General features: G+C 45.1%; 56 protein-coding genes and 1 tRNA gene (2 of these 57 cut by a window edge). 43 read left to right on the forward strand and 14 right to left on the reverse strand.

From position 1 onward, the window contains the following. The 15 genes from MHB56_RS24720 to MHB56_RS24790 form a co-directional block, all read left to right on the forward strand. A protein-coding gene (locus tag MHB56_RS24720) for an alpha/beta hydrolase fold domain-containing protein (protein WP_341144109.1) crosses the window boundary here: on the forward strand, window positions 1–3437 show its 3' portion. 817 nt of this gene lie to the left of the window's left edge; the window shows 3437 of its 4254 coding nt (coding positions 818–4254); its start codon lies off the left edge, out of view; it ends in the stop codon at window positions 3435–3437. Window positions 3438–3540: 103 nt separating this feature from the next. Beyond that, window positions 3541–3747: a tautomerase family protein gene (locus tag MHB56_RS24725; protein ID WP_076130129.1), complete on the forward strand. Its 207-nt coding sequence runs from the start codon at window positions 3541–3543 to the stop codon at window positions 3745–3747. Beyond that, complete coding sequence (locus tag MHB56_RS24730; RefSeq protein ID WP_076130130.1) at window positions 3737–4693, forward strand: ABC transporter permease; 957 nt, start codon at window positions 3737–3739, stop codon at window positions 4691–4693. Before MHB56_RS24725 ends, MHB56_RS24730 begins: the two co-directional genes overlap by 11 nt. A 21-nt stretch (window positions 4694–4714) precedes the next feature. Next, window positions 4715–5599 (forward strand): carbohydrate ABC transporter permease, encoded by an 885-nt coding sequence (locus tag MHB56_RS24735; RefSeq protein ID WP_341144110.1) that lies wholly within the window; start codon window positions 4715–4717, stop codon window positions 5597–5599. A 64-nt stretch (window positions 5600–5663) separates the two neighbouring features. Beyond that, window positions 5664–6695: a response regulator transcription factor gene (locus tag MHB56_RS24740; RefSeq protein ID WP_076186675.1), complete on the forward strand. Its 1032-nt coding sequence runs from the start codon at window positions 5664–5666 to the stop codon at window positions 6693–6695. Further along, window positions 6695–8491, forward strand: a complete 1797-nt coding sequence (locus MHB56_RS24745; protein ID WP_076130133.1) for a sensor histidine kinase — start codon at window positions 6695–6697, stop codon at window positions 8489–8491. Before MHB56_RS24740 ends, MHB56_RS24745 begins: the two co-directional genes overlap by 1 nt. A 47-nt stretch (window positions 8492–8538) precedes the next feature. Beyond that, complete coding sequence (locus tag MHB56_RS24750) at window positions 8539–9300, forward strand: SDR family NAD(P)-dependent oxidoreductase (RefSeq protein ID WP_341144111.1); 762 nt, start codon at window positions 8539–8541, stop codon at window positions 9298–9300. Continuing rightward, complete coding sequence (locus MHB56_RS24755; protein ID WP_076309096.1) at window positions 9297–11375, forward strand: heparinase II/III domain-containing protein; 2079 nt, start codon at window positions 9297–9299, stop codon at window positions 11373–11375. Before MHB56_RS24750 ends, MHB56_RS24755 begins: the two co-directional genes overlap by 4 nt. 2 nt (window positions 11376–11377) lie before the next feature. Next, window positions 11378–13672 carry a DUF4962 domain-containing protein gene (locus MHB56_RS24760; RefSeq protein ID WP_341144112.1) on the forward strand — a complete coding sequence of 765 codons (2295 nt, stop codon included), beginning with the start codon at window positions 11378–11380 and terminating at the stop codon, window positions 13670–13672. Between the two features lie 57 nt (window positions 13673–13729). Further along, a complete protein-coding gene (locus tag MHB56_RS24765; protein WP_076130137.1) occupies window positions 13730–15286 on the forward strand; it encodes an extracellular solute-binding protein in 1557 nt (518 codons plus the stop codon). 161 nt (window positions 15287–15447) lie between these two features. Further along, window positions 15448–15846: a hypothetical protein gene (locus MHB56_RS24770; protein ID WP_076280946.1), complete on the forward strand. Its 399-nt coding sequence runs from the start codon at window positions 15448–15450 to the stop codon at window positions 15844–15846. 143 nt (window positions 15847–15989) lie between these two features. After that, window positions 15990–17162, forward strand: a complete 1173-nt coding sequence (locus MHB56_RS24775) for a serine hydrolase domain-containing protein (RefSeq protein WP_076280250.1) — start codon at window positions 15990–15992, stop codon at window positions 17160–17162. 49 nt (window positions 17163–17211) lie between these two features. Beyond that, window positions 17212–18033: an ABC transporter permease gene (locus MHB56_RS24780; protein WP_076186659.1), complete on the forward strand. Its 822-nt coding sequence runs from the start codon at window positions 17212–17214 to the stop codon at window positions 18031–18033. Next, complete coding sequence (locus tag MHB56_RS24785; RefSeq protein WP_036689373.1) at window positions 18030–18812, forward strand: ABC transporter permease; 783 nt, start codon at window positions 18030–18032, stop codon at window positions 18810–18812. Before MHB56_RS24780 ends, MHB56_RS24785 begins: the two co-directional genes overlap by 4 nt. Before the next feature lie 34 nt (window positions 18813–18846). Then, a complete protein-coding gene (locus tag MHB56_RS24790; protein ID WP_248549246.1) occupies window positions 18847–19845 on the forward strand; it encodes an ABC transporter ATP-binding protein in 999 nt (332 codons plus the stop codon). On the opposite strand, the gene MHB56_RS24795 is transcribed toward MHB56_RS24790, so the two are convergent. Beyond that, a complete protein-coding gene (locus MHB56_RS24795; RefSeq protein WP_076186653.1) occupies window positions 19836–20405 on the reverse strand; it encodes a TetR/AcrR family transcriptional regulator in 570 nt (189 codons plus the stop codon). The genes MHB56_RS24790 and MHB56_RS24795 overlap by 10 nt on opposite strands. A gap of 163 nt (window positions 20406–20568) precedes the next feature. On the opposite strand from MHB56_RS24795, the gene MHB56_RS24800 reads away from it, so the two are divergent. Genes MHB56_RS24800 through MHB56_RS29900 form a run of 3 tightly spaced genes read left to right on the forward strand, consistent with a single transcriptional unit; the run spans window position 20569 to window position 22374 of the window. Beyond that, window positions 20569–21507 carry a ketopantoate reductase family protein gene (locus MHB56_RS24800; protein ID WP_341144113.1) on the forward strand — a complete coding sequence of 313 codons (939 nt, stop codon included), beginning with the start codon at window positions 20569–20571 and terminating at the stop codon, window positions 21505–21507. Between the two features lie 27 nt (window positions 21508–21534). Continuing rightward, window positions 21535–22176 (forward strand): histidine phosphatase family protein, encoded by a 642-nt coding sequence (locus tag MHB56_RS24805; protein WP_076186647.1) that lies wholly within the window; start codon window positions 21535–21537, stop codon window positions 22174–22176. 15 nt (window positions 22177–22191) lie between these two features. After that, window positions 22192–22374, forward strand: a complete 183-nt coding sequence (locus MHB56_RS29900; RefSeq protein ID WP_445667753.1) for a hypothetical protein — start codon at window positions 22192–22194, stop codon at window positions 22372–22374. A gap of 255 nt (window positions 22375–22629) precedes the next feature. Here the strand turns inward: MHB56_RS29900 and MHB56_RS24815 are convergent, their stop codons facing one another. Both MHB56_RS24815 and MHB56_RS24820 read right to left on the reverse strand, forming a co-directional pair. Continuing rightward, on the reverse strand, window positions 22630–22725 hold the full coding sequence (locus MHB56_RS24815; protein ID WP_081383126.1) for a sporulation protein YjcZ: 96 nt from the start codon (window positions 22723–22725) through the stop codon (window positions 22630–22632). 112 nt (window positions 22726–22837) lie between these two features. Beyond that, window positions 22838–24238, reverse strand: a complete 1401-nt coding sequence (locus tag MHB56_RS24820) for an RsmB/NOP family class I SAM-dependent RNA methyltransferase (protein WP_076130146.1) — start codon at window positions 24236–24238, stop codon at window positions 22838–22840. Window positions 24239–24395: 157 nt separating this feature from the next. On the opposite strand from MHB56_RS24820, the gene MHB56_RS24825 reads away from it, so the two are divergent. Genes MHB56_RS24825 through MHB56_RS24840 form a run of 4 tightly spaced genes read left to right on the forward strand, consistent with a single transcriptional unit; the run spans window position 24396 to window position 30119 of the window. Beyond that, the gene (locus MHB56_RS24825) at window positions 24396–25532 is read left to right on the forward strand and encodes a glycosyltransferase family 4 protein (protein WP_341144114.1); all 1137 of its coding nucleotides are present in this window, start codon (window positions 24396–24398) and stop codon (window positions 25530–25532) included. A gap of 6 nt (window positions 25533–25538) precedes the next feature. Beyond that, a complete protein-coding gene (locus tag MHB56_RS24830) occupies window positions 25539–26891 on the forward strand; it encodes a metallophosphoesterase family protein (RefSeq protein ID WP_341144115.1) in 1353 nt (450 codons plus the stop codon). Next, window positions 26881–28659, forward strand: coding sequence for an AAA family ATPase (locus tag MHB56_RS24835; RefSeq protein ID WP_341144116.1), 1779 nt, complete (start codon window positions 26881–26883; stop codon window positions 28657–28659). Before MHB56_RS24830 ends, MHB56_RS24835 begins: the two co-directional genes overlap by 11 nt. Further along, the gene (locus MHB56_RS24840) at window positions 28620–30119 is read left to right on the forward strand and encodes an ATP-binding protein (protein WP_341144117.1); all 1500 of its coding nucleotides are present in this window, start codon (window positions 28620–28622) and stop codon (window positions 30117–30119) included. The genes MHB56_RS24835 and MHB56_RS24840 overlap by 40 nt, the downstream gene beginning before the upstream one ends. On the opposite strand, the gene MHB56_RS24845 is transcribed toward MHB56_RS24840, so the two are convergent. After that, window positions 30106–31227: a YkvI family membrane protein gene (locus MHB56_RS24845; protein ID WP_076143264.1), complete on the reverse strand. Its 1122-nt coding sequence runs from the start codon at window positions 31225–31227 to the stop codon at window positions 30106–30108. The two genes, MHB56_RS24840 and MHB56_RS24845, sit on opposite strands and share 14 nt — an antisense overlap. A gap of 196 nt (window positions 31228–31423) precedes the next feature. Between MHB56_RS24845 and MHB56_RS24850 the strand changes: the two genes are divergently transcribed. From MHB56_RS24850 to MHB56_RS24860, 3 genes are all read left to right on the forward strand, one after another. Next, window positions 31424–31996 carry a xanthine phosphoribosyltransferase gene (locus MHB56_RS24850; RefSeq protein ID WP_038569895.1) on the forward strand — a complete coding sequence of 191 codons (573 nt, stop codon included), beginning with the start codon at window positions 31424–31426 and terminating at the stop codon, window positions 31994–31996. Between the two features lie 101 nt (window positions 31997–32097). Then, a complete protein-coding gene (locus MHB56_RS24855; protein ID WP_036689410.1) occupies window positions 32098–32415 on the forward strand; it encodes a hypothetical protein in 318 nt (105 codons plus the stop codon). A gap of 115 nt (window positions 32416–32530) precedes the next feature. Then, window positions 32531–32749 carry a hypothetical protein gene (locus tag MHB56_RS24860; protein WP_076130150.1) on the forward strand — a complete coding sequence of 73 codons (219 nt, stop codon included), beginning with the start codon at window positions 32531–32533 and terminating at the stop codon, window positions 32747–32749. A gap of 96 nt (window positions 32750–32845) precedes the next feature. On the opposite strand, the gene MHB56_RS24865 is transcribed toward MHB56_RS24860, so the two are convergent. Next, complete coding sequence (locus tag MHB56_RS24865; RefSeq protein WP_341144118.1) at window positions 32846–33292, reverse strand: hypothetical protein; 447 nt, start codon at window positions 33290–33292, stop codon at window positions 32846–32848. A 182-nt stretch (window positions 33293–33474) separates the two neighbouring features. Here MHB56_RS24865 and MHB56_RS24870 point away from each other — a divergent pair. Beyond that, window positions 33475–33558: transfer RNA gene (locus tag MHB56_RS24870), tRNA-Leu, on the forward strand. Between the two features lie 1008 nt (window positions 33559–34566). Here MHB56_RS24870 and MHB56_RS24875 read toward each other — a convergent pair. From MHB56_RS24875 to MHB56_RS24885, 3 genes are read right to left on the reverse strand one after another with little or no spacing between them, the layout of a single operon-like run. Beyond that, window positions 34567–35250, reverse strand: a complete 684-nt coding sequence (locus tag MHB56_RS24875; protein ID WP_076186438.1) for a hypothetical protein — start codon at window positions 35248–35250, stop codon at window positions 34567–34569. Then, a complete protein-coding gene (locus MHB56_RS24880) occupies window positions 35250–36140 on the reverse strand; it encodes an ABC transporter ATP-binding protein (protein ID WP_341144119.1) in 891 nt (296 codons plus the stop codon). Before MHB56_RS24880 ends, MHB56_RS24875 begins: the two co-directional genes overlap by 1 nt. After that, complete coding sequence (locus MHB56_RS24885; RefSeq protein WP_036689422.1) at window positions 36137–36508, reverse strand: GntR family transcriptional regulator; 372 nt, start codon at window positions 36506–36508, stop codon at window positions 36137–36139. Before MHB56_RS24885 ends, MHB56_RS24880 begins: the two co-directional genes overlap by 4 nt. Window positions 36509–36707: 199 nt before the next feature. On the opposite strand from MHB56_RS24885, the gene MHB56_RS24890 reads away from it, so the two are divergent. Next, window positions 36708–37517 (forward strand): class I SAM-dependent methyltransferase, encoded by an 810-nt coding sequence (locus tag MHB56_RS24890; protein ID WP_076277471.1) that lies wholly within the window; start codon window positions 36708–36710, stop codon window positions 37515–37517. On the opposite strand, the gene MHB56_RS24895 is transcribed toward MHB56_RS24890, so the two are convergent. Beyond that, window positions 37509–38756, reverse strand: a complete 1248-nt coding sequence (locus tag MHB56_RS24895; RefSeq protein ID WP_341144120.1) for a S8 family peptidase — start codon at window positions 38754–38756, stop codon at window positions 37509–37511. The genes MHB56_RS24890 and MHB56_RS24895 overlap by 9 nt on opposite strands. Window positions 38757–38922: 166 nt before the next feature. On the opposite strand from MHB56_RS24895, the gene MHB56_RS24900 reads away from it, so the two are divergent. From MHB56_RS24900 to MHB56_RS24950, 11 genes are all read left to right on the forward strand, one after another. Next, complete coding sequence (locus tag MHB56_RS24900) at window positions 38923–39294, forward strand: hypothetical protein (RefSeq protein ID WP_081383124.1); 372 nt, start codon at window positions 38923–38925, stop codon at window positions 39292–39294. A gap of 196 nt (window positions 39295–39490) precedes the next feature. Further along, window positions 39491–40192 (forward strand): hypothetical protein, encoded by a 702-nt coding sequence (locus MHB56_RS24905; RefSeq protein ID WP_341144121.1) that lies wholly within the window; start codon window positions 39491–39493, stop codon window positions 40190–40192. A gap of 25 nt (window positions 40193–40217) precedes the next feature. After that, the gene (locus MHB56_RS24910) at window positions 40218–40769 is read left to right on the forward strand and encodes a GNAT family N-acetyltransferase (RefSeq protein WP_076280935.1); all 552 of its coding nucleotides are present in this window, start codon (window positions 40218–40220) and stop codon (window positions 40767–40769) included. Between the two features lie 232 nt (window positions 40770–41001). Beyond that, entirely contained in the window at window positions 41002–42039 is a 1038-nt protein-coding gene (locus MHB56_RS24915) for an ABC transporter substrate-binding protein (RefSeq protein ID WP_081383123.1), read from the forward strand. Window positions 42040–42055: 16 nt separating this feature from the next. After that, window positions 42056–43045 carry a FecCD family ABC transporter permease gene (locus MHB56_RS24920; protein WP_051491618.1) on the forward strand — a complete coding sequence of 330 codons (990 nt, stop codon included), beginning with the start codon at window positions 42056–42058 and terminating at the stop codon, window positions 43043–43045. Window position 43046: 1 nt separating this feature from the next. Then, window positions 43047–43826 (forward strand): ABC transporter ATP-binding protein, encoded by a 780-nt coding sequence (locus MHB56_RS24925; protein ID WP_076301194.1) that lies wholly within the window; start codon window positions 43047–43049, stop codon window positions 43824–43826. 44 nt (window positions 43827–43870) lie between these two features. Then, window positions 43871–44398 carry a HugZ family pyridoxamine 5'-phosphate oxidase gene (locus tag MHB56_RS24930; protein ID WP_076129975.1) on the forward strand — a complete coding sequence of 176 codons (528 nt, stop codon included), beginning with the start codon at window positions 43871–43873 and terminating at the stop codon, window positions 44396–44398. 3 nt (window positions 44399–44401) lie between these two features. Further along, complete coding sequence (locus MHB56_RS24935) at window positions 44402–44827, forward strand: DinB family protein (protein WP_341144122.1); 426 nt, start codon at window positions 44402–44404, stop codon at window positions 44825–44827. A gap of 186 nt (window positions 44828–45013) precedes the next feature. Beyond that, window positions 45014–45421 (forward strand): MerR family DNA-binding transcriptional regulator, encoded by a 408-nt coding sequence (locus MHB56_RS24940; RefSeq protein WP_076280565.1) that lies wholly within the window; start codon window positions 45014–45016, stop codon window positions 45419–45421. 68 nt (window positions 45422–45489) lie between these two features. Then, entirely contained in the window at window positions 45490–46419 is a 930-nt protein-coding gene (locus MHB56_RS24945) for an alpha/beta hydrolase (protein ID WP_248549238.1), read from the forward strand. 450 nt (window positions 46420–46869) lie between these two features. Further along, the gene (locus MHB56_RS24950; RefSeq protein WP_076195024.1) at window positions 46870–47460 is read left to right on the forward strand and encodes a TetR family transcriptional regulator; all 591 of its coding nucleotides are present in this window, start codon (window positions 46870–46872) and stop codon (window positions 47458–47460) included. A 250-nt stretch (window positions 47461–47710) separates the two neighbouring features. Here MHB56_RS24950 and MHB56_RS24955 read toward each other — a convergent pair whose 3' ends face one another. Then, on the reverse strand, window positions 47711–48394 hold the full coding sequence (locus MHB56_RS24955) for a hypothetical protein (protein WP_341144123.1): 684 nt from the start codon (window positions 48392–48394) through the stop codon (window positions 47711–47713). Between the two features lie 92 nt (window positions 48395–48486). Between MHB56_RS24955 and MHB56_RS24960 the strand changes: the two genes are divergently transcribed. The 3 genes from MHB56_RS24960 to MHB56_RS24970 all read left to right on the forward strand — a co-directional run bounded on the left by MHB56_RS24960 (window position 48487) and on the right by MHB56_RS24970 (window position 51365). Next, entirely contained in the window at window positions 48487–49230 is a 744-nt protein-coding gene (locus MHB56_RS24960; protein WP_076186461.1) for an SDR family oxidoreductase, read from the forward strand. Between the two features lie 83 nt (window positions 49231–49313). Next, complete coding sequence (locus tag MHB56_RS24965; protein WP_341144124.1) at window positions 49314–50399, forward strand: glycerol dehydrogenase; 1086 nt, start codon at window positions 49314–49316, stop codon at window positions 50397–50399. 105 nt (window positions 50400–50504) lie between these two features. Further along, a complete protein-coding gene (locus MHB56_RS24970) occupies window positions 50505–51365 on the forward strand; it encodes a divergent polysaccharide deacetylase family protein (RefSeq protein WP_341144125.1) in 861 nt (286 codons plus the stop codon). On the opposite strand, the gene MHB56_RS24975 is transcribed toward MHB56_RS24970, so the two are convergent. Then, complete coding sequence (locus MHB56_RS24975) at window positions 51352–52104, reverse strand: N-acetylmuramoyl-L-alanine amidase (protein WP_248549233.1); 753 nt, start codon at window positions 52102–52104, stop codon at window positions 51352–51354. The genes MHB56_RS24970 and MHB56_RS24975 overlap by 14 nt on opposite strands. A 183-nt stretch (window positions 52105–52287) precedes the next feature. Between MHB56_RS24975 and MHB56_RS24980 the strand changes: the two genes are divergently transcribed. Beyond that, window positions 52288–52476 carry a YqzE family protein gene (locus tag MHB56_RS24980; protein WP_036689445.1) on the forward strand — a complete coding sequence of 63 codons (189 nt, stop codon included), beginning with the start codon at window positions 52288–52290 and terminating at the stop codon, window positions 52474–52476. A gap of 68 nt (window positions 52477–52544) precedes the next feature. Here the strand turns inward: MHB56_RS24980 and MHB56_RS24985 are convergent, their stop codons facing one another. From MHB56_RS24985 to MHB56_RS24995, 3 genes are all read right to left on the reverse strand, one after another. Then, entirely contained in the window at window positions 52545–53567 is a 1023-nt protein-coding gene (locus tag MHB56_RS24985) for a hypothetical protein (RefSeq protein ID WP_076186466.1), read from the reverse strand. A 156-nt stretch (window positions 53568–53723) separates the two neighbouring features. Next, complete coding sequence (locus tag MHB56_RS24990) at window positions 53724–54788, reverse strand: YqhG family protein (RefSeq protein WP_076129984.1); 1065 nt, start codon at window positions 54786–54788, stop codon at window positions 53724–53726. After that, window positions 54785–56530 carry a DEAD/DEAH box helicase gene (locus MHB56_RS24995; protein WP_341144126.1) on the reverse strand — a complete coding sequence of 582 codons (1746 nt, stop codon included), beginning with the start codon at window positions 56528–56530 and terminating at the stop codon, window positions 54785–54787. Before MHB56_RS24995 ends, MHB56_RS24990 begins: the two co-directional genes overlap by 4 nt. 404 nt (window positions 56531–56934) lie before the next feature. Here MHB56_RS24995 and MHB56_RS25000 point away from each other — a divergent pair, with 404 nt between their 5' ends. Next, a protein-coding gene (locus MHB56_RS25000) for an adenosylcobalamin-dependent ribonucleoside-diphosphate reductase (protein WP_445667754.1) crosses the window boundary here: on the forward strand, window positions 56935–57671 show its beginning. It continues 1903 nt past the right edge of the window; 737 of the gene's 2640 nt are visible here — the first part of the coding sequence; it begins with the start codon at window positions 56935–56937; its stop codon lies beyond the right edge, outside the window.

Consider the following 57671-nt stretch of genomic DNA (forward strand, 5'->3'; position numbering starts at 1 on the left):
GCGGAGGTTGGAATCACGGAGACCGGAAGCAAGCCCTTGCCAGTATCTGCAACTATGTAACCAAGCGAGGATATATCGGAGTATCGCTGGATTACCGCTTAACCCCGGAAGCGCCATTCCCGGCGCAAATTCAGGATGTGAAGCTTGCTATTCGTTACTTGCGCGCGCATGCGGCAGAATACCATCTGGACCCGAGTCGGATCGGTGTATGGGGTTCGTCGTCAGGGGGGCATCTGGCCTCACTGCTTGGTACGACTGGGAACATTAAGTCAGGCGAGACAATCACATTGGATACAGGACATACCGTAAATGTTCCGGATTTGGCTGGGAATGGCGGTTGGCAGCAATATTCTGATCAAGTGCAAGCCGTTGTCGATCTCTACGGTCCAGCGGATTTTACAACAAACTTCGCTAATAGCTATAAATCTGTGAAAGCGCTTTTAGGCGGGAACGACGCGTTCTCTGTGCCAGACCAGGCAAGGTTGGCCATGCCTGGCACTTATGCGTCACCGGACGATCCGCCTTTTTTCATCCGCCATGGGGATGTGGATGCAACGATCCCATACACGGACAGCATTACGTTCTCCAATCAATTGAAGGATGCAGGCGTGAAAGTGGTCGATGTCAAAATTGTACCTAAACAAGGTCACGGTTTTATAGGCGAAGCGGCTGAGCAAGCAAGCGCCGAGGCTTGGGCTTTTATGGATCAATATGTAAAGAATCGAATGGCAACAACACCTGATGATGAGGTTGTATACCGCGATCTAGCCAGTCTGGCACCGAGCGACGATGCAGTCATCGACAGCAGCAAGCCCACTGTAAACTTCAATAGCGCGACGAGCAGCAGCAATGGATTGTTCAGTATTTCTTCTGGCGCCGAGAACAAGAAATATGTGTATTTTAAATTTGATGTCTCTTCATATAGCAATCCTGCAAACAGGTACATTTTTAATGTTGCTGCCAAAAAGGGTTCATCCAATGCGGACCTCGAACTTTCGTTATTCGGCCTAAAGGATACAAATTGGACTGAATCGGAGCTGACTTGGAGCAATGCGCCTGTCACGGATCTGACCATTGCTTCGTTAAGTGGGAAATTTACCGTAACGGCAGACAAATCAAGAGCTCCACAGGTTTACAGCATCGATGTGTCCGAGTTTGTCAGAGAAAGATTGTCCGCATCGGGCGGTAATATCGCTTTTCTGCTTGGTGATGCGGCAAGCACTGGAATTTCCCTCAATGTCTATTCGAAAGAAGCTAATGGCAACAGCAACCCCCGTCCACAGCTTGTTGTTCAAGAAGCGGTTGCACCTTCAAGCGACCATGAGAAACCTTCCTGGCCGGATGGAAGTTCTCTGAAAGCTGTCAATATAGGTACAGAGTTCATTCAACTTTCATGGCCGGCCGCCAGCGATAATCAAGGTATCGGCTCCTATCGCGTATACCGGGATAACACCCTGTTATCCAATGTTACCGGTGCAACGTATACAGCCGTTGGGCTTAGCCCTAGCACGGCGTACAGCTTTAAGGTTGAAGCGGTGGATCAGTCGGGCAATACATCCGTACCGCTTTCTTTTACGCGGTCAACGCTTACAGAACCCATCATTCCTTACGCGATTGCAAACGTGACAGCCAGCGACAGCGATGGCAATATCGCAACGAATACCATCGATAATAACTTGTTCACCCGTTGGTCCGCCGCAGGTAACAGCCCGTGGATCCAATACGATTTAGGCGAACGGAAGCAGATCAGTTATTTAGGTATTGCCGTTTATAAAGGTGACACGCGTACGGCTCAATTGAGTATCGAAACTTCAAATGACGGTTTGGCTTGGACTACCATATGGACTGGTGCAAGCATGTACAGAACCATAGAGATGCAACCTTTTGATTTTCCTGACACAGAAGCCAGATATGTGCGTATCGTAGGTCTTGGGAATTCTGATGGCAGCGCGTTTACAAGTTTATCGGAGATAAACATCTATGCGCCGTTCGCAAATGGCGATACACCTGTAGCCAGCATCCCGAACTACACGCCTAATCCACCCCGGGAACCGATCCCATTCAAAGCTCCCGGATTAACCGAAGCTGATGGTACGGTGCATCCGGTTCATTCCTCACCTACAACCACTGGGCGCATCTTGAACGTGCTGGACTATAATGCTGATCTCGCCGATAACGACACAGATGACGGTATTGCTATACAAGCTGCCATAAACAGTGCTGAGTCCGGCGATGAGGTCTATTTGCCGTCTGGGGTTTATAATCTGAACTCAACATTGGATACCCTTGTCAATTTGAAGCTCAAGTCAGGAGTAAACCTTCGCGGTGAGGATCAATCAACAACCATCCTCAAGACATCTCTCAATAAGGTAAAAAACAGCGCCCTGATGAAAGTATCCGGACAGCATGATCTGTCCATATCTAATCTCACATTGACTTCTACCTGGAACGGTGTCTACACGACGGACCATAAAGTGAACAACCCGGACGCCGGTGGTCCCGACAGCATGATTATCATCGCAAATTTTGGTGAGGTTCCGTCATACAACATCACGGTTGATGGGGTTACTGTAGAGAAGTATTCACGTATGGGTGTGCGTATCGACAACAGCCGTGATATTGTCGTACGCCGCAGCACGTTCCGAAATGCGACAGATGTAGGTCCGGGCGGTGCTGGCTATGGTGTGTCGATTCAAGGCATGGCCAAGCAGGATCGCAACGGGTATGAGAACGACACGGTTTGGAATGTTGTGGAGGACTCCCATTTCGAAGGCCCTTATTTGCGGCATGGGGCGCTGATCCAATTTGTTGCCCATAACAATGTCCTGCGAAACAATCAGTTTATGAATACAAAGCTGGATGCCATCGATCTGCATGGAGAACTCGAATATTTGAACGAGATATACGGCAATGTGATTATTGACATTCCCTACGGTGCGGCGATCGGGCTGGGAAACACCGGGGGTACAGCACCCAGCAATCACAGTAAGTCAGGACCGCACAACTATATCCATGACAATACGATTCGTAATACAAGAGAAGGAATCAATGTAACTATGGGCACCCCGGATACAGTCATTGAGCGAAATGTGATTGAGAATACAACGCATATAGAGGACGCCAAGGGCATTCAGATTTTGAACGGGCCAGGTACTATCATTAAGGAAAATATCATTCGCAACAACACCGCGTCGAATTATTGGGCTGTATCCCTTGAGCATGATCCCGGCGACAGCAAAGCAAATGATATCGGAGCGGGCGACCCGCAGGACGTTCAATTGATCGAAAATTCGCTGATTGGCAATACGAACGGTATTCGACTTCTTGCTGGAAAAGGGATCATCCTGCAGGGGAATCTTATTGACAGTATAAGTTGCAATTATTTCAAAAATGATCATGTAGTAGTAGAGGGTTGGCCGTTACCGATTATACCCTAAAGAAAACACAAGCTCACTCATAGAAACTCCATATTGCAAGCGCTTTATTGTAGGTAGAATGAGGTTAGATTCATTCACTATTTAAGGAAATGGAGGAAAGCCGATGCCACATATTGAGATTAGGATGTACGAAGGCCGAACGAGTGAGCAGAAGGAGGAGATAGTCACCGTATTCACGCGGGAGTTATCCCGAATTATTGAACGGGAGGAACGATTTATTACCGTCGAATTTCAAGAAATTCCCCTGGATGAGAATGCTCCGGCGAACCTGCTGAAAACAGGACCTATAGGAAACGGTTATGAAAGCTAAGTTAACTGGGGTTGACCTTATTAACTACAAAGCCGACACGAAAAGGTCCTTGCTTTTAAACATGTGGAAATTCAGAGCACTCTATGTGATTGCGATTCCCGGGATCTTGTATTTTATTATTTTCAAGTACTTGCCGTTGGCTGGTTCAGTTATTGCGTTTCAGAACTACAATATTTTTAAAGGCTTTACAGGCAGTGAATGGGTGGGACTCGAGCACTTTAGGACGATGTTCCAATACCAGGATTTCGGAAGAATCTTGAGCAATACAATTCTGCTAGGCTTGTATGATCTTATATTCGCCTTTCCGGCTCCAATATTGCTTGCGCTTCTGCTGAATGAAATTCGGCTTGTGTTTTACAAACGGTTTTTGCAAACGGTGGTTTATATGCCCCATTTCCTATCTTGGGTAATTGTCAGCGGTATCGCCTTGGGTATCCTCTCCCCAGGAACAGGGATTGTGAATCAGGCTTTACAAGCTTTCGGCTTTGAACCGATTTATTTTCTTGGTGAAAATTCATACATTCGCACGATTTTGATCAGTTCCGGCATTTGGAGGGATTCCGGGTACGGTACGATCATTTATCTGGCCGCGTTGGCAGGAATAAACCCAGATCTTTATGAGGCTGCTGAAGTAGACGGAGCCGGGCGCTGGAAACAAACCTTAGCCATTACACTGCCGTCTCTGATACCGACGATTATGATTTTGTTCCTTCTCCATATCGGGAGATTTCTTGATCTTGGCTTCGAGCGGGTATGGGTATTCCTGAACGCGCTTAATACCGGGAACGGGGAGATTCTGGACACTTATATCTATAAGGCGGGGCTGCTGTCTCAGCAATACAGCTATACAACAGCAGTGGGGCTATTCAAGTCGGTAGTTGGACTCATTCTGGTGCTCATCGGCAACATTTTGAGCAAAAAAACAACCGGTGAATCGCTGTATTAATCGCTCTTTATGGAGGTAGGGATGATGAGAGTACGCTATACTCGCGGCCAGAATCTATTTAATGTGTTCAATCTTTTGTTTCTGACCGCTCTCGCTTTGGCTATGTTTCTGCCGTTTCTGAATGTGATTGCCCAGTCCTTTAGCAGCTCTGAAGCAATTATTAATGGCAGGGTAGGCTTGCTGCCAAAGGAATTTACCGCGATCAATTATCAGTACGTTTTCAGCGATCATTCCATTTGGCGGGCGTTCGGTGTTTCCGTCTATATTACGGTACTGGGCACCGCCATTAATCTGATTGCGACAGCTTCTCTCGCTTATCCGGTGTCGCGGCCGGAATTCGTAGGACGTAAATACATCGTCATGATGGTATTGTTCACTATGGTATTCAGTGCCCCTCTTATTCCAAACTTTATCCTGATCAAAAATTTGGGGCTTATGAACTCCTTATGGGCACTTATGATTCCGGGGGCCATCAGCGCATTTAACTTTTTCGTGATGAGAAGCTTCTTTATGCAGCTGCCTCAGGAGCTGATAGATTCCTCCAGAATCGATGGGTGTGGCGAGCTGCGGATCATAGTCAATATGATACTGCCGTTGTCCAAACCGGTAATGGCCTCATTGGGGATTTTTTACGCCGTCGGGCACTGGAATACGTACATGAGCGCTCTGTATTATATCAACAAGCCGTCATTATGGCCTCTGCAGGTGATGTTGAAGAAGCTCTTCGAGACGGACGATATCAGCATTGATCCGGCTTCCTCAGTTTATAGCTCTTTGGCCCACACCTCACCTGAGGGCATCAAAATGGCTGTTATCATTGTCGCTACTATTCCGATTATCATGATTTATCCGTTTCTTCAACGCCATTTCGTTAAAGGAATGATGGTCGGATCCGTCAAATCCTGATCTATCATAGTGTGGTAGAATAGGAACGCGTTAAGCGAGACGAATCGGAAGGTGGTATCCATGGATGAGATGTGTATTAATCGTAGACGACGAGCCCATGATTCGAAAGGGACTTTCTATCATGATCCAGCAATGCGGCGAGCATCCGTATAACATTAAGCTGGCCCAGAATGGCGAGGAGGCCATCCAGCTCATTATGGAGGAGCAGCCGGATTTTCTTTTTACAGATATCCGTATGCCCAAGGTAGACGGACTGGAGCTGTGCCGGCGGCTGTCGGAGATGGAGACGGATATTCAGACTGTTGTCATCTCGGGTTATGGGGATTTTGAATACGCCCGCCAATGCGTGTCCTATGGAGTGAAAGAATATCTCCTGAAACCCGTGAGCAAAGGGAACCTTCAAAATGTGATCGCCAAACTGGAAGCGCATAGAGAGAAGTTAGAGAGTTTTGTCTCTGTCGCTAAGCTCGATGAATGGGTCGTGCGTATGGATGATGCCATCTGGACCTTGGATAAAGAAAGGCTGTACCTTGTACTGAAGGAATGGGAAACTGACTTCCTCCAGCGTAAGATGAGCCGAATTCAGCAAAAAGAGCTTCTGGAAGAGGGCTATGCTTTACTCGTGAAGAAGCTGCTTGTCAATTCAGTTACACCCGGTAAAAGCGTGTTAGACTTGTCCGCAGCAGCTGGACCTGAGCAGTTATTTCACTGCTTCGCAGAAGCGTCAGCAGCTATATTGGAAGAGCTTCGTAGAAAGCGCAAGGGTAAAGCGAAGGATCCGATAGAGGAAGCTAAAGCATTTATTGAAAAGCATCTCGCCCAGGAAGTATCGCTGGAAGAAGTGGCGGAAGTGCTTGGGCTAAATGCCTCTTATTTCAGCCAGATGTTTAAGCACTCAACAGGAGAGACCTTTGTACATTACCGCATAAAACGCAGGATGGAGAAGGCCAAAAGATTACTTGCCGATGCAAGCTATCGGATCACCGATATTTCCTATGAAGTCGGGTATGCAGACCATCCTCATTTTACGAAGACGTTCAAAAAGTTCACCGGGCTGGCTCCTTCTGAGTACCGCAACCAGCTGGGGATCGATTGATGAGAAAGAGTCTGTCGAACAAGCTGTTTGCCTCCTTTCTGACCGTCATTCTTCTATCCTTGTCCATGGTTGGATTTATCTCTTATTTTCAGGCTTCGGCTGAGCTGGATAAGTCTTCTGAGAAGTCCATTGCTCAAGTCATCAGAAGTGCGTCTTATCAAACGGATCTGTATTTGCAAAATTATGAAAAGGCTAGCGATTCCATCCTGTCCTACAATCAAGTCAAGGAGTTCTTGGATATGGACCCGGAGGATAGCTTCTCCTACTATCAATATACGAATGACATTCAGAAGTATTTGTTTCGTTCTTTGTTTATTCTGTATCCCCAGATTAATCTGATGTACGTCATCGGTGAACACGGCAAGGCCATTAGCGATGATAACTCCTATCAGGCACATAGCCTGCAGTTTCATCCTCAGGAACGCTACCGTTTCTTAAGCGAACATACGCCGGAGAGCGGCCGCATCACCATTCTCAACACGAATGTGATGAATGAAGGGGATAAGAACATTATTACGATGGTCCGCCGAATCAGAGGGGTCTCTTCCTATCGTCCCAAAGGTATAGTCGCCATTGAATTTAAGGCTGAGGATCTGGCCCGTATATGGGAACCTCTTGATCTGGGACAGGGCGGGTCCTATTTTATCATGGACGAATTCGGCAAGCTCCTTTACCGGGCGGAAGGGAATAATAACCACCCTGGGTTATCTGCTGAGCACATTCAGAACGTATTTCAACACCCAAATGACTCTGTGGTGGAAAAAGTAGACGGGAAAGAGTATTTGTTCGTGTCGAGAAAATCCGAATATTCCAAATGGCAGCTTGTAGTATCCATACCCGTTGGTGAGCTGCGCAAGCCTATTTCTACCATTCGTACGACCACGCTGGTGGTGGGAGTTCTCACGCTTGTCGGCACACTGCTCCTTGCAGCCTGGTTCGGACGATCCATCACGAAGCCCATCCTGATTCTTAAGGAGGGCATGAGGGAGACGGAAAAAGGCAAGTGGCGCAGGCTTGAGATGAACGGCCGTCAGGATGAACTGGGGGGATTGATGCGCAGCTACAATCTCATGGTGACCCGGCTGTCCGAAATGATTGAGCGGGTATACGAAGCGGAGCTTACCACCCAGAAGGAGGCTCTGGAGCGTCATCAAGCTGAATTCCAGGCACTCCAGCTGCAGATTAATCCGCACTATCTATATAACACATTAGAGACTATCAAATGTTATGCGGTCGTTCAGGATTCGGATGAAATCACAGAAATAGTGGAGGCCATGGCATTCATGCTTCGCTACTCCATCCAAACTAATCTGGAGGAAATTACGATTGCCAATGAGCTTAATCATGTACTGAGCTACATGACGATTCTCAAGCACCGGATCGGCAGGGAGTTCGAAATTGACGTAGTGATTCCGCCGACGCTGCTACTGGCTAAGATGGTCAGGCTTACACTTCAGCCCTTGATCGAAAATATTTTTCAGCATGCGTTTCCCGAGGGAATTGAAGACAAGCACTATATTAGAATCGACGCCAGAAAAGAGGGAGATCGTTTTCTAGTTCTTGTAGAGGATAACGGCGCAGGGATGTCCCGCGAACGGCTTGATAAGCTTCGTGAGAAGCTGAATCTGAATCAGCTGGCGGATACGGAAGGAGACTCCCTCTATCATAGAGGTGGAATCGGGCTCATGAACGTGCACCGGAGAATTCAAATGGTGTTCGGTGAACAATACGGATTAAGTGTCGAAAGCGTGGAGAATGAGGGAACCCGGTTGATCTTATCCATGCCTGCGGAGTGAGGAAAAAGATGTTTTCAGAAAAAGTTACTATTAGGAGGAAATAGGCAATGAAAATTGATTTGACTGGTAAAATTGCGCTTGTTACAGGGTCCAATGCAGGGATAGGCCGACAAATCTTGGAGACTTTGGCTGCTTCCGGCGCCAAAGTGGCGGTAAACTATTTGTTCGGTTTTGCGGAGGATACGGTGGACGCGATCCGTCAGGCTGGAGGAGAAGCTTATGCTTTTCAGGCAGACGCAACAAGTCCTGGTCAACTGGACAATATGGTGAAGGAAATTGAGGAGCATTTCGGCGGAACCATCGATATTCTCGTTAACAATGCAGGCGGCATGATCAATCGGGTTCCCAATACTGAAATGAACGAAGAGCATTACAACAAGGTGATGGACGTCAATTTTAAATCATGCGTGTTTGCCTGCAAAGCCGTATCCGCAGGGATGATTGCCAAGAAAAGCGGTAAAATCATTAATGTATCTTCCCTTGCGGCCCATGACGGCGGCGGACCGGGGGCTTCCATTTATGCAGCGGGCAAAGCTGCGGTATGGTCTTATACCAAGGGACTTGCCAAAGAGCTGAGTCCTCACGGGATTAATGTAAACGCTATCTCTCCCGGATTTATCGGTCAGACCGCTTTCCATTCTACCTTTACTGCGGATGCGGCAAGACAGGCAACGATTGCGAAGATTCCGCTGGGCCGGGAAGGTGCTCCACAGGATGTGAGCAATGTGGCACTCTTCCTCGCTTCAGAGCTGTCGGATTATCTGACAGGCGAAATTATTGAAATTAACGGAGGCTTGTTCATGCGATGATGAACCTTAAGGAGAAAGCAGATACTTTTTCCTGGGTTGGTCTTGAGGTGGATAAATTGAAAATGGAGCTGGATCCCTTCCGGAGAGAAGAGATTCTGCTCCCGACAGAACCTGGTGGCTGGTGGCACCAATATGTATGTCCCCAGCATCATACTGAGCTAATCTTCGATGTTATGGAGCAAGATGCGGTTGTCTTTTCTTGCCCGAAGGGCTGCAAGCTTGAAGGTGAACCCTACCGGGGAGCGTGGCTGGTATACCGGCATCAGGCAATGGCGCGATACGCCCTGCAATCTGCTGTGGTATTCGCCGCAGACGGAGAAGAATTCTACAGCAGCTTAGCCCGGAAGATTCTTGTCGGTTATGCGGAGCAGTTTCCTTTGTATCCGGTTCATCCCGATGCTCAACCCTGGATGCTTAGTGGCCGTGCCTTTCATCAGGCGCTGACAGAGGCTATCTGGTCCACTACGCTTATTCGGGCCTATCTGCTGCTTGTGGATCATGGAGTAACGTTCACTGGGGAGGAAGAGGTAAAGCTGCAAGTGTTCTTCACGATGCTGGAGGAGAGTATGGAGCAATACCGCCACATCCTCATTTACGAGAAGAAGAATGCAGAGAACAATTATACCGCATGGCTGAATGCTAGCCTGGCTTGTGTATATGCCGCCAAAGGTACCAGAGAAAAGCTTGCTTCTTTGCTGGAGGGAGAAGGCGGATTCTATCATCATCTGTCCATTGGCGTGAAGCCAGATGGTTTTGAATTTGAAGGCAGCACGTACTACCATATTTTTGTATTGCGGGCTTATCTCATAGCAGCCGAGATGTACGGGCGCTTCGGGATTGACCTCTATGCTGCCAAAGGAGAACAGGGACAATCCATCCGTGGCATGTTTCAGTTGCTGGCAGAGCTTAGCGGCGATAACGGGGAGCTTCCAGCCGTGCATGATGGTCCTTATGCGCGCGTTCCTTTCGCCCGAGAAATTGCTGAAGTATTTGAAATAGGTATTGCGGTTTACAAAGACCCGAGTCTCCAGCCAATACTGGCGAATGCTTATAGATATCTATACGGGCAGGAATTAAGGACTGGTCTGGAGGCAGTGCTGTATGGAGCAGGTGAGAGTAAGGAGCTTCAGACCAGTTACAGGGTGAGAGACTCTGTCCTACTGCCGGATTCCGGATTCGCCGTGCTCCGCCACCCGGGCAATCCGCTGTCCGTGCTGGCGGATTTCGGAGAGCATGGCGGATCACATGGACATTTCGACAAGCTTCATATCACGATTATGCACCGATGGGGCGAGGTTGCTCCCGAACTGGGTATGGTTCCTTATGGATCTGTTTTGCGCAAGGAATGGTATTCCGAAACTGCGAGCCATAACACGGTCACCATCGGAGGTCGTTCCCAAGCTCCACATACCGGAAGCTGCTGTCAATTTCGCCAGGAAGGCAACGCTACGTACTTATGGATTCGTTCAGACGGCGCCTATGAAGGAGCTGTTCTAGAGCGGCATCTTGTATTGGCCGACGGTTGGCTGCTGGATTGGTTTCATGTTGAGCAAGTAACGGAGCGGAGTCAGGAAGTAGACTTATGGTTTCATCCGACGGGACATTTGCTGTTACCGTTCGACCCTCACCGTGTCCAGAAGGATTCTCCGGCAGTCCTTGGACTGGAAGCGGGTTATGGCTCAGTAGAAGTACTGTCCGCAATGAAAAATGAGACGGACTGTCCGTTAAATACGGAGTGGAATATCCGTTATGATGGAGTGAGCACCTGCCGGGAGTATGAAGTATCCACGAGTACTCTACTGGCGCCCGGCTCCACTATGTATGAAATCCGCACACCGGGTAATGCCGAAGACCCGAGTAGATTGCTACGAGGCATTATGCTTCGGCACAAAGGCCCGTCGGTTGATTTTATTACGGTTTATCGGGACGGTCACGAACCTGCTGCACTGAAGCTAGTCAGTCAGGTGGGCGAACCGCCCCAAATCCAAATAGCAACAACTGGGCAAGCAGTGGTGTATTGCCTTGACCCTAAAGCGGGACTGATTCAGGAAAAGTCCCGGAATACGGAGGAGTAGAGATGTTAGAACCTTTATTTCAACCTACCAGCGGCGTACTCGACCTGTCGTATGGGCCAGATGAACATACAGATGTTGGAGAGAATCCTCCGCGGTTTACTTGGATGCCTGCTTGTCTGGAAGAGAGCATGTATGAGCTGCAGATCTCCTCAAAAACTGAATTTGAGTCTGAAGATACGTTGACCTACAGTAGAATTCCCTATAATTTGTTTACCCCGGATAAGCCGTTGGCGCCCGGCTCGTATTATTGGCGATACAGTCTTATCGGGGAGAATGATATCCGTTCCGAGTGGAGTAAAGTAAGAGCTTTTGTGGTGGAGGATGAATTGCCGCTAACGCCACTGCCTTCCCGTACAGAACGATATTCAGCTGTTTCCGCCAACCATCCGCGGCTTTGGCTTCAAGCGGAGCAACTTCCGTTTTACCGGGAAGTTGTCCGCCAAGACCCGATTTCAACTGGCTGGGAAGACTTCCTGAAGCATTCCGTTCTACCCTGGACAAAGCGCGAGCTTATTCCCGAGCCTGCACCGTATCCAGATAATAAGCGTGTCGCCACACTATGGCGGCAGATGTATATGGACTGCCAGGAAGTCTTCTATGCTATCCGGCATCTTGCTATAGCTGGAGTTGTGTTGGAGGACGAGGCGCTTATCGCCAAAGCTAAAGAGTGGCTGCTTCATGCTGCAAGCTGGAACACAGATGGTACCACCAGCCGGGATTACAACGATGAATGCTCCTTTCGCATAGCCGGAGCGTTGGCATGGGGCTATGATTGGCTTCACGGCTCTCTGACGGAAGAAGAGCGCCTTAAGGTAAGGCAGGCGCTACTGCGAAGAACCGGGCAGATCGCATTCCATGTCATCGAACGTTCCCGCATCCATCAAGTTCCTTATGACAGCCATGCGATCCGCTCTTTATCCTCTGTACTCGTACCCTGTTGTATTTCCATGTTGGGTGAGGAGGAGAAGGCGCAGGAATGGCTTGATTATACGCTGGAGTACTTCTCCGCCATGTATACCCCATGGGGTGGCAAAGATGGCGGGTGGGCAGAAGGTCCGATGTATTGGACCACTCAGATGGCATTCGTTACGGAGGCGCTCAATCTAATTCGCAAATACATGGCAATCAATTTCTATGACCGTCCTTTCTTTCGCAAAACAGGTGACTTTCCGCTCTATTGCTTCAGTCCGGATACCATGAGGGCCAGCTTCGGCGATCAATCGTCACTGGGAGATCCGGTCAATCTCAAGACGGGCTTCAATATCCGCCAATTCGCCGGTTTAACCGGAAATGGCCAGTACCAATGGTATTTTGAGCAAACTAAGGAACTGAACCCTGACACCCAGATGATCTTCTATAACTACGGCTGGTGGGATTTCCGGTTCGATGAGATGGTTTATCGCACAGATTATCCGCAGATTTCTTCAGAGCCACCGGTGGCTGCAGAACCTTTGAAGTGGTTTCAGGATGTGGGATGGGTGGCCATGCATCATCGGATGGAGGATCCGCAGGAACATATCATGCTGTTGACCAAGAGCAGCCGTTACGGCTCTGTGAGCCATAGCCATGGGGATCAAAACGCCTTCCTGCTGCATGCCTTCGGCGAGCCCTTGGCTATTGAAAGCGGCTATTACGTTGCATTCAACAGTACGATGCATATGCAGTGGCGCAGGCAGACCCGCTCCAAGAACGCAATTCTTATTGACGGCAAAGGCCAATATGCTGGCACGGACAAGTCGAAGAACATGGCAGCCTACGGCAAGGTGTTGAAGGCGTATAGTACGCCCGGAATCAACTACACGCAAATGGATGCCACCGAAGCCTACCGCGAGAATGTACCCTATATCAAGCGGTATGTGCGGGAAATATTTTTCTTTGATAGCGCTTACTTCGTTATCACAGACAGTGTCGAGCTGGAACGTCCGGGAAAATTGGATTGGCTGTTTCATACGCTGTATCCCATGAAGCTGAAGGATCAATCTTTTAAAGTACATGGTAAAAAAGCTCAGATGGAGGGCAGATTTGTCTATAGTTCCTCGGGAGAAATGGCACTCAGTCAAAGCAATCAATTTACAGATGTAGATCCGAAAGAATGGGAAGGGCTGCCCGAGCATTGGCATTTGACTGCCTCTACCCAAGAGGCTGTAAGCCATCGGATCGTCACTCTTCTGATTCCCCAAAAAGCAGGAAGCCGGGATTACGTATCGTACTTTATGGACGATCAGGACCATGGGGTTCATGTCTACTTTACGAATCAGGGAATTACCCACCGTGTTGAGATCCCAAAAGCTTATTAGTCTTAAGATATCTTCATTTTACGTATACACCCCATTGTACAAGGAGAGGGTTATATTATGAAAAAATGGATTGGCATCTGTCTGGCTATCGTAATGGGTGCTACCGTTATTGCAGGTTGCTCGAACAAGGACAAAGAAGAGACTGCCGGAGGCGCGTCAAATACGCCGCAGAAAACTGAATTCTCGATCTCGATGCGGACGCTGGCTTTTAACTACGTTGAGAAATCACCCGACTTGAATAAGGACAAATGGGTGAAAAAGCTGGAGGAGATGACAAACACAGACTTGGATATTGTGTTGGTTCCTCATAAAGAGTTCGAGCAGAAAATGGTGCAGATGTTCGCTACTAATGATATACCGGATGTCGTTCAAGGTTCGGGCGGCGTAAATGGCAAGGAGATGGCTGGTTCTGTTGAAGCTGGTGTGTTCATGCCCTTGGATGATCTGCTGCAGCAAAACGGCCAGAACCTTTTGAAAGTAATCCCAAAGGAAGCTTGGGAGAACGTCACCTATCAAGGGAAAATTTATGCAATACCGGAGTTTCTGTCCAATCCCTCCCGCCGGGCGACTTGGATTCGCAAGGACCTGCTGGATCAAACCGGCTTGCAGGTTCCAAAAACGGTCGATGAGTACTTGACTGTGTTGCGTGCCTTCAAAAAGCTGGGGATAGAGAACCCGTACATGGGCCGCCAAGACTTCAAATATGCGGATGCTTTCTTTGGCGCTTATGATGTTTTTCCGTATCTGACTATGTTCGAGGAAGTAAACGGCCAGGTTCAGCCGAAGTTTATGGATAGCGAAAATATGATGAAGGCGTTACAAACCTACAACACCATGTATACAGAGGGTTTGATCAACAAGGAATTTGCCACCATTAACCCGACCAACTACAAAAATGCGATTCTCTCAGGCAAAGCGGGCATGTGGACGATGAATGCCAACGAGCTTCTGCAGTGGGAGCAGCAACTGAAGGCTACGACGCCATCCGCCAAGCTGGAGATTATTCCTTCGCCAGTGGGACCTGATGGAAAAGGAGGCTCCTACTTGTACGGCTCCGCCACGCGCACCTATTTTATTAAGGAAGGTACGAAGAATGCTGCGGATATTGTGAAATTTTTTGACTGGATGCTGAGCGAAGAGGCAGAAACCTTCTTTACCTTTGGGATTAAGGACGAAACCTATAAGGAAGAGAACGGCAAAATCGTATACACTTCTCCTGCGGATTCCGCCGCTATAGATGAGGAGCGCTACCGCCAGTCATTCCTCTGGATGGTGCAGGATACTACTTATAATAAGGGTGTCCTTAACATGACAGAAGAAGGTAGAAGCTTGATCAATGTATACGATACTATTCTGGCTAACGAAGGCCGTGACGGAATTCAGTTCGACCCGCGGCTAGATGCCTTGGTGAAGAATCCAGACATTGCACCTAACTCGGACACGGCTCCTCCGGTACTGCTGACGCACATGGTAAAGATGGTATATGGCAAGGAACCTATCAGCGACTGGCCGAAGGTTGTGGAAGAGTGGCTTTCTAAGGGCGGTAACGATGTCATCAAGGAAGCTACGGAAAAATATAACAACAAAGCTGGCGTCACCATGCCTCGCAGATAGACTTATCCTACAGGGGAGTTGGAATTCAATTAAGGGCTGCCGAGAGGTAGCCTTTTTAGTTAGGGCCAGTTTACTTTAATATAATATCCAAAGTATGGATTATATGGTAAGTTAAATGGAGACATTCTAATGAACTATATAAAAAGAAATGGAGTGATTTCATGAAGATGCGGAATTCAAAACTTTTATATTATCTTGTCTGGATCATAGTGGGGGCGCTCTTATTACATTATGGAAACTCGCTAATTAGTCATTACACTGAAGAGGCACAAAAGAACTATCAATTAGAAAATACTGTATGGATCACGGCTATTATCCCGTTTGTCTATGGAATCTATCTGGCATTATTAGAAGGATTACCTAAAGCTTTTGTTGTTAATTGGCTTCTGTTGTTTATTGTGTTTCTTCCAAGTTTTCTTCTGCTTATGTATCCAACTTTAGTAATGTATTTTAACATTTCGAATATCGAGATCTACAAATTTGCAAGCATACATGATGGAATAGTATTTGGTCTGGTTAGTGGAATGGCACTAGTTAAATCTCTAACGACAAACCGTTAACGAGATTACAGCATTGCTGTTACAGAATTATTGGAGCAGTATAAAATAGTTATATGTAAAATCACCCTTTCAATTATTTGGGTTTTATTGCAAGATATTTATGCATCATGTATTTTATTGAATAATAAGGGGGAGTGCGAATAATGTTATCATCCACAGAGCTTAGCAAGCTGAACGAAGTGAATTACAGGGAGGACCGTTTAGAGGTAGTTAATCATTTTTATGAGGATCTCTGTGATAAAAAAGTAGTCGATGGTTATATTTATTCTCTTAGTCGTTACGGGAAAATCTTTGCTAGTGCTGCCGGAGGTCGTTTCAGTTACGAAGAAGAAAGCACCCAGGAAATGAAAACGGATACAATTTTTCGTGTTGCTTCAATTACGAAGCTATTTACGGCGACAGCGATTTGGCAGCTTGCGGATGATGGTAAGATTTTTATGGGGCAGCCTGTGAGTTCTATTCTTCCAGAGTTTGATGCCGATCCTTTTAAGCCGATTACCATTGCACATTTACTGACTCATACCTCTGGCATCGCTCCCGATCCTGGCACTATAAGTGATACTTACTATAAAAGTGCATGGTGGTATATTTTTGAATCAGAGCTTGGAAAAGAAAACTGGATTAAAGCCGGTCTATCTAAAGGGATTCATTTTCCGGTAGGGACTCAATGGATGTATTCATCGTTTGGATACGCGATCTTGGGTGCAATTATCGAGAAAATAACGGGTGTTTTTGCAGAAAAATACATAATGGACCACATTGTAAAACCGTTAGGCATGAAAGATACCTTCTTTGATATACCAGCAGAAAAAGCTGGTAGGATCGCCATTCGTTCGGAAAGGGCTAAGGAATATCTTCAGAAGCTGCAAAACGGGGAAATTACGGACGCGGGACATAGGTCTGAGGAAGAAATCAACGTTCCCGAAACTGGTGGTGGTTTATATTCCACAGTTGCTGATCTGCAAAAGTTCGGAATTATGCTGCTTAATCAAGGGGAATACGAAGGGGGTCATATCTTAAGCCGTATGGCGGTACAAAGAATGACCAAGCGGTTTAATTCTGAGAAAATCCCAAACTATGCATGGGGAGATGCAGGAGCGGATCGACCATACGGACTTGGACCAGACCTTCGCTATAATGTGAGTACTTCTTACTCTGAAGGCACTTTTTTTCACGAAGGGGCTGGGGCCTGTGCCTTATTCGTTGACCCGGTTGAAAAGCTGATTGCCGTTTGGTATCTTCCTTTTCACAAAGGGGTATGGGACGGTAGAGCGGTATTTGGCACCCACAATGTGATCTGGTCCGGACTCGAATAAGAAAAAGACTTTTTTTATGTGATATCTATAGATAGGCAGGATGTGACTTATGTTTGAGATGATAAAGCACCGCTTTCGTATTATGAGGGCGGTTGCTTTTGTTACTTATAAGGAATGGAGTGCGTACAGGACGCATTCGATGGTTTCTATTTTTGTTGGCCCAGTGTACTTTTTAGTGCAGTATTATATATGGAGTGCTGTTTATAGCGGGGAATCTTACATCAACGGGATGTCTCTCTCCCAAATGCTTTCCTATTTTTGTGCTACGATGTTGATCAACTATTTGACGATGGATTTTGCCGATTGGAATTTACAAATGCTTATTCGCACCGGGAAATTCATTACGTTTTCGTTAAGACCGCTAAATCATATGTTCTTCGCTTTGTCTCAGAAGGCAGGGCATAGGGTACTTGGGCTTTTATTTGAATTTTTACCCTGCTTTATGATCTTTTTCTTTATTTTTCATATTGATGTCTTACCCGCAAATTTACTATACGCGATTCTTTCGATAGCTATGGCGTTTATGATGAATTTTTTCATTCATTATAGTATTGGAATGGTCGCCTTTTGGATGGTGCAATCCTCTAGTATTCGTAATTTTTTTAATCTTTGCGAAGGGATATTTTCAGGATCGCTGATTCCATTAGTATTTTTCCCAAAATCCTTACAAATGGCGTCCTTTTTCTTACCCTTTCAATACACGGCCTTTCTTCCCGCAATGGTCTATACAGGTAGCTATACTTTAGCGGATATAACCTTACCTATTCCTCAAGTGTTATTGCTGCAGCTCATAGCGGTAATTATTGCCGGAGTTATCTGCCGGGTGCTGTATGCGGTGTCGCTTAAGCATTTTACGGGGGTGGGCGCATGAAACGTATGTATCAAATATATAAAACCTGCATGAAGGCGAATATTGCTTCTGCTATCACTTATCGTGTTAATTTTATTCTTAATAGTCTTATCATGCTCATAGGGAATGTGCTGTTTCCTCTAGTAACGGTATTCATTTATAATTCGAATGCTTCATTTGCAGGTTGGACCTTTAAAGAGGCGCTGTTGATTCAATCCGTTTTTATTCTGTCTACGGCTTGTGCCGGGATTTTTTTTAACGGAATTATGTGGAATACGATGTCTCATGTTGTAGAAGGGACTTTGGAAGTGGTATTAATTAAACCGACCTCGAGCCTTTTTCTGCTGTTGGCCAGATCTTTTGAGTTCGAAAGTATCGGGCTTTTAGGCGGAGGAGTAATCATGTTCGTATACGCACTTAGCGGAATCGATGGGATGACCATCGGCTCTTGGTTATTGTTCCTGTTGTTGTTTGGCGCAGGGCTGCTTGTTATGTTCGGCGTGGCGCTTATTGTGGCAGCGATTTCCTTCAAATGGGTAGCGAATTCCCGCTTGCCGGAGATGTTTGAGAGCATTAAGTCTTTTGGACGTTATCCAGGGACGATTTTTCCTAAAGCAGTCGTAGCCGTGAGTTCTTTTCTGTTTCCGGTCTCCATGATTGCTTACTTTCCAGCTTCTACACTGATTGGCCGATGGGAACCCTATTTTTTTATAGCGATTATCCCTTGTGTGTTATTTGCTGCCTTCGGAATTTGGCTCTATACATACATGCTTCGCAGTTACAAAAGCGCTGGAGGATAAAAGATTAGTTTAGCTCTAAGAAGGAGAATTTCACTTGGACATTATTACCGTCAAGAACTTAACCAAGCAATATGAAACCTATCACCGTGGACAAGATGCAAAAAGCGTATTTAAAAGTCTGTTTCACCGTGAAAAATCGATCATTACCTCTGTAGAAGATCTTTCGTTCAGTGTTGGAAAAGGAGAAATCATTGGGATTCTGGGTCCAAACGGTGCGGGGAAATCTACGACTATTAAAATGCTGACAGGCGTTCTCTATCCTACATCGGGCGAAATAAATGTTCTAGGGTACAACCCTCATAAGCAGAAAAATCAATATGTAAAACAAATCGGGGTATTGTTCGGACAGAAATCGCAGTTAATATGGGACATTCCCCCATTGGATAGCTTTTATATGAACAAGGAAATCTATGATATTCCTACGAACGACTTTCGTACAAGACTAGACCGATTTGTAAACATGTTTGAGATTGGCGATATTATCACTAAACCCACACGAACCCTTTCCCTGGGAGAACGAATGAAATGCGAGTTTATTATGGCGATGCTTCATTCACCACCTGTGGTTTTTTTGGATGAGCCGACGATCGGGCTGGATGTGATAGCTAAACAAAGAATCAGAGAATTCATTAAGCAAATGAATCAGGAAGGCACCACATTTATTCTGACAACACATGATTTGGAAGATGTAGAGCGTTTGGTTCAAAGAGTACTTATAATTCATCAAGGGAAAAAAGTATATGACGACAAGTTCTCTGAACTTCGACTGCATCTGGGCGCCAAAAAAGTAGTCAGGCTTTCAGCCGCCACAACTATTGGAGATATTGATCTGCCTGGAACTTTGATATCGGAAAGAATATCGGATTACGAAGTGGAGCTGCTGATCGATACCGAGCAATGTAAAATGGGTGAGTTTCTGCATATTCTTAGCGAAAAGGTAGAGATCCTTGATATATCTATTAAGGAGATTCCCATTGAAAAAATCATCAGCTCCATTTATGAGATGGATACGGGAGAGCATATTCAAGCTTGAGAACGGATCATCTGCAGATTTAGATCGAGCATGGACCATAACTTTTCAGTGATCTCTTTTGCAGAGCAAGGATTACTATGAGTAAACCACCATTCAATCACTCCGACAGTCGCCGAACTCAAAAATTGCACAGATATATCTTTACTCAGCTCATCCAGGTTAAAATTGTTTTCTAAAAATTGTACCTTAATCTGCTCATTTATCATTTCTTGTAATTGGTTTCTAAAGGAGAGTAAAGCTTTGTTTCTTAATAAAGTCTTATAAAAGAGAGCATTCTCCTCCAATTGTTCCAGCGTGCGGAGCAATGACGCCTTCGAGGGATTAGGTTCGGTTTCATCCTCCACTGCGGAGCAGCTTTCGATTAGTTGCCGGAGCTGAGCCTCCAGACATTTATCCATCAGATCGTATTTATCCGCATAATGGGAATAAATCGTTCCGCGGTTTACATCAGCGCGCTCTGCGATTTCGTTGATCGTTATTTTTTCAAAATCTTTTTCAGCCATCAGTTGAATTAATGCATTCATGATGGCTGTTTGGTTTTTTTTAATTCTTCTGTCCATGGTAAGACTCCCTTTTTATTAAACAATGTATTGTATTCTGTTGAAAAATCAACAAACCTGATCAAACTAACGATTGAACCCTACCGGAGATGTGATAATCTGATTTTATCGAACAGTTGATCAAAATTCAACAAATGTCTAAAAAGGGATAGAGGAGTTAAATATGAGAGTTTTAGTTTTTGGAGCGGGAGTATTAGGCAGCTATCTTACACATGTTCTAGTGCGTGGGGGAAATGATGTCACCATGCTTGCCAGAGGAAAGCGAGCAGAGCAATTGACGAAAGACGGACTTGTGCTTCGCCATTATTTTCAAATTAAAAACACTGTGGATACAGTAAAGGTCATCTCTACGCTTCGATCCGATGATCTCTATGATCTTATTTTTGTTGTTATGAAATATAATGATTTTCCATCTGTGTTACCTATTCTAGCTGAGAATCAGAGTCAGAATATAATTCTTGTGGGGAACAATGGCGATGCTCCTGGCATGCAAAAGGATCTACAGGAAATGAGCAATGTGAGGAAAAATATACTCTTCGGATTTCAGCTTAGTGCAGGAATTCGGGAAACGAGCGGTCGTGTTATCAAAATACACGCAGGAGGGCAAATGGTACTTGGCAGTTTAGACGGTGAGATCTCAATAAAACACTTACTGGAAAAAGCGTTTGAGAACGCTAAGTATAAGCTAACTTATCATGAGGATATGGATGCTTGGCTCAAAAGTCATATCGTGCCTATAGTGGCTTTGAACTCCCTTAGTTATCTGCATGACGAGGATTTGAAAAAGGTATCCAAAGATAAGAAGCTATTAAAACAAGCCATTTCAGTAATGGACGAGGGGTTTCAAATCATGGAGCAATTAGGTTATACTGTCACTCCAGCAGGGCAAGTTAACTTTGTTCGAAAGCACAAGCAGGCTGTATATTATGGTCTGACAATAATTCATAAATTACCGTTTATGAAATTAGTGGACGGTTCTTTCAGTGAAATAGCAGCTTTGTTTGATTCATTTGATATTTTGAAGCAACAAGCAAACATTGCAACGCCCAATTGGGATCAACTTAAAAAACAAGCGTTTTCGAAGTTTAATGCAAATGTATAACAATCTTGTTCAGGAGGTATACAATCGATGGCTATATATTTTATAAGGCATGGAATAGATGAAGAAGGTTTTCGTGGGGGTTGGAGTCAACGTGGACTTGTAGTAGAGGGATATAGACAAGCCGAACGTCTTGGATATTATCTTAAGGAAAATCAATCTAGCTTTAACATAACCCGTATTCTTTGTAGTGATTTGCAACGTGCGTTAGATACAGCAAATGAGATCGCCAGAGAGCTTAATTTGCCTGTTGAAAGCAGCCAGGATTGGAGAGAAACGAACAATGGTGTAATCGCTGGAATGCCCCATGAAATCGCAAATGAACGATACCCGGGTCTTTATTTCTCGGCTTTAAGAATGGATGAGAGATTTCCAGGAGGAGAAAGTCCTCAGGAATTTTTTACGCGAATAAGTTCAAGTTTCTCAAAACTATGTAATGAACTGGAGAGTACTGATCCAAATGAAAATGTAATTATGGTCACTCATGGTGGCGTAATTAATGTTATATACCATATTTTAAAAGGGCTAACGTGGACGAATAAGAATGCTCATTTCCCGACTTCATATACTAGTATTCATAAAATAGAGTATCAAGCAGATAAGTGGGCAGTTACAGCAGAAAATCTTATGGAACATATATCAAGGGATCCGGCTGCTGGTATGGCCAATTGATTGGGAGGTATAAATATGGGTTTATTGAATGCGCTGATTGAGCAAGCCAAGAATCCTAGAGGGTTCGTAGGAAATATCATGATCAAAATCATGAATCAGGCACATACCAGCATCACCGTTCAACGATGGATTTTTGGGGACGATCACAGCGATTCAGACGCATTATTTCTGGCCGAACCTCGAACACGATATAAGTGAAGCATTTAGGGTGCTGATAGCAGGCGGTACATTTGTTATTATTTCTGAGATCTATAAAATCAATTATCATATGAAGCAATTTACTAAGAACGAAGAGATGGAGCAGTTATTACGGAAATCGGGCTTTCAAACGGTAAATATTCACGAGAATAACAAATGGAGATGTTATGTCGGAAAGAAATAAAGCGGCCGCACCGCCCCAAAAAAGGACGACACAGCCGCTTCGTTTCACCAGCTAATTAAGCCGGGAAGGTTTTAAACAAACAACGAACGGGAAATGATGACCAGCAAGATGAAAAGTACCAAAATCGCTCCGGTCGAAGTGAAAGCTCCTCCTTGAAATTCACCCATGATTTATTCCTCCTCAACTTATGTCTTCTTCTCAATTGCTGTGACTGGTGTCGCAGCTTTCTGAGATAATGACATCATATGCCGAAGAGGGCCTGTTGTACTGGTCTATGGCCTATTGCTCGTCAATATGGGCTTTTAGGATACGTAATCCTTTAGGAAGATGATTTTTAAGCTGGCCTAAACTCGCCTTGCCCCAACTAATTGGCAAACCATCTAAAGTTACAAGTGTCCATCCATGTAATTCGCTGGGGACAGGCAGGCTTTCACCGCGGAGCCAAGCATGTATTTCCGGGCCCTCACTGCTGAGATCAAAGCTTCGTGATGCTTGTAGGGGCTGAAGTGCCATAGCTAATGCATGAGCAGGTTCAATCCGATTTTTCTTCAAATGGGCAATATGTAGTCCAGCTCGTGGAATACGCAGTCCGTCCAGCAGCCCGGCATGGAGGTTGCCATTGAAGGATTCTGGCAGCAAATAAAGAGATTCGCCGAAGAGCAGGGGTACACCTTGGCATGAAAGACCAGGCAGTTCTACCGCAGCCCAGTCTTGAAAAAGCTGGTAGGCATCACGTACAGAAGAATTAGTTTTTGGGTTGTTTTTGCTTCGGCGTTTTTTGGCGTTGCGGTTGGCATCGTCATTCACGGATACAGTGTCAATTTGCTTACGCAGGAGTGCAACAAAGTGACCTTCGCCCTTTTCTAAATGCGGCCAAAGGCGTTTGCAGGTGAGTAGTTCCATATCGGGGTAACTAGCCGTCAATCGAGCAATGGTTTCTTCATTCTCTTGACGGTTAAAGGTGCAGGTAGAGTAAGCTAAAGTACCCCCTGGTTTAAGCATAATGTAGGCGTCTTGCAGGATATCCCATTGTCTCGCTGCGCACATAACTACATGAGCAGGAGACCATTCTTGAATGGCTTTTGGATCTTTTCGGAACATGCCTTCTCCAGAACAAGGAGCATCCAGCATAATTCGGTCAAAAGCTTGCGGAAAACGCGCAGATAGCTGTTCTGGTGTTGCACAGGTTACGAGGGTATTCTTAATGCCCAGACGTTCAACGTTCTCTGCTAGAATTTTTGCGCGTTCCGGATGGATTTCATTAGAGATTAAGAGGCCTTGTCCCTGCATTAAACCAGCGATATGCGTAGTTTTACCTCCAGGGGCTGCTGCAAGATCGAGGACGGTTTCACCGGGTTCAGGTGCCAGCAGTTCAGCTGCGGACATTGCGGAAGGCTCCTGAATATAATATAGTCCAGCGGCATGGTAAGGATGTCTGCCTGGTCGAGCGGGCTCATCATAATAAAACCCGCCCTGGCACCATGGGATAGGCTTCAAATTAAATTGTGAGACTGTACGGTCCACCGCAACTTGGCCTATGGCTGAGGTGCTTTTTAGCGGATTAAAGCGCAGTCCTTGAGTTCGTGGTGCTGAATAACTTTCTAGAAAAGCATCTGCCTCTTGCCCCAGCATTTCTTTAATAGATGCGGTGTAAGAGGCAGGCAGCTGTTCTTCCTTCATAGCTCATTCTCCTTTTTCTTAGTTGCTGTTTCATGTTTATACCGATAAAATCAAGGTATGGGGAACGTAATCGTACCTGAAATTCTACATATATTCAACTATATCATAATTGCCAAGTCTTACAGTACACAGGGCAATTGTAAAGGGGATGTACCATATGAATTTGCTGCAAGCGCTCTTCTTCCCGCCGGAGCAACCCGGTGGTGTATCATCTATGATCCCTTATCTTCAGGAAAGATTCCGTTCAAGCCGTTGGGAGATGGATTTGTTTTGGCTGCCTAAGCGGATTCGCAATAAGGGGCATGAGGAAGTAATATTCGAGACGTTTGATTGGACGCAGTATGGAGAAAGTCCGATCGTTCAGAAATATATTCAGACCTATCGTGATTATTTATGGTGGACGAAACTGCGGATGAGTAAGCCCTATGATCTAATTCATTCTCATCATCCGATTGCTGGCTTAGCGATGAAAAAAGTGTTCCCTGATACTCCGTTAATTCATACTCTGCATTCCAGTTACGAGCGGGAATTGATTCTAAATGGAGCGATTTCAGAGGATGGCTTGGAGCATCGTTTTCTAGTTTCACTTTATCGTGAACTTGAGCATGTTAGTGATCGATTAATGACGGTGTCGCGATCTTTTGCAGATTATGTGTCCCCTTATATTATTGATCCTTCTAATATAGGTGTTATTCCGAATGGTTTTGATGAAAAAAGATTTAAGCCTGTTCCGCATGATAACGCTATTCCGCAGCTAGTGACCGTGACACGTCTGGTTCCGGCTAAAGGAATAGATATATTACTCAAAGCTTGCGCGGAGCTTAAAAATCGCGGCCATGAGTATGTACTGCATATTATTGGCGACGGTCCTTCACGTGCGGATCTGGAAAAGATGGCCCAACATTTAGGGATCTATAATGAAACGATCTTTTACGGATATACGCTGCACCCTGAAGAATTCATGCCATTCTTTGATATTTTCGTATTGCCCTCTCGGGCGGAGGCGTTCGGTTCAGTGTTTGCGGAAGCGGCACTTAGCTGCCTGGCTTTAGTGGGGACAAATGTGGGCGGAATACCGGAGCAGATTGAAGATGGTGTGAATGGTTTATTGGTCAGTCCTGACGATGAGATTGCTCTTGCTGATGCATTAGAGAAGGTGATATCTGATCCGGCTTATCGTTATGAGCTTTCACGTTCCGCATGGGATAAAGCCAAAAGCCTATATTCGTTGACAAGAGTTGCTAATGAACTAAAAAAAACCTATTTACAGTATCCCTCAGGAACGAAAGGGTGAACAGCTATGATTCCATTTCGCTTTCTGCATACTGCTGATTTACATCTGGATAGCCGTTTTGCCGGGCTGGCGCATATTTCGCCAGCCATTCGTGCTTATTTACGTGAGTCTACCTTTGCCGCCCTCGGGCGGCTTGTCCGCGTTGCGATCCAAGAGAACGTTGATTTTATTGTCATTAGTGGAGATGTGTATGATGTTTCAGATGCATCATTACAGGGACAGCTGCGATTTCAGGAAGCGCTCAAAGAACTCGGTGAGCATGGGATTAACGTGTTCCTGATTCATGGCAACCACGATCCGCTTGACGGACTGCGTCTGACAACGGAAATGCCTAAGCATGTTACCGTATTTGGCGGAGAGAAGCCAGAACACGCTACAGCTTACCGCCGTATAGATGGCCAAGAAGTTGCCAGCGTTAGTGGAATTTCTTACCCAACGGCGAAAGTTTCAAACAACACGGCTGTAACCTTTTCTCGTAAACCTAGCAGCCGCCTGTTTCATATTGCGATGCTGCATGGCAATGTAGACGGTGATTTGCTGCATGAGACCTATTCTCCTTGCAGTCGCAGGGACCTTATCGAACGGGGGTTTGATTATTGGGCGCTTGGACATATTCATAAACGTAGTGTACTGCATGAGAAGCCTGTGATTGTGTATCCAGGCAATATACAAGGGCGCAGCATTAAGGAAACCGGAGCTAAAGGTTGTTATATTGTGGATGTAGATGAGGCTGGAAGATCCACTCTGCAATTTCATGAACTGGATTTCGTTCGCTGGCAGGTTAGAGACTTATCTATAGAAGGATTAAGCAATGAAGCTGAATGGATACAGAAAGTGGAGCAGGTTATTGAAGACATCCGCGCGGAGCTCCCGGAGCTCATGTCGGTGGTCAGATTTCGTCTGATTGGGCGAGGGGACGTACATAAAGTATTGGCTGAAAAAGGGGCAGCAGAGGATTTGCTGTCTGAACTCCAGCGCCGTGAGGCGATTAGGGCTGAGCGTAAAGATTATAAAGGGCTTGTCTGGACAGAGGGGTTCGCTATAGAGTCCGGTTTGGCTATTGATCGCCAACGCTTATTGGAAGAGGATAGTTTTCTTGGAGAAATGCTGCGCATTGCAGAGCATACGGAACATTCCCCGGAAGCGCTCGAAGAACTATTAAATAGTGCGCTTAAACCGCTATTGGAGAATCAGGAGCTGCGAAAGCTGTTGTCTATGACTAGTCAAGAAGAGAAGTTGAGCTGGCTACGTGGTTCAGCAGAGCAGGGAATCACGATGCTTGGCGGGATGGATGATACTGTTGAAGCGGCGGAAAGTCTTTCGTATCAACAATCCGGAGGGCAAAACGATGAGAATTGAACATTTGCATATCAATGGCTTCGGGCGTCTTCACAATCGAGAGATTCATTTAACGCAGGGAGTGACCGTACTTTATGGGCGTAATGAAGCAGGAAAAAGTACGACACTGCAATTCATACGCTCTATGCTGTTTGGAATTCCAAGCCGTGGAAATCCCTTGGAAAGGTATGAACCTATGCAAGGCGGATTGCATGGGGGAACCTTGAAGATACGTGACAGTAATGAAGGTTTGTGGACCATTCGCCGTTTTGCTTCAGGTGCTGAGGGATCAGGAAGAAATGAAAAGCTGAACATTACAGTAAATCATCCAAATGAAACGACTCAAGAGCTGGGACAAGCTGAAATGGAACGATATTTACTTGGGGGGATCTCTAGGAGTATGTTCCAGCAATTGTTCGCAGTTTCACTGGACGAGCTGCAGGAGCTTGCTGCCCTTCAATCTGAGGAGATGAGCAGCTTTCTTTTTCATGCAGGTATGGGCGGTGGCGGTGCAATCATGCGTGCGGAACGCCGTTTGGTGCAGGAAGCTGAGAAGCTGTACAAACCTCGTGGCAAGCTGCAAGAAGCAGCAAAAGTTGTGCAAGCCATTGAAAAGCTTGAGCGACAAATGGTTGAGAGCCGTTCTTATCTTCCGCGATATAACGATAATATAGTAGCATTGAGGGTAACGGAGTCGGAGCTAGATGAATTGGAGCAACAGCGCAAGCTCACTGGAGAGCAGCTAGTGATGTTTCGAAAAGCACAGGAAGTCCGTGAGCTGTGGTTAAAGTGGAGCGAGGCTCAGCTAGAGCTGCAAGGATTGCCATTGATTTCAGCCTTTCCTGAAGAAGGGGCAACTCGCTTTCAGGCGGTTGAAGGAGAAATTCGTAATGCACAGGGATCAGTAGTACGTTATGAACGTCTTCTAAGCGAGCTTACTATTGAACTGGCAAAGAACCCTCCAGAAGAAGTATTAGCAGCGCAGGGGCCTGTTTTAGAGCGGCTGGACCGGCATCGGAGCAGTTACGAGAACCGTAGAACGGAAAGACAGCGGCTTGAGGGAGAATTAACGGCGCTGAATGAGCATTTGCGGCGAATTCTGCGCGGCATTGATGTGAGCTGGGGCCCTGCAGAGCTGACTTCGTTCTCTGGGACAGCGGCGGATCGTGAAGCTGCACGGAAGTTTGCGGCGGCGTTCGCTAGTTATGACCGCAGCATGGAGGCGGAGGGTGCAACGCGGCAGTCGTTGCGATCCCGTTTGGCCGCTGCCTCAGCGTCGCTCCAAGCAGCAGAACGGGCGCTGGCGCGTGAGCACGCTACCGGCGCGGAAGCTTTTGCGCAGCTGGCTCCGCGCAGCGCCCGTGAAGTGCTGCAGCTGTGGGACGAGCTGCAGCAGGCGGCCGAACGCTGGCGCGAAGCGCAGCTCAGCGAAGGGCCAGCGCGCGGCGCCGGAAGTGACGGCCTTGGCGCGAAGCGCATGGCCGCGCTCTACCGGCGCCTGCTGTGGGCTGGGGCAGCACTAACCGTGCTGCTGCCCGCAGCGCTGTGGCTGACCGGTGCTCCGCCGGCCAGCGCCGTGCTTGCGATCGGCCTGCTGGGCGCGGCCGATCTGGGCCGCTGGGCTGGCTTGCGCGGAGCGCGCCGGCTGGAAGCGTCCCCGCCAGAGCATGGCGGGGACGTCAGCGCAGCCGCAGCCGAGATGCTGCGGCTGCGGGGCAGCTGCTCTCCGGAGCGGAGCCGGAGAGCGTTGTGCCGGGGCGGCGGACGGCCGCCCGGGGTCCAGCCCTGACGCAGGCGGGCTGGAGCGCCTCCATGAGGGAGCTTCGCAGGCTCATGGAGGCTTGGTCAGCTTGGCGGCAGCGCATCGAACGCTATGCCGCCGAGCGTGATGCCTGCCGCACGGAGCTGGAGACGCTGGCAGGTCAAGAGAAGCTGCTCGCTGAAGAAATGCACCGGGCGGAGGCGGCATTCACGGAAACGGCTGAGCAATATGAAGAATGGCTTTGCCAACGCAGGTTGCCTGAAGGATTATCTCCTGAAGGGCTGCCGGATATTTTTGCTATGGTTGAACAAGGGAATGAGCTGCTGCGCCAAGAGAATAAACTCTCCTTACGATTGAAGGAGCTGGAAGCAGAATGTAACGTGTTTGAGGAGGAGCTGCTCGCTCTTATTTATGAGTCGGGTGCTGATCTTGGCGACGAGTCTGGTGTAGCGGCAGCTGGCTTTGAAATAGATCCGCAAGAGGGGAAACGAATATCTGCATTAACCTTACTAAGCTGGCTGGAACTGCGAAAAAGAGCATGGGATGATCTGAAAAAGGACTTGATTCGCCGGGAAACTATGCAGTCAAGATTGCAGGATGTGGATGAAGAACTCAAGGAGAGCCACAGGATATTAGGTGAGCTGAGAGAACAGCGTGAGCTTCTGATACAGGAAGGCGGGGCGACTGGTGGAGAGGATTTCTTACGCAGGTCAGCAGCTGTGCAGCGGCGCAGTGATCTGAATAAATTGATTCGCCAGTGGGAGCTTGCTATGTTCGGTGGTTGGGAGGAGGAGCGGGTTGCTGCTCTGCTGGAATTATTAAATCATCATGATGTGGAAGCATTGCAGCTGGAGCGGTCATCGGCTGAAGAATTGATGGAACGGCAGGAAGAGGGTTGGAACACCCTGCTGGAGCAACGAGGCAAGCTGCTTCAGGAAAGGGAGTATTTGAAGGAGCGCTGCGTGGAGGATTCCGTTATTCAGCAACTGGAAGAGCAGAGAGCAGCCTTGCGGATCGTGGCTGATAAATATGCAGTGGCAGCGATAACTGCCGAACTAATCGGGCGAACTCGCCGTGTGTATGAGCAGGAGAAGCAGCCACAGGTATTACTGCTTGCCTCAGATTATTTCTCCAAGCTGACGGAAGGGGAATATAAAAGGGTTGTTATGACACTAGGGCATAAAGAGCTGAAAGCTGAACACAAGGACGGGGGACTGCTGGACAGTGGACTGCTCAGCCGAGGGACGGCAGAACAGCTGTATCTTGCCATCCGGCTGGCATTGGCAGAGACCATGTCACGGCAAGTATCGCTGCCGGTGTTATTCGATGATCTCTTCGTTAACTTTGATGAGTCTCGTCTTCATGCTGCGCTTGGACTTCTTGGAGAACTGTCGATCTCCCGCCAGATTGTGATGATGACCTGTCACAAGCATGTGGCGGAAGCGGCAGCACGTATGATTCCTACAGCAGCGGTTATTTCCGTGTAGTTCGGGTGATTGGTTTTACAGATACGAGACTGTTCCCCTTCTCCTTTGAGTTCGATGAAGTATTAATACCTGGTGGAGAGGACCATGGTGTTCGTAGCAGTTTGACAGCCCAGACCAGTGATAAACCTCCGAAGATTGGGTAGAACACGGAGAGCAGTGAACTAAAGCCGAACTGGCTCAGTAAATAGCAGACCAACATCAGAAGAGGTGTGATTAGTGCAGTTGATAGGGGAAGCCGTTGCTTAAGCTGTACAGCTACTCCATAAATATCGGCGACAAAAGTGCTGAAGATCTCCAAAAAGATCAGCAGCAGATATATAGTTTGCACTACAGTACCCAACCGGACGGCGATGCTGCCCATCGGAATTTCAAACTTGAGAATCCCTGGCATCTGTGAGCTCATTGCGAAATGTGCGGCAATCAACATAAAACCAATCCCGGTACCCCCAATAATACCGCCCCATACAAGGGATTTTTCTTCCTCTGTGTGACGAGCCATAGGGACTAAAACAGCTTGTGCCATCCCTAAATTAAAGGCGGTGTAGAGCAGCGGTGACATCCATGCCCCAAAGAGAGAGCGATCGTTATCAAGGAACAGGAACCGTCCAGCTCCCGGAATTTGAAAAGTATTAAAAATAATGATAAGTGACAGAGTAAGCATTAAAGGAACAACAATACTGTTCATTTGCAGAATACCGGAAATCCCTCGTTTTAGCAGAAAGTATGAACCAAGCAATGTGATAAGTAGTCCAGTCTGATAATGAAGTCCGAGATGCTCCTGAAAAATAGCGCCGGCCCCTGCAAGCATAATACTGTTTACTCCGATCAGGACGACCATCGTGAACAAACTGATGGTGCTTCCGACCTGTTCGCCGAAGAGGTGACGGTTAAAGTCCTCATAGGATTCCGCTTCTATTCGCCGAGCAATGACCATCATTTTTGTACCCAGCCATATGAACAATATAGTTGAGAGCAGGATGGTCAGGACTGCCCAGTGCCCGTAACGTGTGAAAAATTTTAATATTTCCTGCCCGGTGGCGAATCCGGCTCCTACAATGGTGCCAATATAAGTGAAAGCGATCTGTAATGTTCGGACATGTGATTTCATGGCTCCCCTCCTAATAGTTTTACGAAGCTAAAGAAAAATCATAACGAGTGCTATGCAGGATAACCTTGTGTACTCTGTATAGTACAGGTTATGATGAGGATCAGTAGGACATGACTTCCGTCGTAATTGCTTTATGATCAGTGATTAATTTGTACGGAATGTCTGCGATTATAAAGGGTATTGGAGGTTCAAAGTCATGGAAGTGTTGAAACAGCGGATTTTGGAAGAAGGTGTCGTCGTTTCGGATGAGGTGCTGAAGCTGGATGCACTGCTAAATCATCAGGTTGATCCACAGCTTACGATGGAAATGGGACGGGAGTTTGCCGGGAGGTTTGCGGACTCAGGAATTACACGTATTGTGACCGTAGAATCCTCGGGCATTGCCGTGGCATTTGCCACCGCGTATGAATTAAAGGTGCCGCTAGTTTTTGCACGCCGCAAAAAAACACTGTTAGCTGATCCGGATGCGCTTTGCGAAAGAGTTCCGTCTTTTACAAAAGGTATCGTTACCGATATTATGTTGTCTCGCCAGTTCATCTCTCCAGAGGATAAAATCCTCTTTATTGATGATATTATTGCCAATGGTGATGCAGCGCGTGGCTTGATTAAGATCATTCAACGTTCTGGCGCTGAGCTAGTTGGTCTTGGTGTTGTAGTAGAAAAAAGCTTTCAGGCAGGGGCTCGGACGATCAGAGAGCAAGGCATTCGTCTGGAGTCACTCGTAAGAATTACCTCTCTAAATGGAGGCACCATCGAATTTGGGGAATAACCTAATTGGCAATAAGAACAGGCCTATTTTTTAAACAACTGCTTTTCACCCTATGGATTTTCCTTTATAATAAAAATTAGACATAGGGAGGAGGCGTCACAATGGGGAAAGAACCGGTGACTGAACAATTTTTTATTGATAAATTAACCGAGGCCAAGGATCATTTCGAGCGTGCGCTGGATTGCAAACACACGGAATTCGACGATCTGTATCCCTATATGATTGAACATCCTCAGTTTTTTTGGTACAAACGCTATGTAGCCTGGTCAGAGCTTCTGACAATCAAAGGTTTATGCGAAGAGTTATCCTTCCCGTGGAGGGAGAAATTCACAACTAACCAAGTGGAGTATCTGGAGCAACGTGTGATGTCCGCTAAAGTTCTTGACTTCTGGTTTGAGAAGAATGAAGCGCTGATATAAGAATGCTTTAGTAGACATGCAAGTCGTTAATTGCCTACATGAGACCCAGATGATTTATCATTTGGGTCTTTTTTCTGAGACTAAATAGGACAAGCTATGACAGGAGGGATTAATGATGATTAGCGATGAGCAATTGGATGCCTATCGGATTTCCGGTGAGAAAATTCGTGTAGTGCGTGATGGCTTGGAAAGTAACGATGTAAAAGGGATAGTTCTTGCTTGGGATGATTTTCAGGTGATGATACGTCGTCAGAATAGACGAGTAGTGAAGCTGGATCGCAATTATATATTCCAGCCATTTAGCGAACCAAGACAAGATCCGGATAATATATAATTTTTACAGTAATAATATCCGCAGTAATAATCTTCATAATACAAAACAGCTCCTCGCCCTACTGGGCGGGAGCTATTTCTGTAATGTCATTTGGGACTATATAGTTAGAGCAAGTTCAGACGCATTCTCTTCTCTGGAGAGTATGGAGAGTTCTGTGGACAGTCCAAGATACGCGCGCATGCGCAGCATCATTTCTCTACGGAAGCCTGGCCATAATATATTCATCTCTCCTTGAAATCCTCTGCAGGAATATAAGGCTTCGACTCCTCGCTGATCTTGGCGAACGGTAGTAATCTTCAAATCATGGGAGCTCAGCTCGCGCGTAACCTCTTGAAGCATTAGTGATGTCTTCTTAGTGGCACCAGATACGAGCTCCATATATAGCTGAGGGGTCTTAAACAGGCCGCTTCTACTGATTACACGGCAGTCACGTTCGAAAACTTTATGAATAAACGTTAGCAGCAAATAGCTTCTGACCAAGGACAGTTCTTCTTTAGTTACTTCTTCATCAATAATGGATGTGTTTAGCTTTATAGTCGCCATTATAAATCACCTCATTTATATTATGCGAACTTTTGTTCTCATTATACCTTATATTCGGCAACAAAAGCAATAATTATCCATAAATTAATGAATGATAAGAAAACGACGAAAATATATTGACGTGGAATTCTCAGCGTGGTATGATCTATCTTGTGACCGCAATAAGCGAGTCATTATAATACGCGGTCATGGCGGAATTGGCAGACGCGCTGGCTTCAGGTGCCAGTGGTAGCAATATCGTGGAGGTTCGAGTCCTCTTGACCGCATAGCTAAAAGGATTATAGAACTGCTCTAGTAGCAGTTCTATAATCCTTTTTTTATGTTTTTCAGCAGACGGTAGTGCTTAAGCGAAAGAAATCTTTAAGAAACATCTCCTGAGGCTTACGGACCCAGATGAAGCTATTTGCTCATTTATCGCTTTTTGAGCATAGTATCGGACCCCAGTGCAGCTATTGCATGGAAAAAGGATCACAATTGGCGTTTTTTATGCCAATAGCGACTGTGGGGTCCGATAGGAATCCAAATCTGCCCTAATGGTACGAATAAGGTCAACGTGTCCGATAGGAATCTAAATGTGCTCTAAAGCTGCGAATAAAGTCAGTTGGTCCGATAGCGTCTCTCCACGCGCAGATTGGAGAAATACTAATTTTTGTTTTGCTTCTAAGCTATTCGCCCCGCGGAGTCGTCATCATCACCTGAGGCTAACGGACCCAGATGAAGCTATTTGCTCATTTATCGCCTTTTGAGCGTAGTATCGGACCCCAGTGCAGCTATTGCATGGAAAAAGGAACGAATTAGGCATTTTTTATACCAATAGCGACTGTGGGGTCCGATAGGAATCCAAATGTGCTCTAAAACCACGAATAAGGTCAGCTGGGTCCGATAGAATCCAAATGTGCTCTAAAACCACGAAAAAGGTCAGCTGGCTCGATAAAATCCAAATGTGCTCTAAAGCCACGAATAAGGTCAGCTGGATCCGATAGAATCCAATATGCTCTAAAACCACGAATAAGGTCAGCGGAGTCCGATAGAGCCTTCGGACGCGCTGATTAGCGAAATACTAATCTGTGTTTTGACCCGTCGATATCTGCAATAGCGACACTGTGTTTGCTTCTAAGCTACTCGCTCCGCAGAATCCGATAGTACCATCGCACGCGCAACTATGCTCGAATCCAATAAAGTTTGTTGTCTAGATCAAAGTCTAAGACACGAAAGAAAACAGGTGCACCCGGCATGGCTTTTGGGACACACCTGTTTTTTTATAGGATAATGAATTACACTGTTGCTCTACGCAGCATCAAAAACGATAAAAGAGCGTATACAACTGTCAAAGGCATGGACCACAAAGCAAGTTCAAATGCGGTATATCCAGCAAACCAGTTGAAGAGGTCTACCCACCACTGATTATAGGTCATTAATAATACACCGAGACTGCACAGGATAAACATAGCCCCTGAGAAAATGAACAAACCGCTTCGGCCAAATCTCCGGAAGATGCTGGATATCATTAGCCCCAGAAAAAACATATTAAGAAAGAGCACAAAATACATCCACAGCTGTTCCATGGCATTACCATCATTTAAAAAGGGCAAATGAAAATAATGTAGTTCCAAACCCCAGCCACCCGTAAGCTTGCTTTCAATGATTGCGAGCAGGTAGAGGAGAATTGAGTAGGTGGCGCTAGTTATAATAGCCATTAAGGAAGTGCCTATGAAATAATCCGTTCTTCGTTGGCTTAAGCCCAGAGCAAAAGGGAAGGTCTGCACCAAAATGAGTATACCGGTGATTAACATATAAATGAAGATAGAGACGAGACCGCCGGTATAGATTGGTTCTTGGATGAAAGAAGCGACGATGACATTTACCAAGAAGCTGGATAACAAGATTACCCAAGGCATATACAACCATAACCACTTATCTCTGAAATGCATTTTTATCATGCCTGCCGTAGGATTCATTACACGGTCACTTCCTTTCCTAGAGATTTTTTATTTGTGAGATGAACGATTAATTGCTGTAAAGATACAGGTGAGATTTCTAAGCCTAACTTATCAGCATGTGCGTGATCTTTCGCGTTGAAACCGATAATGGTGGCCGTAAGCAATCCGCCAAAAGACTCGCGGGAAATGACTTGTTTGCCGGCGATAAAATCTTCGATCTTCGCTGTCGCGCCGATTACCTTAACAGCTTGCCCGCGAAGGGCTTCAGCATCTTCGTTAATAATTAGCTTGCCGTTGTCGATGACGATAACATGCTCTAAAAGCTGACTTACCTCATCGATCAAATGGGTGGACAAAACAACTGTGCGTGGATTTTCAGCATAATCTTCAATTAGGCGATCGTAAAACAGGCTTCTAGCTACAGCATCAAGTCCTAAATAGGGTTCGTCAAAAATGGTAAGCGGGGCACGGCTGGCTAGACCTACTACAATTCCTACAGCCGAGAGCATACCTCGGGATAGCTTTTTTATTCTTCTTTTTAATGGCAGATTGAAATCCTTGATTAAAGAGTGAGCATATTCCCGATCAAAGTTTGGAAAAAATAATTCGGATACCTCCAGTACATCGATGATTCGGTACGTGTCCGGATACCTTTGGCTTTCCTTAATGAAGCAAATCTGCCTGAGAACCCGGTTATTCTCGTACGGATGTTCACCAAATACGTTCAGGACACCACTTGTGGGGAAAAGCTGAGCTGTGATCATATGCATTATTGTGGTTTTTCCTGCACCGTTTCTGCCGAGAAGCCCGTATATCTTGTTTTTCTCCAAAGAAAAACTGAGTTCATGGATGGCAGTGACATTTCCGTATGACTTAGTCAATCCTTTGATTTCAACAACTTCATTCATGACTTGTTGTCTCCCCTCTGAATCATAATTGTTAATTGATCCAACGTAATTCCTAATTTTTCAGCTTCACGGATCATGGTTACTACATACTGTTCATAAAATTGTTCTTTTCTCTTCTCCATTAATACTGCACGCGCTCCAGAAGCTACAAACATACCGATTCCTCGTTTTTTGTACAATATCCCTTGATCCACAAGCAAATTCACACCTTTCGCAGCTGTAGCCGGATTGATCTGGTAGAAAACAGCAAACTGATTTGTCGAAGGAACTTGTGATTCCTCCAGCAGTGTTTCTTCGATGATGTCATTTTCTATTCGTTCGGCGATCTGCATAAATATCGGTCGTGTATCATCCATTAAGTTTCCCATGTATTCACCGCCAACTTCATTGGTTAGTTAGTTATGTAATTAACCATATATGCAACGAAGTTAATTGTCAATATTTTTAATTATTTTGGGCTGTATCCACATAAATAAAGGCTGCCCAGAATGCTCTGGATAGCCTTTTATTTGCACAACATATCTGCTATGATTTTGTCCTTGGTAAAAAAGAAGGGGGAGTTCAGCTATGAATGATTATGGTCCGGATCTGTTCAAAGATACTGCAAGCTATTACACCAGATATCGCCCGCTATATCCGTCCTCACTGATTCGATATCTAGTGGACAAATTCTCACTTCACGGAGAGGGCCGGTTGCTGGACTTAGGTTGTGGTACTGGGCAGTTAGCGCTAAGGTTTACGGATTGGTTCGAAGAAATCATTGGCGTAGATACTGAACTAGAGATGCTAGATGAAGCAAAGCTGTTATCACAGTACAACAGGGTTGAGAATGTTAGCTGGCAACAGGGGAGAGCGGAAGAACTATCCAATGACTGGGGTTCCTTTCGTCTCATCATGATGGCTAAGGCGTTTCACTGGATGGACCGAGAATCCATACTTGAAGTTCTCTATCATAGTTTAGATGATAACGGTGGTATTGCTGTAATTGATACTTTTAATGAACAACAAGAACCGTTACCTTGGCAACAAAAGGTAGAGGAAGTAGTGAAACGCTGGTTGGGTGACGAAAGAATAGCCGGAAAAAGTACATATAAACATCCCCAAGAAAGACATGAGGATGTTGTAAAGCGATCCAGTTTTAAAGACGTTAAAAGACAGGTATTACCGAGTTATTCCATCACTTGGACTGTTGATTCGATACTAGGAAATTTGTATTCTACGTCTTATGCTTCTAAGCGATTATTTAGAGATAACTTAGAACGTTTTGAAGATGATATGAAATCAGCTTTATTAGAAATAGAACCTACAGGTGTATTTACAGAGGACTTGTCGGTTTCCGTCATTACTGCCTTTAAAAAAGAAGCGGATTTACGATAAAAACCGCGCATTGATCTCACCGCATCCTGCTGTGTTAGGACTTAGTTTAAGGCGATACGTGTTCTTTTTTAGTATGGATTTTACTTGCTTAGGCGTAAGAGAAGGGTTCTTCTGGAGTAATTGCGCGATCACACCCGAGACGATAGGTGTTGAGACACTGGTACCGGACAGCACAAAGTAATCTTTAGCTATCCGCAAATAAGGAAGCTCGCGATCCAGCTTGGATCGTGGAGCACGAAGGGAGATGATCGTCTCGCCTGGAGCAACGAGATCTGGTTTCTTCCTTCCTCCCGGTGCGGGTCCACGACTGGAGAACCAAGTGATTCGGTCGTCCGCTTGTGTGAGCGTGCGACGGTCATCCACTGCACCGACAGTAATTGCTGAAGGACTAATCCCTGGAGATTCAATCGTACTGCGTCCCGGGCCGCTGTTTCCAGCAGCTATTACAACGTTAAGTCCGGCTTTAATTGCTTTTTCTACAGCTTGGCAGAGTGGATCATCTGAACAAGGAAGATTCACCTTACCCCCGAATGACATCGAAAGAATACGAAGATTAAGTCTTCTCCGATTCGCAATACACCATTCAATTCCTTTAATGATTGTGGAGTCATATCCATCGCCATTTTTATCTAGTACTTTGACACCTACTATCCCTGCCTCTGGAGCAGGGCTTTTGTATTTTCCTTTACTCATCCATCCGTTGCCTGCTGCATCCCCTGCGATATGAGTTCCATGGCCGTTATCGTCATAGGGCTGTTTTCTATGATTGATAAAATCTTTAAAAGCAACTATACGGTTAACAGGGCGAAACAGGTCAGGGTGACGATACACCCCTGTATCAAGAATCGCAATGTTTATTCCTTTTCCGGTAAGCCCCTTTTTCTTTTGAGCGGTTGTAGAACCAATGGATGGTGTGGCTATATTAAGGGATGTTTTTTTGACTTGATCCAAATAAATTTTCTCGATTCCATCCCAGCGGCACATCCGGTTCAGGCAGTTCTTTGAAACTTTGGATGATATCGAATTGAGCAGGTGAAGATGATGTCTGATCGGAAGGTCGTGGGATTTTAAATGCTTTTGTAAAGACTGTAGCTGGGCTGTAGTTATTTTTTGTTTGAATTTAATGATAACTGGAATGGTATTCGCTTTATGTCCTGGATAATAGGAACGTTGAACTCTTTTTCTCAAGGAATGGTGCATTTTCGAATGATATTGCTCTAGCCATTTTTGACCGTTCATTAGTAATGAATCACCTCTTGAAGGTATTATATGCACTGCAGAGCTAGTGGACACGAAACTATGAAACTAGGGTTTAACATATTTTCAGATTTGTAGGTGAAAGAGAGGTCAAACCTTACGATTCTTGCATTTACTAACGTATCCTAAAAAGAAAGTGGTGAAATAAATGGCAATGATTAAAAAACCAGTTAACAAGCAAGCTGTTATGGCTAGCAAAGTTCTCGCGGCTAAAAAAGCGAAAGCAGCTGCTACAAGAAAGAAACGGAGAATTAGACAGACTCTGGATAGATTTATTGTTGTTGCTATTGGTACAAATGCAACGGGTACACCTAAAGATACTACGGGGTGGACAGCTTCATTGAGAGCTGGAACTACAACGGTTACTGCTGATTTTGACGAATTTGGTGTAGTTAGATTCCCAACAATTAGTACCTTAACATCGGTACCTTATCTTCTCACTTTAAGAGATGAGAGTGGAGCTACTATAAGAAGCTTTAACGTTCCCGCAGACCGCGAATTTTTTGTGGCTAGATTCTAGTTTGGACAAGTCCTGATAGTAAACAGCATGTGTCGATTTTATATCGATGCGTGCTGTTTTTTTTATTTTTCTAACTTTGATTCAAGTGAGTGATTTGTTACAGACAAACAGATTGAGGGGATGCCATACTTTCAGCATCGTAATTTTGGGAATATAGTACAAAAATGGACAATATATAAGGCGGGTGAGAGGTTTCGTGAAAGAAAAAGGGAATATATCAGGTATTCAATATTTTTTATTAGGAATGCTTGTATTTTTAATGTTAGGAATGGATATGTTCATCATGGGATTAGATCAATGGTTATGGGGGGATTTGTTTAATATAGACGACTTTTTTGTCAGCCCTTGGTACGTACTAGTTGTTCATTGGAGCATAGTTACCCTATTGTGGGCAGTAGGAGCTATGATATTTCTACTTTGGTTCAGGAAGAGGAAGATGATTGAACAGGTTATATCTTTTCATTGGAGCTCTAAGGTCATTCCTTTGTTAATTGTAGCTTTTTTATCAAGTTTTTTGTTCGCAGTGCTGGAATTTTGGATTAATGGGGAGAGCATTCCACAGATTTATAGAGAATATGAAAACTTCAAGTTAGAACATGGTTTTATGGGCATATGGGTTGCCTTGGTTCAAAACATATATTACATTGTGGAAGCTGTACTAGTTGTACTATTGGTTGCGCTAATGCAGCGTGCAGGAGAAGTATGGTTTAAGAATCCTTCTCTTCCTTATGGGGGAATAGGTTTAATGCTGACTTGGGGATTAGGTCATTTGACGCATGGTCTGCAAAGCGGCTTGTATATTACTGCTTTTTCTTTGGTATTTGGCTGGCTGTTTGTGAAAGCGGGCAAGCAGTGGTGGCCAAGTTTTCTGTTTATCTGGCTTGTATTTGTTTTATAATATTTAGTTTAACGGGGGGACACCATTGTACAATTCAGAGAAGAGAACAATTACTACTGAAAGATTGATTTTAAGACCTTTTGCATTGTCTGATGCACAGCGTGTCAGTGAGCTCTGCAATAATTATAATGTTTACAAAAGTACATTAACTCTACCTTATCCATACCCTATTGATTGTGCATTATCATGGATTGAAACACATGAAGTTGAGTTCAATAATGATAATTCATATGAATTCGCTATTACTGATAAAAATACAAACGAACTGTATGGTGCTATAGGTTTGAGAAATAACCGGACACACAGAAATGGCGAGCTTGGATATTGGATAGGCGAGGAACACTGGGGTAATGGATATGCTACAGAAGCAACAAAAGCGGTCATTAATTTTGCTTTTACAGAAAAACATTATCACAAAGTGTACGCCAGATTCTTTGCTTCAAATCCTGGTTCGGGACGAGTTATGCAAAAATCTGGCATGCTGAAAGAAGGCGTTTTGTTACAGCATATTTATAAAGAGAATGAGTTTGTAGACCTTATTCATTATGGGATATTAAATACGGGAGTTACTAACTAACGCTTGGATTTCATACACCACTATTTGAAGTCACGCCCATAGGGCGTGGCTTTTTTATTAGAAATGCTAGTCTGCTTCAACGGACAATAATGAAATTCCTTCTTATTTAAAATTAAAATAAAATTCTTGACACTTCTCATTGATAACGATTATCATAGGAATCGATAAGTGAAAATGAAAATCATTATCACTACATGAAACGTATAAATATACATATTTGGAGGGATAGATTTTGAAAAAAATATTAGTACTACTGGTTATTGCAGCGCTTACGGCAATGACTGCATGTTCGTCTACAAATACAGCGGACAATCCAAAAAATGAAGCGGTAACGAATACAACTGCTAATGAATCGAAAGAAGCAAATGCAGCAAAAACAACAGAAGTAGCAAATACAGCGGAAGCTGCCGGCAAGGTGTACAGTCTGGAGAATGATGGTGTAGATGAAGCATTGTTCAACGAAGCGTTAAGCCAATTCCCAGCCACAGTACCGGAGCGTATTGTAACAACTTCTGTACCGTTAACAGAAATGCTTTATTTGCTCGGCATAACACCGGTAGGTGTACCAACTTCAACGAATCCAATCCCTGCTGATTTCGAAACAATTGATCGTATTGGATCACCTATGGCGCCGGATCTGGAGGTAGTAACCAAACTCGAACCGGACTTGCTGCTGGGAGCGGAATCTCTTCGCAGCACGTTGGACAAATCGCTAGAAGGAATCGACCTACAAAAAGCATATTTGAGAACAGAATCATTCGAGGATCTAAAGCTTAGTCTCAAAGTATTAGGCACTTATTTTAATAAAAAAGATGAAATGAATGCTGCTTTAACAAAGATTTTGAACAAAGAAAATGAGCTGATTCAATTAGCCGAAGGCAAAGAACTGCCAAGCGTGCTGCTAGTAATCGGAACCGCAGATTCCTTTATGGTCATGAGTGAGAAATCTTATTTAGGTAGCTTGGTTAAAAAGCTTGGTGCTGATAACATCGCAACTTCTGTATTGCAAGTTACTGACACTTACTCACCTATCAATATGGAGAACATTGTAGCCGCTGATCCAGACATCATTCTCGTACTCGCTTCAGGCGATCACGGAGCGACTGAGGATAAGTTCAAAAAAGAAATAGAGAAAAATGAAACTTGGACAAAGCTTTCGGCTTATGCAAATAACAAAATCAACATTCTAGATTACAGCGTATTCGGTGTCACTTCGATTATTAACGCGGAGACAGCCTTAACCGAAATTGCAAAATACTTCTATGAATAATTAAAGGAGACAGCAAGTGATAAATACATCTCGTAGCAGAATTATTGTTATTGTAACGTTAGCACTTGCGCTCGTTGCCGCTATAATTGCGATTGGACTAGGCTCAGTATACATTCCTATACCAGACATCCTAAGCACGATCTTTGGTTCAGCGGCAAAAGCGGTGAATGCGACCATCATATGGGATATTCGTTTGCCGCGTGTATTACTGGCGATGATCATTGGGGCAAATATCGCGGTTTCAGGTGCTCTTCTGCAAGCCGTGATGGGCAACCCACTTGCTGATCCAGGATTGACCGGTGTAACGAGTGGAGCGGCTGCATGTGTGCTTGTCATTATGCTTGCAGCCCCACAATATACGGAGTTCATTCCAATTGCGGCTTTTGTGGGTGGACTAATTGCTGCAGGGATTGTATATGCATTAGCGTGGAGAAGAACCGGTATTTCGCCCATCACTATTATTTTATCAGGAGTTGCTGTGAATGCTCTTTGCGGGGGATTAATAGGACTCCTGACCATCATGTACAGCGACAGACTTCCGGCAGCGGTCCAATGGTTAAACGGCAGTCTGGCTGCTAAAGGGAACAATGCCTTGATGATGGTTTTCCCGTATGCCATAGCAGGCTGGATCTTATCCTTTTTCGCGATCCGCAAGGCGAATATTATACGTTTAGGGGATCAGGTAGCTTCGAATTTAGGTGAAAATGTGGACCGAATTCGTATTCTACTTTCCTTGCTGGCAGTATTTCTAGCGGCTATCTCTGTAGCGGCTATTGGGATGATTGGCTTTGTAGGGCTTGTTGTGCCACATATGGCTCGATTGTTGGTGGGTTCAGACTATAAATTTCTTTTGCCGATGAGTATGGGACTTGGTGCATTGGTATTGTTGATAGCAGATACAGGTGGACGTACCCTATTTGCACCTTTAGATATTCCTGCGGGTATCCTTATGGCGGTGATCGGTGGACCTTATTTTCTATACCTGATGAGAAAGAAGGCGTTCTAACATGTTTACTGTCGATTCTATTTCGATTCGGTATGAGCAGAAAAACATTATTAACAACTTCTCTTTTTCCGTAAAAAAGGGTGAAATCGTCTCGATTATAGGACCAAACGGCTCAGGTAAATCTACATTGCTTAAGGCGGTATCACGGCTAATTCCATATCATACGGGTGCGGTCACACTCGATGGTACGGATCTAAAGTCTATGACTGCCAAACAAGTCGCTCGAAAAATGTGTATGCTGAGCCAGAAGAACCAAGCACCTAATGATATGACTGTGATCGATCTCGTCTCCTATGGAAGGTATCCACATAAAAAATGGTTCGAAAAATTAAATCATGAGGATATGGACATTGTCGACTGGGCACTGGAGAAGACACATTTAAAGGATTATAAGGATCGAGCCGTTTCCTCGTTATCCGGTGGTGAATCACAGCGTGCTTGGATTGCTATGGCCTTGGCGCAGCGTCCTTTGGTTATGTTGCTTGACGAACCGACCACTTACTTGGATATTTCGCATCAGCATGAAGTTCTAGAGTTAGTACGTGAGCTAAATCAAGACATGGGAATGACTGTCGTGATGGTGTTGCATGACCTCAATCAAGCCTCTACCTATAGTGATAGTATTGTTGTGGTGCAGGCGGGTGAAAAAGCGATGTATGGGACACCAAATGAAGTTATGACAACCGATATGATCCGGGATATATACCGAATGGATGCCGAAGTTCAATATGTTCCTACAGAGACGAAACCTCGTATTCATTTGCTAAGTACCGTTCGTTAGATTCGTGGCTAGATTACATAACCTATTAATGGAGGGATTTTATAATGAAGAAGCCTGTAGATGTTGAAAAAAATAAAGAAAACTATTTGCAATTTATTGCGAATCGTAAAAATCTGATTTTGAGCTTGATTGATGACGAAGGAAAACCTTTTATCAGCTATGCTCCTTTTGTTAAGCATGAAGGCAAGCTGTATATCTACATTAGTAAGATCGCCGAGCATTACAGATATATGGAAAATAACGATTTTGTAGATGCGCTTCTAATTGCAGATGAGTCTGCGACGAATAATAAATTTGCAACGGAACGTGTGCGGTGGAATTGCACATCAAGCAATATCGGGAATGACGGGCATGAGGAGATCTTTGAATTGTTTAATGCTGATCATGGGGCGGCAATGGTGAATTTGCTGCGTGGATTGGATTTTTCATTGTTTGAATTGACCCCTCTCCAAGGGCGTTATGTTGTTGGTTTTGGCTTGGCCTTTGACATCGACGTAGATGCGAACCTGTTCAACCATGTGGTGATCGACAAGAAAAAAGACGAAGAAGCCACTGTACAAGGGAGCAAATAATCTATGGCTTTCACTTCAGTGTTGCCAATCTGGCAAGCGGTGCAAACGCGATTTCATAAAATGGTGAAGACTTTGCCGGAAGAGGATCTTAACCTTAAGCTAGGGAACTCTACGATTGGGGGATTAATTCAGCATAATGCAGAAGTTGAGTTTATGTTCGCAGAGTGTTTTTTTGGAAGACCTAATCCTCAAGGCGACAAGGCGGCATATTCTACATTGAATGAACTCGTTGATCTGCTGACTGTTTCCAATGAGAATCTAACTGCTGCGATGCAGGAGCTTCCGGAAGAAGCGTGGCATGTGAGTGTGGAGTCGGCTTTTGGCATATCTACACCGCTTGAAGCGATAGGCAGACTTATGTATCATACAGGTATTCATGCCGGACAGATTTCGCTTATACAGAAAAATGCAGTTCGAAGTGAAGTATAGTGAATTGGGAAATGATTGATGAGAAAACGGCAGAAATGTCGTTTTTTTTGTGCGTAAATAAGGAGTTTTTAAAAAGGAGTTTGGGTAGTTGTTGACGTTCTTTTGATGTCCCTTTGATGTCCTTTTGATGTCCTCTGCAGCCTCTGGATTTGGTATAATGTAGGGGATTCTAAGGGGGCGCTGATTATGACAGAGTACTTGCGAGGCCAAATTGCCAAAATGGCGAATGTGAATATGGAGACGTTAAGGTATTATGAAGAGCTCGGATTAATTAGCACTCCCTTACGTTCGGAAGCTGGTTATCGTCTTTATTCGGATGAGGTGTTTAGCCGCCTTGTTTTTATACATAATGCTAAACTGTGTGGTTTCACTTTAAAGGAAATCAAGAAGGCACTCACTAAATCTGAAAGCAGCGGCATTAGTATTGCTGATTTTGTAACTGTTGTGGATAAGAAAATGGATCGAGTTCGTGGCGAAATTGCAAAACAGGAAATAAAACTAACAGCCCTCGCAGATTTGAGGAAAAATTTGTTAGCCACAGATAAACACCCAGGCGTACAGTCCACGCTCGAAATCCTAAAAATGGATTCTTAACTTGACCTTGTAGTCTCCTACAGACTTTACAATCTGAGTTGAAAAAAATTGTAGGAGGGATTTACGAGATGGAAAAGACAAGTACAGAGCAGCTTGCAGCGATCAAAGATTATTTGCGACAAAGCAACCGATGGGATAGCAAGTCTATCGGGCAAATACGGCAGGAGATGGATGCGACGGCTGTGAACATGCCCAGTCCTACGGATGTTATCGTCGAGCGGGTCATGATTGGACCCTTAAGCGGAGAGTGGATTATTCCTGTGAATTCTGCTCTACTCGCTGATGAAGTGATCCTTTATTTCCACGGTGGGGGTTTTATTTCGGGGACTTGTGAATTTTATCGGGATTTGGTTACACGAATTGCAAAATCTAGTGGCACGAAGATCCTAATCATTGAATATCGCTTGGCACCAGAGTTTACTTATCCGGCTGCTAATGAAGATTGTATAGACGCTTATCTGTGGCTGCTCGCGAATGGATATTCTGCCGGGAATGTCGTGCTTGGAGGGGATTCTGTTGGAGCCAGCCTTGCGCTGATGACGTTGATTACTATACGGGATGCGGGTGGGGAATTGCCGGCGGGTGCTTTTTTAATCTCGCCGCATACAGATCTCGTCCATTTGGATGGTGAATCGTATCTGAGCCGAGCGGAGTTTGATCCAACAGGCAGCTTAAAAGGAAATAACCGAATAATTGAATTTTATCTAGGTGCTCGGACAGAACTAGCTCCTATATTATCTCCTTTAAGGATGGATTTGCAGGGATTACCTGATTTACTTGTTCAAGTAGGTGACCACGAGGTATTGTTAAGCGATGCAACGAGGTTGGCTGAACGAGCACAAGCTGCGGATGTTTATGTAGAACTGGAAATATGGGAGAACATGTGGAGTGTCTTTCACTTTTTAGCTTATATGCTGCCAGAGGCGCAGCAAGCGATTGCGAATGTCGGTAAGTTTGTTAGGACGAGGCTAGATCGGATTGAGCAAAAAAGCAGCTGATATTACCCGCCTTCTTGAGAGATCAAGGAGGTTTTTTGGCGAAATCGTTAGGTTGGCAGAAGGTGGATTGCTAGATACTGGGCTTCTTCATCGTAACGGACCGTATTGCAGCTATTTGCTCAATTTAGCGTGTTTGGCTAACTTTTCGGACTGCATAGCTCTTATTAGCATATTAGAACGCCGAAAAGGTGGGGATTTGGGTGAATAGCCGCATTGGAGTCCGATAGCATGGCGAATTACGGTGATTTTTGAAAATAAGGGCTCCTCAGTCCGAATTCATGTAGTACGGGGGCTACGGAAAATAAGATACTGGGACCTAAGTTTAATAATTGGGTGCGAGTATATACTGATAATGATTTAACGAATGACAAAGTGGTAATATTGTCAGTTCGTTTTTGGACATAATATGCTATGATAATTACCACCAGAGATAGAGCGAGGGGAATACATATGTCGAATGATCTTCCATTATCAAAAGAAAACATTTTGGACGCGGCTGAACAAGTGCTCCGGCGTTTTGGCCCGGACAAGACTTCTGTTGTAGATGTAGCGAAGGTGCTTAAAGTAAGTCATGGTACGTTGTATAGACATTTTTCCAGTAAATCTGCTTTGCGAGAAGCCGTAACCGAAAGATGGTTGCAGTATAATATTTCAGAGCCTTTAAAGAATATTTCAGAGCATTTTGATGGGAATGCCAAAGAGCAGCTCCGATTATGGATGGACACGCTGATTCGTAGTAAACGCACCTATGCTGTGGATGATGCCGAAATGTTTGCTATGTACGCAGCTGTAACTTTAGAAGCGGTGGATATGATTACCCTACACGTAGATCAATTAATTGGGCAAATCGCAGGCATTATTGAACAAGGCATACAATCCAAAGAGTATAGAGTGGTGGAACCAGTGGTAACGGCTAGAGCAATTTTTAATGCTACTTCGCGGTATCATCATCCAGCACATGCTATAGAGTGGCAGTCGGCTACGATTGATCAGGATTTCGCCTCCGTTTGGGATTTGATTATTTCCGGGATTTCTTTGTAACATCTACTTAAAACCTTCTGATATTCAGGAGGTTTTTTTGTGTCTTAAAGAGGTATAAATCCCGTTGATTAGTCTGAATTGAGCAACTAGGGGCAAATGAACGGTATAAATCCCGTTGATTGGTCAGAATTAAGCGACTTGCAGCAGATGAACGGTATAAATCCCGTAGATTAGGCTGAATCGAGGGACTAGCAGTAAATGAACGGTATAAATCCCGCAGATTAGTCTGAATTGAGCAACTAGGGGCAGATCAACGGTATAAATCCCGTTGAATTGATTGAATTGTGTGACTAGCAGCAGATGAATGGTATAAATCTAGCAGTTTAGGCTGAATCGAGCGACTAGCAGCAGATGAACGGTATAAATCCCGTTGATTGGTCAGAATTAAGCGACTTGCAGCAGATAAACGGTATAAATCCCGTAGATTAGGCTGAATCGAGGGACTAGCAGCGAATGAACGGTATAAATCCCGTAGATTAGTCTGAATGGAGCGACTTGCAGCAAATGAACGGTATAAATCCCGTAGATTTGATTGAATTAAGCGATTTGCTAGCAGATGAACGGTATAAATCCCGTAGATATGATTGAATTGAGCGACTAGCGGCGAATGAACGGTATAAATCCCGCAGTTTAGTCTGAATCGAGTGACTAGTAACAGATGAACGGTATAAATCCCGTAGATTAGGCTGAATCGAGCAACTAGCGGCGAATGAACGGTATAAATCCCGTTGATTAGGCTGAATTGAGCGACTAGCAGCAGATGAACGGTATAAATCCCGCTGTTTAGTCTGAATGGAGCGACTAGCGGCAAATGAACGGTATAAATCCCGTAGATTAGGCTGAATTGAGCGACTAGCGGCGAATGAACGGTATAAATCCCGTAATTAGGCTGAATCGAGTAACTGTTGTGAAATATGTGAAAAAATAAATTCAAATGACAAATATAAAAAAATGTCACTTGTAATTTGTAATTGATCGATTTATAATCAGACCAACAAGAAGGACAAAGTGATAGGAGGAGTAATTATGAATCAGAATTTAGCTGGAAAAGTAGCATTAGTAACAGGTGCATCGAGAGGCATGGGCCGGGAGATTGCGGAGAACTTGGCACAACAGGGTGCGAAGGTGGTAGTTAACTATTCGAGTAACCCCGGCAAAGCAGAGGAAGTCGTAACCGGTATTAACCTGAAGGGTGGAGAGGCCGTCGCTATTCGGGCAGACATCAGCCAGGTGGCAGAACTTGAACAATTATTCCAAACCACACTAGAAGCCTATGGACAACTCGACATTCTCGTCAATAACGCCGGGATTATGATTACGAAGCCGATACTAAATATGACGGAAGAAGATTTCGACAAGCAGTTTGCGATAAATGTAAAAGGCACCTTTTTTGCTTGCCAGCAAGCAGCTAAATATATGAATGATAACGGACGGATTATCAATTTTTCAACTTCCGTTACGGGTCAAATGTTCCCGACCTACAGCGTCTATGCAGGAACTAAGGGAGCAGTGGAACAAATCACTCGTCAGCTGGCCAAAGAATTTGGACGAAAAGGAATCACTATCAATGCTGTTTCACCTGGACCTGTGAATACGGAGTTATTTACCGTAGGGAAATCAGCGGAAGAGATTGCGACCGTGGGGAATATGAATTCCTTTGGACGTTTAGGCGAGCCTGAGGATATCTCAAGCATTGTGTTGTTCTTAGCCAGTAAAGAATCACAGTGGGTTACAGGGCAAACGATCCGTGTGAATGGTGGATTCATTTAAGCTGGTGGTTAAAGGGATCTTTTTAATAGCTGAATGTGGTCAATCCTTCTAAAATGAATGTAAACAAAAGGAGGAGTGAAACCATGACGCAGATCATCTGCTCACCGACTAAATATATACAAGGACATGGTGAAATTCGTAAGCTGGGAGATTATTGTTTGCAGCTAGGAGCGACAAGAGCTTATGCCATTATTGATCCTTATATTTTCTCTGTGTACAAAAAAGAGATCACATACAGTTTTGAAATGAACGAAATGCCACTAGTGATGTGTGAATTCAAGGGCGAGTGTAGCCGTAATCAGGTCAATGAGATAGTTGCAGCACTTGGCTTGAAGGATACCGAAGTCATTATAGGGATTGGCGGCGGCAAGACCTTAGATACGGCAAAAGCAGTAAGCCACATGAGTAACCTCCCGGTAGTTATTGTACCCACAGTGGCTTCAACGGATGCACCTTGCAGTGCTTTATCAGTGTTGTATACGGATGAGGGAGACTTTGACTGTTATCTTCCATTAAAAAGAAATCCTGATCTGGTTATCGTAGATGTCGATATCATTGCTAAAGCTCCTGCAAGATTACTTGTTGCCGGAATGGGAGACGCTTTGTCCACTTTTTACGAAGCAAGAGCTTGTCGAGAATCTGGGGCAATTACACACGCAGGTGGGACTAGCACAATTGCAGCCCTTTCATTAGCTCGTGCCTGTCTGGATACCCTTCTTGCAGAGGGTGAAACGGCATTAAAAGATGTTAAGCAAGGCATCACCTCTCCTGCGGTGGAACATATCATTGAAGCCAATATTTACTTGAGTGGCATTGGGTTTGAAAGTGGAGGACTTGCTGCGGCGCATGCGATTCATAATGGATTGACGCTGCATGAGGAATGCAGGAATACTCTTCATGGTGAAAAGGTTGCTTTTGCTACGATCGTTCAGCTTGTACTGGAGAAAGCACCATATGAAGAGATTGATCAGGTGATTGGTTTCTGCAAAAAAATCGGTCTTCCCGTTACTCTCAACGATCTTGGAATTACCAGTAAGGATATTGATCCATTGATGATGGTGGCGGAAGCTAGCTGTTCTGAGGATAGCCCCATCTGGAATATGCCCTTTGAAGTTCAAGCTGTGGATGTGCTGGAAGCAATTCTTGCCGCAGACGCGCGGGGACAATAGAAAAAGCCCGATTGTAAATTATTGCGAACCCTCCCCGTACATATTTAACCTTCGTGAACCAAACAATGAGAATAATTGTTTAAGACGAAGGAGGCGTTCCTCTTGATGAAGGACAGTCGAAAGTTTAATCGTTATTTACTAATTTGGATTGCTGTTGCTGCTTTAATGGTTACTTTAATCGTTCCCATGGCACCGTCTGTTTCAGCTGCCGAGTCCAGAGACAACCCTACAAACACACCAAGTGAAGAGAAGACATCTCAACGTAATAAGGTCGTAATTATTATTGACGATTTCGGCAATGGCATGAAAGGGACGGATGAAATGTTTTCGCTGCCAATAAAGCTTACTGTGGCGGTTATGCCCTTTTTGCCTACATCTGTGAAGGACGCCACACGCGCGCATGAACGCGGAGATGATGTTCTGGTCCATTTGCCAATGGAGCCCCGCCAGGGTAATCCTAAATGGCTTGGACCGGGAGCTATACTGGCTAAGATGTCTGATGAAGAAGTGCGTCAAAAGGTGGAAGCCGCGCTCGATAATGTGCCTTATGCTATCGGTATAAACAACCATATGGGCTCTAAGATTACCGGGGACGAACGGATTATGGGTGTGATTTTAGCCGTCTGCAAAGAGCGGGGATTGTTTTTTGTGGACAGTAAGACCAACTACCGTTCTGTTGCTGGCAATATGGCTTATCGAATGGGGCTGCCGCGCGTAGAGAACCATATCTTTTTGGATGATACACACACAGCTAATCATGTCCTGAAACAAATGGGTCTAGTAAATAATCTGGCGAAGGATCAACGATTCTGCGTAACCATTGGTCATGTTGGTGTATATGGAAAAGAAACCGCCGCAGGCATCCGCAGCGGTGTGGAGCAAATAAAAGATGATGTTGAATTTATAGGCATTTCTGATCTCGTTAAAAACGAAATGAAATGGAACTCGAATCCTACACTTCCATAAGATAAGCTACTATGCCGCCAGCAATTGCTTCAGCAATTTCTTGTTGCCCTTTAGGGGTGCACAGCTTTTCGCGATCTGTCGGACTGCTTACAAAACCCGCCTCAACAATTACGGTTGTGGCGGTTATTTTGTTGAGTAAATAAAAAGGTTTACCCGGTCTTGTCTCTGCCTGGATATTATAGAGACTGTTTAATTGTTGCTGAATGGTCTGGGCGAGGATAAAGCTGCGCCCTTCTTGGCGATATAATACAAGCGGACCATGCTTGGATGGTGAAGGTGCCCAGTTAACATGGATGCTGACGACTACAGTAGCTGGTAATGTCTCAGCCAGCTCTTTACGCTGGGCAAGGTCGCGCAGATGCCGGGATTTACTGCGCAGCCAGCGGTTCTCATCGCTTGGGGCGTAATCTCCATTACGATTTAAGGCAACGTCAAATCCATCGCTGCGCAGCAGCAGAAATAATCGGCGTGAGATATCTAATGTAATATCCTTTTCAAGAATGTTCCCGTAGGAAGTTCCTCCGTCGATCCCCCCATGTCCTGCGTCAATTAAGATCATACGGTGACCGTGGCTTAAGAGATGCTGACGTTCATCATTCACTACGGGTTTGGATGGAGTTGCAGAAGCATATGCACTCCCCATAAACAGCATTAGAAGTCCAACTGTGGTTAAAGTAATACGCAAGCTACATATTGCAGCTGCTGTCTTGGAATAAGCTTTATTTCTCCCATTGTTCAAATGAACTCCTCCTTGCATGTGAATAACCTCGTGCCCTAGATTCTTTGTTAGATTGTGCTTTAATAGGTAAACCTATTCGAACAATTCGAGACAAGAGTTTAGATATATGCTCGGTGGTGCACACTAAGAGCATGGAACGACGCTGGCTATCTTAATTCACTTACAATGTAGGAGGTGTTACAAATGGCTTCCGGCGGCGATGAGCTTGTAAAGTATATCACTGAGAAGGTAGTTGTTTATATCGAGGATCCGCGTGCCATTCATGCTCGTAGAGCGGCTACAAAGCAGCCGTGGTCACAGAAATGGTTCGGTATGCTTCCGCTTGGTTGGTCGATTTGGCGAAGCAAATGGAGCCACAGTGATAAGGATTGAATTTCACAAATAACAAATAACCTTCCAGTGCCTTGTCGAGGGTGGCAGCGGAAGGTTATTTGTTATGTTTAGTTATAGATATTTCTGTCGGGCAGCTTGTGCAGTGTTCCTATAGCCTGCAAGGCAGTGAGTGGCAAATACCGTCTTCCTTCTGGCCCTGATGCTGCATAAACGGTAGGCATGTTGTTTATTGCTTGTGTTTTATTCGAAGCAGGCAACCAGTTTTGATAACCTGTAATCATAAAAGGCGCCCCTACGATATCATTTCGGCCAGCGGCTTGATAAGCAATACTTTCCTTGGGACGAATCAGTGCGGCGATATTGTCACCGTCTACAGCAAGCAGTTTTGGGGAGGTCAACCACATGATATCTTTATAAGGATCATCTGTTCCCCCGCTTTGATATACCGAAAGCGGAGACAAATCAGTAGTTAGGTTAGTGATTACATCCGTTTCTGTCTGCTGTCCTTTAAGCACTTCTTCCGCTTTACTTAGCGTCCACGGTAAAACTTGCGGCACGGAAGCATTGATAAATATTGTCTTATCGTCAATGACGATTTTCCATACGGGTAGAAGTGGTGCATATAAGGCTGTGAGTTTTATTTTTCCTGTATAAGATGAAGGTATAAGTCCTTCCTGCACCAAAAATTGGCGCAGTTCTAATAAACTATAGGGGAGTCCGTAAGTGCCAGCTCCATATTCGCTAAGCATATAACCACCTTGATCCGTAGCGGAAATGATCATGTAGCCGATCCGCTGTTCACCTTTCATAACGTTGACAAGCCAGCTATGAGTACCTGGACCCAGAGGATAATATTCTATTCCTGCGTCCTTCCAGGCTGTAAATGGAGCTTCTGCTGCGAGCTTGTTCAGTGTACTCTTGGCAAATTCTTGGACCGTACCGGGTGAAGGTAAGATATCCATCTGCAGTACAGGTATCAAATCCTGTGTGACTGAATCAACTACACTTACTCTGGAAGCGGCAAGCGCAGAAGAGGAACCGGAGCTCGTTGCGATGAGTCCGATGCATAGAAGCAGGAGGAAGCAGCTTTGACCTGCAAGAAGCAGCCTCCGCCGTACACTTATTTTCATGGCGTCGTTCACCTTTCTTTGTTATGAAATATCAGAAAGTAAAAGCTTCCTTTTTATTGTAGAGGACAAGCTATAAAAAGGCTGTTGCTTGCTGTCGCGCCGGAAGGCGGAAGTTCCCTTGTTTTTTTGCCTGCTTTTAGCGAGTAGGGTCGCATTCTATAGGCTCCGCAGATGAAACAGTCCATAGGTCACCGCAGAAACTGCGATTTGCGGCTCATATTGCCAAATGGTCTCTTGTCGACGCCGATTATACTGCTCTTGAGTCGCTAGGCGTTTTTCTTCGTCAGGCTCCTTCAGCAGCTCTCCATAATAGACATCAATGATGTCCAGTTCAACCCTTAGCCGCTCACGTGCCTGTTCTGCCCAAGTGTAGTCCAGTTCGGCTAACTGAGCGGTAAGATGAGTTTCCAATAAGTCGGTAGCGGCTGCTACTGTCATTTCATAAGGCTGGATATGCACATTTTCCGGTAAGCGTGGCATCATCTCTTTTGTGGAAACTTTTGCATTAAAGTCATCAATGATGGTTCCCTTTGTTAGGGAGATGCCAAGATAATGGAGTTCTTCACGTTTCAAATCGCAGCTCATCTCCACTTTATAGCAGACACTAAGCCATGGCTCGTAAGCGGCAGAGAACAGCGTGTTTCGCTGCCTGCTGCCCGGGTCCTCAAATAAGTAAAGGCATTTCCCTTCGTCCCGAGCGGCGTTCCAAATCTGTTGCAATCGCTTGCTTCCGTAAATAATATCCTCTCTGCGGATCATTCCCGGCCCAATTCGTGGGAGTGCCGGCACAATGCCGAAGTAGCGGGCTAGGATACTTTCCTCCGGGTCAGTAGATGGAGCATTCACTGCTTCTGAGCCCGGGGAGGCGGATTCGAGTAAGTCAGTGCTGGCCTCTGCATCGTTTGTTCCGCCTGTAGTTAGGCTTCCGGTGACAACTTGATTCAAAATGCCAGCACTACGATTTGCAATGGGGGGAACCTCTACTGCAGCTTGACTGTCGTATTTTTCCGGATCAAAAACAAAGGTGAAAGAAAGGGTCTCAGGATCTACACCTGTGCGCTCCACGAATCCCCAATAATACGGCCGGTCGGTAAGCATTTTGTCAGCTCTAGGTGATAATTTCACAGTTACGTGAAGGGGCGAAGCCTCAATGATGGAGCATTCAGTGGCTTCAAGATAGTCCATCACATGCTTGCGTACTTCCTGTGCGGTGAGGGTCATGTCGCAGTCCCACTTTCTTTTTTAATACCCTGTGTCAATTCACTGAGGGATTCACCAATATGGTCCAGCTCATGCCGCAATTCTTCGTCGGAGCGGGATTCGAGCATGATTTTGTATAAACTTTTCTCCAGCGATTCCTTCTTTTCAAAACGTTCCAGGATTACATCCAGCCCGCCAATCACCATTTCAAACATATTGATTTTTTCATGCAGCAGATGCAGAATATGTTCTTCAATCGTGCCTTGCGTAGACAAGTTGTAGATCACTACGTCATTTTCTTGCCCTAACCGATGGACACGTCCGATACGTTGCTCCACGCGCATGGGATTCCAGGGCAGATCAAAGTTGATCATATGGTGGCAAAATTGCAGGTTAATTCCTTCACCACCGGCTTCCGTTGCAATCATAACTTGAGCGCGGCCGCGGAAAAGATCCATCATCCAATCTTTTTTTCCACGGTTCATTCCGCCGGAATAAGAGACACACATCAGCCCATGTTCACGGAAATACTGTAGTAAATACTCTTGAGTTGCTCGATATTCCGTGAAAACGATGACCTTTTCATTCATTTCTTGAATGAGGGCTAAGGTTGTTTCAGCTTTAGTGTTTGTTTTAACGGTACGGAGGGTCTGTAGCAGCTCCATCATCCGGTCTCTTTTTGGGGAATCCGCAGGCAGCTTTTTGATCAAATTAACTAAAGTGATAAAGACGGCATCCCGGCTGCTGCACACCTCACGTTGAAGGGTTACCAGAGAAAGCATGCTGCTAAGATTGCCGCCGGATTCCTGATACTGGTCTTTGACAAAGGAAGTAACACTGTTATACAAATCTTTCTCTTCTTGGGAGAGAACTAAGGGGATATTACGGACTTTTCGTTTCGTGAAATTAACTGGACCTTCACCACGGCGATTGCGGATCATGACCTTCGAAAGCTCGTCCCGCAGTTGACCTTCATTCTTGGGCTGGCGTTTATCAACCACGAAATTCGAGGCAAAATCGCCCTGATTTCCAAGTTGCCCCGGCTTCAGTATAGTGATCAGATTAAAGAGTTCGCCCAGATCATTCTGAACGGGAGTCGCGGTGAGCAGCAGGCAATATTTTTTGCGTAATTGCTGTACAAATAGATAATTGGTCGATTTTTTATTCTTCAGCTTGTGAGCTTCATCAATGATCAACATATCGTATTCATTTTCCAGCAAGATATCCTTATGAGGATCTCGTTTGGCGGTATCCATCGATGCGACGACTATGGCGTTGCCCCACGAATAGGCTTTTTTCTGAGCGACAGCAGTGATGCCAAATTTCGCATTCAGCTCACGAACCCATTGCAATACTAGAGAAGCAGGTACGAGAATAAGCACTTTGGAGACAAGACCGCGTACGAGATATTCTTTGAGCACTAGTCCTGCTTCAATGGTCTTGCCCAGTCCAACCTCATCTGCAAGAATCGCGCGGCCTGACATTTCGAACAGAACCTTATGCGCTGTATCCAGCTGATGGGGAAGAGGGGACAAGCCGGATAAATGCTTCATACATTGCAGCTCATCGAAGCTCGTTACTAGACCTGTTTCCTCTCCTTGTACGGCAAGCTTAGATAAACGGTAGTCTCCCCATGGGCCGCCCTTTTCCAATTTGAGCTCCAGATCTTGCAACCAATTCCGGTCAAAAGAAAGAGGAACAGGCAGTATCGGCGCGGGTGTTCCCCCTTGCTGGGGTAGAGAATTACGGAATAATTGCGTCATAATGCAGCCTCCTCAAGCTCGGATTTATATCACCATTCGTAAGAGTAGTATGCTCGTAAACGAGAGAATTCATAACCTCCTATTTTTCACGATAGCCTTTAAAAAAGAGAGCAAGAGCGAGAAAAAGCAGCAACGTTTGCGGTAATTCGGCAACTTGACTCTATTTTCGAATAAGACCTTCGATACAATATGTGGTATAGTTTAAAAGCTGACGCACACAATATATTGTGACAAAAGCTTGAAAATGTATTTTTTATAGAGTGCTTAGCTGGTACTTGTTATTGACAAGATGAGCTTCCTACATACACCTGTTAAGCAGTGGAGGATGGTAAGGGAGTTTTTGTTGTGGGCCCATACCTTGGACCGGTAACTAATATCTACTACACATGCGGGAGGTTTTTTTATTGAGTAAAGTGGAACGTAAGCAACGCCTTGAAGGGCTAAGTGAAAAAATATTTTTGGATCGTTATGCTTGGAAGGATGCAGACAGCAACAATGCTAAAGTAGGCGACGTTGTATTGGTGCTGACCAAAGATGATCCGAAGTTTCCAACTAAGGAAGTCGGAGAAATTGTGGAGCGCAGTGGTCGAATCGTAACTGTAAAGACGCGCAGTGGCGAACTTGTGAAATCGGATGTTGAAAAGTTGACCCTTAATATAGAAAAAACTCCTGAGGAAATGTGGGACCGTCTATCCACAGCGATGGCTTCTGTAGAGAAGACACCTGAGCTTCAAGCAGAATGGGCGGGCAAATTCCGTTCAATTCTGGATGATTGGAAGCTTGTGCCGGGTGGACGTATTGCGGCTGGTGCAGGTGCTAGTGAAGAATTAACATTGTTCAACTGTTATGTAATCCCTTCTCCAAAAGACAGCCGTGGCGGCATTATGCAGACATTGTCTGAAATGACGGAGATTATGGCCCGTGGTGGCGGTGTGGGCATTAACCTGTCTTCATTGCGTCCTCGTCGTGCGATTGTTAGAGGGGTTAATGGTTCATCCAGTGGTTCCGTATCTTGGGGCGGTTTGTTTAGTTATACTACGGGGCTTATTGAGCAAGGCGGCAGCCGTCGTGGTGCGCTCATGCTGATGATTAATGACTGGCATCCCGATGTTGAGGACTTCATTACCGTGAAGCAAACAAT

This window comes from Paenibacillus sp. FSL H8-0315 (assembly GCF_038005365.1).
GTDB lineage: Bacteria > Bacillota > Bacilli > Paenibacillales > Paenibacillaceae > Paenibacillus_AQ > Paenibacillus_AQ odorifer.

Excerpts from the sequence above, each read along its gene's own strand:
- MHB56_RS24725 (WP_076130129.1), top strand. The coding sequence starts at position 3,541 with ATGCCACATATTGAGATTAGGATGTACGAAGGCCGAACGAGTGAGCAG.
- MHB56_RS24730 (WP_076130130.1), top strand. The coding sequence starts at position 3,737 with ATGAAAGCTAAGTTAACTGGGGTTGACCTTATTAACTACAAAGCCGAC.
- MHB56_RS24735 (WP_341144110.1), top strand. The coding sequence starts at position 4,715 with ATGATGAGAGTACGCTATACTCGCGGCCAGAATCTATTTAATGTGTTC.
- MHB56_RS24740 (WP_076186675.1), top strand. The coding sequence starts at position 5,664 with ATGAGATGTGTATTAATCGTAGACGACGAGCCCATGATTCGAAAGGGA.
- MHB56_RS24745 (WP_076130133.1), top strand. The coding sequence starts at position 6,695 with ATGAGAAAGAGTCTGTCGAACAAGCTGTTTGCCTCCTTTCTGACCGTC.
- MHB56_RS24750 (WP_341144111.1), top strand. The coding sequence starts at position 8,539 with ATGAAAATTGATTTGACTGGTAAAATTGCGCTTGTTACAGGGTCCAAT.
- MHB56_RS24755 (WP_076309096.1), top strand. The coding sequence starts at position 9,297 with ATGATGAACCTTAAGGAGAAAGCAGATACTTTTTCCTGGGTTGGTCTT.
- MHB56_RS24760 (WP_341144112.1), top strand. The coding sequence starts at position 11,378 with ATGTTAGAACCTTTATTTCAACCTACCAGCGGCGTACTCGACCTGTCG.
- MHB56_RS24765 (WP_076130137.1), top strand. The coding sequence starts at position 13,730 with ATGAAAAAATGGATTGGCATCTGTCTGGCTATCGTAATGGGTGCTACC.
- MHB56_RS24770 (WP_076280946.1), top strand. The coding sequence starts at position 15,448 with ATGAAGATGCGGAATTCAAAACTTTTATATTATCTTGTCTGGATCATA.
- MHB56_RS24775 (WP_076280250.1), top strand. The coding sequence starts at position 15,990 with ATGTTATCATCCACAGAGCTTAGCAAGCTGAACGAAGTGAATTACAGG.
- MHB56_RS24780 (WP_076186659.1), top strand. The coding sequence starts at position 17,212 with ATGTTTGAGATGATAAAGCACCGCTTTCGTATTATGAGGGCGGTTGCT.
- MHB56_RS24785 (WP_036689373.1), top strand. The coding sequence starts at position 18,030 with ATGAAACGTATGTATCAAATATATAAAACCTGCATGAAGGCGAATATT.
- MHB56_RS24795 (WP_076186653.1), bottom strand. The coding sequence starts at position 20,405 with ATGGACAGAAGAATTAAAAAAAACCAAACAGCCATCATGAATGCATTA.
- MHB56_RS24800 (WP_341144113.1), top strand. The coding sequence starts at position 20,569 with ATGAGAGTTTTAGTTTTTGGAGCGGGAGTATTAGGCAGCTATCTTACA.
- MHB56_RS24805 (WP_076186647.1), top strand. The coding sequence starts at position 21,535 with ATGGCTATATATTTTATAAGGCATGGAATAGATGAAGAAGGTTTTCGT.
- MHB56_RS29900 (WP_445667753.1), top strand. The coding sequence starts at position 22,192 with ATGGGTTTATTGAATGCGCTGATTGAGCAAGCCAAGAATCCTAGAGGG.
- MHB56_RS24815 (WP_081383126.1), bottom strand. The coding sequence starts at position 22,725 with ATGGGTGAATTTCAAGGAGGAGCTTTCACTTCGACCGGAGCGATTTTG.
- MHB56_RS24820 (WP_076130146.1), bottom strand. The coding sequence starts at position 24,238 with ATGAAGGAAGAACAGCTGCCTGCCTCTTACACCGCATCTATTAAAGAA.
- MHB56_RS24825 (WP_341144114.1), top strand. The coding sequence starts at position 24,396 with ATGAATTTGCTGCAAGCGCTCTTCTTCCCGCCGGAGCAACCCGGTGGT.
- MHB56_RS24830 (WP_341144115.1), top strand. The coding sequence starts at position 25,539 with ATGATTCCATTTCGCTTTCTGCATACTGCTGATTTACATCTGGATAGC.
- MHB56_RS24835 (WP_341144116.1), top strand. The coding sequence starts at position 26,881 with ATGAGAATTGAACATTTGCATATCAATGGCTTCGGGCGTCTTCACAAT.
- MHB56_RS24845 (WP_076143264.1), bottom strand. The coding sequence starts at position 31,227 with ATGAAATCACATGTCCGAACATTACAGATCGCTTTCACTTATATTGGC.
- MHB56_RS24850 (WP_038569895.1), top strand. The coding sequence starts at position 31,424 with ATGGAAGTGTTGAAACAGCGGATTTTGGAAGAAGGTGTCGTCGTTTCG.
- MHB56_RS24855 (WP_036689410.1), top strand. The coding sequence starts at position 32,098 with ATGGGGAAAGAACCGGTGACTGAACAATTTTTTATTGATAAATTAACC.
- MHB56_RS24860 (WP_076130150.1), top strand. The coding sequence starts at position 32,531 with ATGATTAGCGATGAGCAATTGGATGCCTATCGGATTTCCGGTGAGAAA.
- MHB56_RS24865 (WP_341144118.1), bottom strand. The coding sequence starts at position 33,292 with ATGGCGACTATAAAGCTAAACACATCCATTATTGATGAAGAAGTAACT.
- MHB56_RS24875 (WP_076186438.1), bottom strand. The coding sequence starts at position 35,250 with ATGAATCCTACGGCAGGCATGATAAAAATGCATTTCAGAGATAAGTGG.
- MHB56_RS24880 (WP_341144119.1), bottom strand. The coding sequence starts at position 36,140 with ATGAATGAAGTTGTTGAAATCAAAGGATTGACTAAGTCATACGGAAAT.
- MHB56_RS24885 (WP_036689422.1), bottom strand. The coding sequence starts at position 36,508 with ATGGGAAACTTAATGGATGATACACGACCGATATTTATGCAGATCGCC.
- MHB56_RS24890 (WP_076277471.1), top strand. The coding sequence starts at position 36,708 with ATGAATGATTATGGTCCGGATCTGTTCAAAGATACTGCAAGCTATTAC.
- MHB56_RS24895 (WP_341144120.1), bottom strand. The coding sequence starts at position 38,756 with ATGAACGGTCAAAAATGGCTAGAGCAATATCATTCGAAAATGCACCAT.
- MHB56_RS24900 (WP_081383124.1), top strand. The coding sequence starts at position 38,923 with ATGGCAATGATTAAAAAACCAGTTAACAAGCAAGCTGTTATGGCTAGC.
- MHB56_RS24925 (WP_076301194.1), top strand. The coding sequence starts at position 43,047 with ATGTTTACTGTCGATTCTATTTCGATTCGGTATGAGCAGAAAAACATT.
- MHB56_RS24930 (WP_076129975.1), top strand. The coding sequence starts at position 43,871 with ATGAAGAAGCCTGTAGATGTTGAAAAAAATAAAGAAAACTATTTGCAA.
- MHB56_RS24935 (WP_341144122.1), top strand. The coding sequence starts at position 44,402 with ATGGCTTTCACTTCAGTGTTGCCAATCTGGCAAGCGGTGCAAACGCGA.
- MHB56_RS24940 (WP_076280565.1), top strand. The coding sequence starts at position 45,014 with ATGACAGAGTACTTGCGAGGCCAAATTGCCAAAATGGCGAATGTGAAT.
- MHB56_RS24945 (WP_248549238.1), top strand. The coding sequence starts at position 45,490 with ATGGAAAAGACAAGTACAGAGCAGCTTGCAGCGATCAAAGATTATTTG.
- MHB56_RS24950 (WP_076195024.1), top strand. The coding sequence starts at position 46,870 with ATGTCGAATGATCTTCCATTATCAAAAGAAAACATTTTGGACGCGGCT.
- MHB56_RS24960 (WP_076186461.1), top strand. The coding sequence starts at position 48,487 with ATGAATCAGAATTTAGCTGGAAAAGTAGCATTAGTAACAGGTGCATCG.
- MHB56_RS24965 (WP_341144124.1), top strand. The coding sequence starts at position 49,314 with ATGACGCAGATCATCTGCTCACCGACTAAATATATACAAGGACATGGT.
- MHB56_RS24970 (WP_341144125.1), top strand. The coding sequence starts at position 50,505 with ATGAAGGACAGTCGAAAGTTTAATCGTTATTTACTAATTTGGATTGCT.
- MHB56_RS24980 (WP_036689445.1), top strand. The coding sequence starts at position 52,288 with ATGGCTTCCGGCGGCGATGAGCTTGTAAAGTATATCACTGAGAAGGTA.
- MHB56_RS24985 (WP_076186466.1), bottom strand. The coding sequence starts at position 53,567 with ATGAAAATAAGTGTACGGCGGAGGCTGCTTCTTGCAGGTCAAAGCTGC.
- MHB56_RS24990 (WP_076129984.1), bottom strand. The coding sequence starts at position 54,788 with ATGACCCTCACCGCACAGGAAGTACGCAAGCATGTGATGGACTATCTT.
- MHB56_RS24995 (WP_341144126.1), bottom strand. The coding sequence starts at position 56,530 with ATGACGCAATTATTCCGTAATTCTCTACCCCAGCAAGGGGGAACACCC.